This window comes from Pseudomonas matsuisoli (genome assembly GCF_014647635.1).
Lineage (GTDB): Bacteria > Pseudomonadota > Gammaproteobacteria > Pseudomonadales > Pseudomonadaceae > Pseudomonas_P > Pseudomonas_P matsuisoli.
In genome coordinates this window covers 173,014-230,244 of the sequence record NZ_BMPO01000002.1, presented here as the reverse complement: position 1 = coordinate 230,244, position 57,231 = coordinate 173,014, and the positions used below count along the sequence as shown (strand labels likewise).

The following is a 57,231-nucleotide window of genomic DNA, read 5'->3' as shown; positions in this document are numbered from 1 at the left end:
ACCGACGATCACGTCGCCGATTTGCAACGGAGGCGCGTAGGACTTGGCATCCTTCATGCGCTCGCGCATATACGGATCAAGTGACAAATACAGGATTTTCAGTAATACCTGCCCGTCTTTCAGCGCTGGGAGTTCTTCGGTTTGCGTACGAAAATCATCCTCGGCGGGCCGCCCACTCGGGCGCGCGGCGAGGACGATACGTGTGCTTTTGACGTTCGACATGAATGCTCCTTCTAAGGACAACTGCTCCAGCCGTGACCATTTGCTCTCCCGCTCAACCCTAAGGGATGAACGAGATGCACATCGGGACAGCTGGACGCATACGGTCAGTAGACGCAGCGGTTTTCGTGAACGTTCCTTGGAAGATCTCGTCTAGGACTCGTTATCCGAACGCATCGATCTTTCTTGGTATGCGATCGAAGACGCATGGTTGCGAAGGTAAACGTCGTGACCCATTGCACTGATCTGCCCATCGATCAGACGCTCGAAAGGTTCGAGCAGCGCATCGAAACGCTGCGGCTGCTCCAGCACGTTAAGGGCGCCAACGACTGCTTCCAATGTCGAGAGCGCGTCCTCTGACGGCGCCTTGCGCAAGCGGTAGCGGGATCGCCCACCAATTGGGAGCGTAACCCGTGGTAGCTCGAGCAGGCATGGATTCATATAGAGCAGCTTCCGTGCTTTACGCCAGGTTCCGTCTGGGACGACCAACAAATCGCCAGCCTCACCGGCTGGCTCGACGTTGGAAAGCGCGACCGAATGATCGCCAGGGAACAAGAGCAGAGCGCGGCGACCGCTGGCAACCAAATGCGCTTGAAGGTCGCTGAAAACTTCGCCGACCAACAACTCGGCATTCGCAAGCCCTAGCGCAGCGAGACGAGCGGTGTTCAATGCGTGGCGCTGTTCACTCGGGTGCTGCAGCACCAGCACCCGCGTCGCACTGTGCAGATGAGGAATGTACGCACACAAGCATAGGCTTGCTGGCCTCATGCATTTAGAACATTGCGGTCTGGGCATGCGAGTACGAATACGAAAAGGCGCCACCATGCCTATGCCCGAGCGGCACGTCAATCTACGCTAGCCTGCGTTCAGCTACCGGTTGAAACGCTCCGCCAGGCTGTTCAGATACCCCGCCATTTGCTCGAGCTCCTTACCGATCTGCGCGCTCTGTTGGGCTTGGCCCGTACTATGGTCTGACAATTCGGCAATACGAGTAATCTGCTGGTTAATGTCGTCTGCCACGTGACTCTGCTCTTCGGACGCAGCTGCCATTTGTTGACTCATCGACGTGATCCGGCTCACCGCGGAACTGATACCGTCTAACGCTTCGCGCACTGCCTCAACACTCGCAACACTCGATTGGGCGATATCCTCACCCTTGCTGGCAGTGTCAACTGCGTGCTCAGCGCCGGAACGCAACGAAGAAACGATCTGCTGGATTTGTTCCGTAGACTCACGAGTACGGGCAGCGAGTGCCCTCACCTCGTCGGCGACCACTGCGAACCCCCGTCCTTGCTCGCCCGCGCGCGCCGCTTCGATCGCGGCGTTTAGCGCAAGCAGGTTGGTCTGGTCCGCGATCGACGCGATGGTTTCGGTCACACCACCAATGGATCGCGTGGATTCGGCCAACTCGTGCACAGCATGACCGATATCACCCACGGCTTTGGCCATGTGCCGAATCGCTTGCAGGCTATCGCCCGCAAGTCCGCGACCTTGTTGTGCGAGGCGGTCAGCGTCTTCTGCAGCCTGGGCCGTAGATTGGACGTTATGCGCGACCTCTTGAATAGTAGCCGCCATCTGGTTGATCGCCGCAGCCGACTGATCGGTTTCACTGCGCTGACGATCCAGCAGGTCTGCGCTGGATGCAGACAATTCCGCCGACTGCACGGCACGTTGCCGAACGCTATCCGATGCATCCTCCAAACGCGTGAGCGCCGTTTGCAAGCGAGCTTCTTCACTGATGATTGCAAGGTCCAATTGCGCTTGAATCCCGGCATTGTCGCTGTAGGTCAACGCGACCAACGGGCTCGTAAATGCCTTTGGATGTTCGCTCAATGTCCGCTGTATGGTCGTACGGGCATGATGCAGCTGGTACACCGCAACGGATGCCATGCACACGATCAATAGAACCACGAAGGCCGCTGGCGGCAGCAGCGCATAGCCTGCCAGCAACAACAGCGCAGCAACGATCGACGCTACCGACAGACGCATGTCCCGCCAAATGCGTTTGAGCGAGCTAATGGCGGGTTTTCCCTCGCGCAGGCGAGCGTATACGGCTTCAGCGCGCTCTTTTTGGCGCGCCGTTGGCAGCGAGCGAACCGATTCGTAACCCACTACGCGGCCACTCTCCAACACAGGTGTCACGTAGGCGCTAACCCAATAAAAATCGCCATTTTTGGCGCGGTTCTTAACCAATCCCATCCAAGGCTTGCCTTGGCTGATGGTTTCCCACATGTGCTTGAACACAGATGCCGGCATATCTGGGTGGCGTACCAGGTTGTGCGGTTGCCCAATCAATTCTTCCCGCGTGAAACCGCTGATCTCGACGAAGGCATCGTTGCAATACGTAATCTTGCTCGTGAGATCGGTCGTGGAGATAAGGCGTTCGTCCGGCTTGAACGTTCGCTCGCGAGATGTAACCGGCAAATTGTTGCGCATGCTGTGTTCCTGATGGCCCGATGTTCTTTAGGTATAGCAGCGCCCGAGCTGTCTAGCCTGCGCAGCGGAGCGTGCCGTGCAGGGCATAAAATGGGACGGGCAGACCGGCGGCACTAACACGGCCCCGCTGCTCCGGCGCCCTCCAATCAGGCGTTGTCTGTTTTACTGCGCCGATTTGTCGCCGGCGGGCGCGGAAACTTGAGAAAAACTTGGCGGTTCATCTCGAGCGGATGCGCAGTTAAGTAACTGGTGAAGACCAAGTTTTCGGCATTCCCAAGGTTTACGGGGCGGTCGCCACTTAGCAGGAGGAAAGGCCAGGTGTCGCGCCCCTGTCTATTCCCGCGCATACTATGAGCTCGATACTCGTTACATTGGTTGTCATGACACATTTGCACGGTGACCTATGCGCTAAGGTAGTGCCTGGGCACCGCGAATTTTGAACGGAATCGGATCAATATCAGAGCATTAAGAGTCGATATTACGGCGCCATTATTTGGGCAGAAACCCCGACAAGAAAAAAACTGTCCATAGTCTAGTCATCGTTATCAAGGAAGGTCTCAATGCGATTAGCAAAACCTCATTCGCACCCGGGAAACCAATGCGGTAAGTCCACCCTGCCATCCGGTCAGTCGGCAGGCCTCAACTCTCGCAATACCGCGGCGCAAAGGCATACGCGGAGCGGGCCGCCGCGTACGGTAACCTGATAACTAAGGAAACTAAGAACGACGTAATTGACGCCTAGTGAAGTTTGCGATTGCCCAATATCGTGGGGACGGAACTAGTTTGTTCCTTATTAATTATTTCCGCTTTGAACACACACTTTCCCCCGCCACATTCTTCAAACTTTTTTTCGAAAAAATCAAATTTTTTACTTGCACACTGACGCAAACACGGTAATGATTAGCTCCATCGAACGGCGAAGGGAAGGGATCAACTCCTCTCATCGCAGACTTATAACTAAGTGAAAAAGGAAATCGCTATGAGCTTCGCCGACTGCATGAACGACCTGGAAAAAATGAACGAATACTCAGATGTCGTAGTTAAAGCTCCTCGCGCTAGCTTTTTTGAAACTATCGTTAAAAAAGTCTCCCGCGCACTTAGTGCTCGCCCAGTAGCTCAGCATATTAAAAACTAGTTGCTTCATCGTTTTGCCCTACCCTTATCGAGGAGTGACCGCTATGAGCTTTGCCGAATGCATGCAGGACCTGGAAGCCACCAACGTGAACGCCGCGCCTAGTGCCAAGCGCTCTCGCCCGCGTTTCATCGAAGTTCTGAAGACTTTCGCACGCATGGTCGCACCACGCGCTACCTACACTCGCACCTCTAGCTGATCGCCCAAGCGTAGGCATATCTCGATTACTTTTTTCTGCTGAGATAAAGGACAAATCATGAGCTTCGCTGACTCTATGCAGGATCTCGAAAACACTAATGCGTTTGCCGAGCCGCTCCCAGCACGCACCCGTCTTTCATTTATCGAGCGTGTTGTTCATTTTGTTGGGCGTATGGTTAAGCCGCGCGGCGTGGTTACCCGAGCCACCAGTTAGTCGTAGCTTTTTCGCCGTGCGCGCCTCATGCCTAGGGGCCTAGTCGCTATTTGCGGAAAGATGCAGCCGTGCTGCTCGCTTCGCTTATATCGCTATGCAACTCACCGCATGCAGACGTAAGCCTTTGGTCTTGCAGTTTTGATGGCATTGACCCATTCCCTATTGGCTGGGTTTCTTTCAAGAAGTGAGTTTCGGTATTTCCAAACCAAGGTTTGGGACTCTTCATTGCGTGCAACTTTTAGCATTGGGCATTGATCCTGCCTTTGCATGCAATTGCATAATTTCTCCCCCCCGGCCGCTCGGCCTACGCGTTCGGCTTCGCCATAGGATGGCTGACCGAGTTGTGCGACAATTTTGCGTCCACGCATCTCCACCTCGCTTCGCCCCCTGATTCGCCGCCCGCGAGCCATCTCTTCGCCCCCTCCGGCGTCGAGGGCGCAAGCCAATGTTTCTAGAAAGGTAAAATCTTGATCTCTACAGCCAACATCACAATGCAGTTTGGCGCCAAGCCATTGTTTGAGAACGTTTCCGTGAAATTCGGAAGCGGTAACCGTTATGGCTTGATCGGCGCTAATGGCTGTGGAAAGTCCACCTTCATGAAAATTTTGGGTGGCGAACTGGAGCCTTCGGGCGGTCAGGTCATGATCGAGCCGAACGTTCGTCTCGGAAAACTGCGGCAGGACCAGTTCGCGTACGAGAACCATACGGTGATCGATACCGTGATCATGGGCCATCATGAGCTATGGGCGGTCAAGGCAGAGCGCGACCGTATCTATTCGCTCCCTGAGATGAGCGAAGAAGAAGGAATGAAGGTCGCCGAACTCGAAGTGGAGTTTGCCGAGTACGATGGCTACACCGCGGAATCCCGCGCGGGAGAGTTGCTGCTTGGTCTCGGCATCCCATTGGAGCAGCATTTCGGGCCGATGAGTGCAGTGGCGCCGGGCTGGAAGCTTCGTGTGTTGCTGGCACAGGCCTTGTTTTCCGATCCCGAAGTCCTGTTGCTGGACGAGCCGACCAACCACCTCGACATCAATACCATTCGCTGGCTGGAGGGCGTACTCACCGTTCGCAACTCCACTATGATCATCATCTCGCACGATCGTCACTTCCTGAACAGCGTGTGCACGCACATGGCGGACCTCGACTATGGCGAGCTCAGGCTTTTCCCTGGCAACTACGACGAATACATGATGGCTGCGGAGCAGTCGCGAGAGCGGTTGCTCGCTGACAATGCCAAGAAAAAGGCGCAAATAGCCGAGCTTCAATCGTTCGTTAGCCGATTTTCGGCTAACGCGTCGAAGGCGAAGCAAGCAACGAGCCGTGCGCGTCAGATCGACAAAATCCAGCTCGACGAGGTCAAGCCGTCCAGCCGCGTTAGCCCGTTCATCCGTTTCGAGCAGCACAAAAAGCTACATCGACAGGCCGTGACGCTGGACAAGGTCGCCCAAGGTTACGAAGGTGAAACGCTTTTCCGTAACCTCTCGCTGCAGGTTGAGGCCGGCGAACGTGTTGCCATCATCGGGCCGAACGGCATCGGCAAGACGACGTTGCTACGGACATTAGTCGGGGAAATGGCGCCAACGAACGGTGAAGTCAAATGGACCGAGAGCGCGGATGTTGGCTATTTCGCGCAGGATCACGCTGATGACTTTGCAGACGATATGCCTTTGTTCGACTGGATGTCGCAATGGACTCAAGGCGGCGAGCAGCTCGTACGCGGCACGCTGGGCCGCATGCTTTTCTCCAACGACGACATCCAGAAGTCAGTGAAGGTAATTTCTGGTGGCGAACAAGGACGCATGCTGTTTGGCAAACTGATCCTGAAACGACCGAACGTGCTGGTCATGGACGAGCCGACCAACCACCTGGATATGGAATCGATCGAAGCCCTAAATCTGGCGCTCGACAACTATCCCGGTACCCTTGTCTTCGTGAGCCATGACCGCGAGTTCGTCAGCTCGCTCGCAACGCGCATTCTCGAGCTAAGCGAAGACGGCATCACCGACTTCTCCGGTTCTTACGATGACTATCTGCGTAGCCAGGGCATTACAAGCTAGTCCTGCAAGGATGATGGAGGATGCCCCCCACCTGCTCCATACACTGCGGGCGACTGAAGTCGCCCCTACAGTCGTAGCGTGATTTAACCCGTTTGCGGGGTCATCCATGAAACGTAGCCCCGGGTTAGCACCCGGTCTACGAGACCCGTAGGGTGGATGGACGAAGCCATCCACCTTTCTCCAGCCCGTTGCCCACCATTCTCATCGTAGATAGACCTGATCAATCATTCCCGGTCAACAGCGGAAGCCCTTTATCCTTCAGCCGAAGGGCTCAGACGCCGGCTGCGCTCTATAGCGCCACTTTTCTCTACCAAAAAACGTTAGCAGGCTTTCCTTGTAGCGGCATTGCGGCGCATTATGAGGCTGTCAAGCCTGCTATTTCCCGCATATGAAGAATAAAAAACGCACTCCCTCCCAGACGTTCAGCATCATCTCCATCGTCATCTATACCTTTATTGGCTTCCTGTGCATCGGCGTTCCGCTCGCCGTTCTGCCAGGGTATGTAAACGACGACTTGGGAATGGGTTCGCTCCTTGCGGGCCTCGCTATCAGCGCCCAATACCTATCTACGCTAGTGACGCGTCCATTAGCAGGTAACGTCGCAGACCGACTCGGCCCTAAAAAGGCAGTGGTTTATGGGTTGGCCGGCTGCGCCGTCAGCGGTTTGCTTACGTTGGTCGCAACGAGCCTCGAACAGTGGCCAGTCGCAAGCTATTCACTACTCTTACTTGGGCGTGTCGTACTGGGTACCGCGCAAGGTATGGTCGGGACCGGCAGCATCAGCTGGGCAATTAGTCGCGTAGGTGCTGACAATACTGCTCAGGTCATCTCCTGGAACGGCATTGCGGCCTACGGTGCAATGGCAGTCGGCGCGCCGTTGGGAGTGCTGATGGTAGGCGCGCTCGGGATCTGGAGTATGGGGGCGTTCATCTTGGTAAGTGCGCTCCTCGCCTTGCTTCTCGCCAAGAACAGAACCCCAGCCCCCATCATTCCTGGCGAGCGGATGGCGTTTGGCAGCGTACTATTGAAAGTGGCTCCTAATGGAATAGGTCTAGCGCTGGGTTCGATTGGCTTCGGTACCTTGGCGACGTTCATCACACTCTATTACCGAGACCAAGGATGGGAACACGCGGCCTACTGTCTCACGATCTTTGGCGTCGCGTTCATCGGCGCGCGCTTGATGTTCGCAAGCGCCATCAAGCGGATCGGTGGCTATCGGGTGGGTATCGCCTGTCTTGGCGTGGAGACCCTGGGGCTGATCATGTTGTGGTTGGCACCGGTACCGGAGCTTGCGCTGTTTGGAGCAGCCTTGACCGGATTCGGATTATCACTGGTTTACCCTGCCCTAGGTGTCGAAGTGTTGTCTCGCATTCCAAGCTCCAGCCGCGCAGCCGCCTTGGGTGCGTATGCGGTGTTCTTTGACCTCGCACTTGGCATTGCGGGCCCGCTGATGGGGTTCATCGCATCCTACCTTGGGTTTGCGAACATCTTCCTTGCGGCGGCATTGATGTCGTTGGCGGGATTGCTGCTTAGCGTGGTCTTGTACCAAAAGGAACTTCAACGCAGCGGAGCGAAGCGTCGGTAAGACGCTCTTCGCTCCGCTTACTAATGGGATGCGTTCCAAGCTTCCAGCGAGAACTCGTTATGGGAAATCGAGGATAAGACTCGCGACTCTTCCGTTCATGAAGAGATATTCAGCCCATACGAATTGATGTATGAGCACGATCAGCCAGCACAGGCCTTGGTAAGACAATTTACGGGTCTTGTGACGAAAACGTTGCTGGGACAAAAGCGCCCCAGGCCACCCACCGAGAAGCTCTACCAAATGCAGGAAGGCTTCTGGTATGCGCCGTTTTTTCTTGAAGGCACGGCGCTTGTCGTCGAAAAACAAAAAGTAGGCCACGATGCTGAACAGCGCGTAGGCTACCAGCGGTACAAACTGCCCTGCGGAGGCCATGAGCGCAAGGCCAAGCGCTGGCAGGATGCACGCCGCAACGAATACGGTCAGCTTCAATGGCAGATACTGGATACCTCCGGGCCGGCGGGATCGACGCTCCGGGCGCTTTTGGACAGGGGCAGCGTCCGGCACGCGCTTTTGCTTGCGACGAAACGAACGCTCATCGAAGGCCGAGCCGCCCTGGATTCGGGCATGTTCCGCACGCTGACGGCCTTTTCGATCCATGCTCGAAATAAAGAGTAGCTCGTCGCCTATAGCGGGTCTGCGATCACCCCGGACCGCGGAAATGTGAAGGAAGACTTCCCCGTATCCCTCTTCAGGGGAGATGAATCCGCATCCTTTGGCATCGTCCCAGGTCTTGAGTACACCGCGTAGCTCTAAAGCAGCCATTACCTTTATGTCCTCTTATTATCGTTAACCTTCGGCCGTGCTCCAGTCGATCCAACCGAACTGCCACGTTGCCAGGATCAAAATCCCGAACGCTATGCGGTACCAGGCAAATACAGCATAGCTATGGTTGGCAATGAACTTCAGTAGAGCACGAACCGTGATCATCGCAACGATGAAGGTCGTGACGAATCCGATCAAGAAGACAGGCAAATCCTCCAGTCGGAGAATGTCGCGGTACTTGTATAGCGAGTAGACGGTCGCAGCCACCATCGTAGGCATCGCCAGGAAGAAAGAAAACTCCGTCGCGGCTTTGCGTGACAGGCCAAAAAGCAGGCCCCCAATAATGGTGGAACCTGACCTTGAGGTGCCAGGAATCAAGGCGAGGCACTGGGCAAAGCCCACTTTAAGCGCAAGACTCCAAGTCATGTCGTCGACGGTCTCTGCCTTGATCGAATGCTCACGTTTCTCAGCCCAGATCATCACGATGCCACCCACTACCAAAGCCGTAGCCACGGTAATTGGATTGAACAGCCAGTGCTCGATGAGATCGGCGAAGAGTAACCCCAGCACGACCGCTGGAATGAAGGCGATCAACAGATTGATCGTGAAACGCTGCGCTTGCGGTTGCGTGGGTAGACCCGTGACCACACCGAGGATGCGTTCGCGAAACTCCCACATCACCGCGAGGATTGCGCCTAGCTGGATGATGATCTTGAAGGCAGTAGCGGTTTGCCCGTTAAATTCAAGCAAATCGCCGACGACGATCAGATGGCCTGTACTCGAGATGGGAAGAAACTCTGTCAATCCCTCGACGACGCCAAGAATGAATGCCTGAAAGGCAGCCCACAAATCCATGACCACTCCTAAACCCAACGCCTGAATCGGCGCTCAACAGGGACTGCAAGTTTTGGATTGAGTTCGCAAGCGAACCCTGTTTTTCACGATTTTGCCAGCGACGCCGTTCCGGTCAGGCATCGACCTATCTCCAGCCAGGGCAGTGCCGTGACGCGGCGAAGTCTACCGGCGAATGTGCAGTTCGCGCACTTAGCACCATGGGATAACGCGCGCGCCGCTGGCTTTTCCGTCCAGAACGTCTCTACCCTTGCGAACAACTCCAACTCCAGTGAATTACACCGGGCGCCACGCGGATGCTCGAATACGACACTGCGTTTAACAAATGGGACATCGCGTGACTTTTTACATATTTCTGTCATCCACTGGAGGCACGTACCACCACTGCCGCTTGATAGGCAGTTCAAGGGCACCAGATGAGGACAGATCATGAACGCCCAGCTTCGCATCAATGAAGCACTTTTAATCGCAGACCAAGCTTTTCAGCCCTTTCAATGCATTGCCTGGGCGCCACAAGAGAGTCGACGGGATTACAGCTTTTCGGTTATCGATCGCACGAGCGCCGCATTGGTCGATCGATGCCACTTGTCGAGCGAACAACTCTCCAATCCTGCGGCGCTGGAAGCGATATTGACGCAAGCCCGCAAGACGCTGCGCGCCGAAGGCTTCCATTTGGAACCCTGGCAGATGCCAAAATAGTACCGTGCAGCGCGCCCCATTCATTGGGGCGCGCGCCTGACGGACCACCGCCGCTCTCCTGCTTCGAACTCCGCTCATGCGCCCTGGGTCATTTCATTTAAGGAATGACCGCCATTGACGGCGCCACCTCATGAACTGGAGACGCACCATGATTGGTGATCAAGCAGAAGTACTTCAACACCTCAACAGTGCTCGGAAGCATGCCGATCAGGCAGAAACAGAAGCGAAGCCAGAACTCTATCGCGAGGCTATCGACGAACTGAGTGCGGCGGTGGAAATTTTGTTGCACAACACCGGCGAGCGGCAGGGAGACTCCCGCAGCGAGATCGACCTACCCGCGTTCGATCGCTAAGTAAGGTCAGCGTATGCGGCAGGACAGCGATATCGATGTCAGCGGCGGGTTACCGGCTGCTGAGGGCACACCTCCACCTCCTACCGACGAGAAACCAGACACCGGTACATCGCTGTGCCCGCCCTTACCACCGGACCTGCAATACGTGGATGACAGCCAGCCGGGGTATACGCGCCGCAGAAGCCGGGGGAAGTTCGTTTATTTCGACCTCGACGGCGAACGGATCACGGACAAAGACGAAATCGAGCGGCTCAATAAGCTGGCGGTCCCGCCCGCCTACACAGACGTTTGGCTTTGCCCCAAAGCGGACGGTCATCTGCAGGCGACGGGGCGTGACGCACGAGGCCGCAAGCAGTATCGCTATCACGCCCGGTGGCGAGAACTGCGCGATTCGAACAAATACGAACGCATGCTGGAATTCGCTGAAGCGCTGCCCAAGCTGAGAGCAAGGATAGACAAGGATCTGTCGAAGCCGTCATTGGGCCGGGAAAAGGTCATGGCGACGGTGCTCGCGCTACTTGAGTCGACTTTGATTCGGGTAGGCAATACTCAATACGTGAAGAGCAATCGGTCCTATGGGCTGACGACGCTGCGTAACCGCCACGTCGATGTCAAAGGGTCGGCTATCCATTTTCACTTTCGCGGCAAAAGCGGTATCGAGCATGAGATTACGCTCAAGCATCCCCGCCTAGCACGCATCGTCCGCCGCTGCCGAGAGTTGCCGGGCCAGCAGCTCTTTCAGTATGTCGATGATGAAGGTGACCGGCGCACGGTAACGTCGTCTGACGTCAATGCCTACCTGCACGAGGTCACTGGCTCCGACTTCACCGCGAAGGACTACCGAACCTGGGCTGGCAGCGTGCTCACTCTCGCCATGCTCCGCGGAGAAGCCTGGGAACCTGAAAAAGTTGCGAAAAAGCAGGTTGTGGATGTCGTCAAAGACGTTTCCAAACGGCTCGGTAATACCCCAGCCATTTGCAGAAACTGCTACATACACCCAACAGTACTAACCGCCTACTCTGTCGGCGAACTGGCGAAATTTCCAAAGGCGCGCAAACGGAAGTGGCTCAGCGCCGATGAGGCAACGCTCATGACATTGCTCGCATCGGAGCTGGGTAGAAGCTGATTGAACCTCAACGTTATGAAGGTTCGTGAAGAGTCATCTGGTTACGGCCGTTGCGTTTGGACGAATAGAGCGCGGCGTCGGCACATTCGATCAGCGCCTTGTAGCCATCGCACCCGCCAGAAAGGTCCGCCACCCCTAGACTGATGGTGAAGCGGATCTCATGGGCGTCATGCCTGACCGTCAACGCCTCGATCGCCACACGTAGCCGCTCTGCAAAATGCGCAGCACCGCTGCTATTGGTGTCTGGCAAAAGAACGGCGAACTCCTCACCGCCATAGCGACCGGCGATATCGGTGTCGCGTATGTGCTCGCGAACCATATCGGCAACGTGCTGAATAACGCGGTCGCCCGCCTGGTGGCCATACGTGTCGTTGATACGCTTGAAGTGATCGATATCGAACATCACCAGCGAGGCATTGGTGCCATACCGTCTATGGCGGGCGTACTCGTGCTGCAGAGATTCTTCCCAATGACCACGGTTATACAGTTGGGTAAGGCGATCGGTACTTGATAGGTGCTGCAGCTGCTCGTTGACGGACTGCAGTTGTCGCCGATTGACGGCCACGCTGGTCACGTCATAGATGATCAGACAGATGTGACCAACTTTGCTGTTCACCGAGCGCAGCGGCAATAGCGTCGTATTCTGGTACATGAATTCTTCCTGCCCAGTGATGGGCTGGTAACTCTTGAAGTGGACCAGATAGGGACGCTGTTCCCAAATCGTAAAACCTGGCGTACCGAGCGTTGCGACGCTCTCGACTTTATGCCGAAACCACTCCTCGTTGACCTCGGGGAAGACATCAAAAAAAGACCGCTGATGCACCTCAGAAGGCATCAAGCCGGAACGGTTCTCCATGAACGTGTTCCAGACTTCGACACGGTATTCCCGGTCGAACACTACAACGCCCACATCGATGCTTTGCACGATGGCAAGTAACCAGTGAAGTTCGTCCAGTTGCACGTTCTGCATGGCAGGTATCAATTCATCAAGTAGGCAAGTTTGCGGGAGAGCAGCTCGACCGAATCTTCGGTAAACAGCAGCAATAGGTCGAAATGGATATTGTGCCCTTCCAGGCTGTAGCTGATCTCGACGGCCAGCGTTTTCTTCCAGCGCTGCTGATTCAGCTGAATCAACTGCTCGATGGGCGCATGTTGGCCAAGCACCTGCGGGTGCCCTTGGGAAAACACGATGTCGATCTGCTCGGCGATCCCCGAAAGGCACGCGCCGATAAGCACGCTCGACAGGTCCAACAGCATCTCCATTTCGGAATGCTCGTCGGAGCGCCCGCGCAGAAGCTGCGCCATATCCGAGACTTCCGAATCATGAAAGATCAACAGCGCCTCACCCGCGATACCGCCGCCGATGTATCCCTGGCAAACCGCGGTCAATCGATCGCCACGCCCTGCATCTGCCAGCGCCATGTGCAGCTCGCCGACTTCAAGGATATTCACGTTCGGCACCGGTAGGTGCACGAACACCCCGAGAACGCGGGCTAGCAACGCCGCAGCGCGTCCCATTGCGACGTTAACCGTCTCTCGGAACGCATCTCGAAAACTGACGATGGGTTCGCTAAGCGGCGTCGACAGCACATTGCCCGTACCAGACGTCAACATGCCAAGACGTTCGAGCGTCTCGAGCACTTGCTCTGGAGCCGCCGGCTTTTTTAGAAAAGCCAATGCGCCCAGTTCGGTAACCCGGCGCACGGCCTCTTCCTGCACGTCACCCGATACAACAATGACGCGGCAACTGAGTCCTTCACGCTGCAACGTGGCGAGGACCTCGTACCCGTCCATCACCGGCATGGTGAGATCGAGGAACACGATCTCACCCAACCCAGCGCGGATAGCGACCAATGCTTCCTGACCGTTCGACGCCTGCGTGACACTGACAGGCCAACCTTCGGGCAGCGCACGCATCAACTGCTTGCGTGCCATGCCAGAGTCATCGCAGACCAATAGTGGAATCGTCGTCATGAAAACGTTGTCGCCAGAGGATTTGTGCACACAATGCCACTACCGTGGTAGGTCGCCAAGTAGTGAAGCATTTCGCATACCAATTGTTAAAAAAGCCCGTTGCCGGCGGCGCAAATAAAAAAGGCGGCTAAGCGCCGCCTCTTAGGAACGCCGATTAATAGTAGGCGTTTTCTTTATTCGTGTGATCCGTGACGTCACGAACGCCCTTCAACTCCGGCACGCGCTCCATCAACGTCTTCTCGACGCCATCTTTCAACGTCATGTCGACCATGCCACATCCTTGGCAGCCGCCCCCGAAGCGCAGGATCGCCACACCCTCATCATCGATGTCAACGAGGCTGACCTGGCCGCCATGGCTGGCCAAACCCGGATTGATCTCCGTTTGCAGGAAATAATCGACTCGTTCAGGCAGTGGGCTGTCTTCGTTGACCTGAGGCACCTTCGCGTTAGGCGCCTTGATCGTCAATTGGCCACCCATGCGGTCCGTCGCGTAATCGACGACGGCATCTTCGAGAAACGGCTCGCTGACACCATCGATCCACGCAGTGAACGAGGCCAGCGCGAGCGCCGTATCTTCGGACTTTTCCTCGCCTGGTTTGCAGTAGGCGATGCAGGTTTCGGCGTATTGGGTGCCGGGCTGGGTGATGAATACACGGATGCCGATACCTGGCGTGTCCTGCTTGCTCAGCAGATCAGCCAGATAGCCTTCGGCGGCTTCAGTAATAGTTATCGCGCTCATGGCAACTCCTCGCAGACTTGGGCGCTAGTGTACGCCACTCAATAGCCTGGATAAAGTCCGACTGTTCTAGTAGGACTTTAACAATGACGCTTACGACGGTTGTCTAGATATGTGGGAACGATGACGTTGCAGCCAGACCTGATGCGAATACACACTGCGGCGTCGCCTCTTCTCCGTCCTACGCCATGAAAACCATCGCCACCTTGATCTATCCAGATGTCATGAGCCTCGACGTCACCGGGCCCTTGCAAGTCTTCGCTTCAGCAAATGTGGAATGCGAACGCCAGGGCGTTCGTCCCCACTACCAATTGCGAGTCCTTGGCGAAAAGATCGGCCCCGTCGCGACATCGGCAGGCATCCAGTTCATCGCTGAACTGGCGTGGCGAGACGTCGACCCGCGATCCCTGGATACGCTGCTCATTCCAGGCGGCATTGGTCAGCAAGCACAGTGTAGGAACCACCCATTATTAACGTGGCTAAACGATGCAGAGCCCCACATCCGCCGTTTGGGCTCGGTGTGCTCCGGCGCATTGATATTGTCGGCGGCAGGCCTGCTGGATGGTCTGCGCGCGACGACCCATTGGTCCGACATGGACGAGCTGGCGCGTAACACGAAGATCCACGTCGATACCGATTGCCTGCATACCTATCGCCCTGAAGCGAACGACGGTAGCCATCATCTGTTTACCTCGGCAGGCGTTACCGCTGGCATCGACTTATCGCTTGCGCTGGTCGAGGCCGATCTTGGACGCCCAATGGCGTTAGCGGTCGCGCGGCGACTTGTGATGTTCCTGCGCAGACCTGGCGGGCAGGCGCAATTCAGTGCGCTACTACTGCCCGATGCGAACCGCACACCGCGCCTGCTGACCTTACTCGAGTGGATGGCGCTGAACCTGAGTGCCGACCTCTCGCTGGATACCCTCGCGGAACGCATGCATCTTTCGCCTCGCTCGCTATCGCGACTGTTTTTAAAAGAGCTAGGTATCGCGCCCGGCCAATACGTCGAGCGCTTACGCTTGGAGGCTGCGCGGGCGTTGCTGCAAGACAGCGGCGCATCGATCTCCACGATCGCCCGCCTGAGCGGGTTTCGCCACCCCGAGAACCTACGCCGTACGTTCCAAAAGCATTTTGCTGTAAGCCCGCACGATTACGCCGCCCGTTTCGCCTGATGAGGTCCATAAATGCTCGAGCTACGTCCGAACTGCGAATACTGTGACTCCGACCTTCCACCCGAATCCACCGAAGCGCTCATATGTTCCTTCGAATGCACGTACTGCCGTACCTGCGCTGAAAGCGTCCTGCAAGGACACTGCCCAAATTGCAGTGGCGAGCTTATGCAACGACCCAGACGACCGATCGACGCGTTGAAGCGGCACCCGGCTTCAACGAAGCGAGTTATCAAGGCGCCGAAGACATAGCTCAAGAGCGCCAGACATCAACGGCAATCGACCGCTTCCGCCGCAAGATGAGCGCAATTCATGATGCACCCCGCCGGCGTTCGGCCTGGATCATCTTTGATATCATTCGCGCTCATTTACTTCCCGCCGTTGGTAGCCTTCCATGCCTGACCGTGCTTCACGCCTTGCCACCCTGCAAAAAGCTCTCAAGGAACGCATCCTGATCCTCGATGGCGGCATGGGCACGATGATCCAGAGCTACCGCCTCGAGGAAGCGGACTACCGCGGCGAGCGCTTCGCCGACTGGCCAAGCGACGTCAAAGGCAACAACGATCTGCTGCTGCTGACTCAACCGAAGATTATTGCGGACATCGAAAAAGCCTATCTCGACGCTGGCGCCGACATCCTCGAGACGAACACCTTCAACGCCACCCAGGTTTCCCAGGCCGACTACGGCATGGAAGCCATCGTCTATGAACTGAACGTGGCCGGCGCTCGTGTGGCGCGCGAAGTCGCAGATGCGAAGACGCTCGAAACACCGGATCGCCCCCGCTTCGTCGCCGGCGTGCTTGGTCCAACCAGCCGGACGTGTTCCATCTCACCTGACGTCAACAACCCCGGCTACCGCAACGTCACCTTCGACGAACTCGTCGAAAACTACACCGAAGCCACGCGAGGCCTCATCGACGGCGGCGCAGACCTGATCCTGATCGAAACCATCTTCGACACCCTTAACGCCAAGGCCGCGATCTTCGCAGTGCAAGGCGTGTTCGAAGACATGGGTGTCGAGCTGCCGATCATGATTTCGGGAACGATCACCGATGCGTCCGGCCGCACCCTGTCCGGCCAAACCACCGAAGCGTTCTGGAACTCGATCAGCCACGCCAATCCCATTTCCGTTGGTTTGAACTGCGCCCTGGGCGCCAAGGAATTGCGCCCGTACATCGAAGAGCTGGCCAACAAAGCGAGCACTTTCGTCTCCGCGCACCCCAACGCCGGGCTGCCGAATGCGTTCGGTGAATACGATGAGACGCCGGCGGAAATGGCCGCAGTGGTCGAAGAGTTCGCCGCCAGCGGCCTGCTCAACATCGTTGGCGGTTGCTGCGGAACGACGCCTGATCACATCCAGGCCATCGCGGAAGCCGTAAGCAAGCACGCGCCACGCGTCATTCCGGATATTCCTCGTGCCTGCCGGCTTTCGGGCCTCGAACCGTTCACGATCGATCGCAACTCGCTGTTCGTGAACGTCGGTGAGCGGACCAACATCACCGGTTCCGCCAAGTTCGCCCGCCTCATCCGTGAAGAAAACTACGCCGAAGCCTTGGAAGTTGCGCAGCAGCAGGTCGAAGCCGGCGCCCAGGTCATCGACATCAACATGGATGAGGGGATGTTGGACTCGAAGGCGGCCATGGTCACCTTCCTCAACCTAATCGCCTCCGAGCCGGACATTTCCCGCGTGCCGATCATGATCGACTCCTCGAAATGGGACGTCATCGAAGCGGGCCTGAAGTGCATTCAGGGCAAGGGCATTGTTAACTCGATCTCCATGAAAGAAGGTGTCGACGCCTTCATCCACCACGCCAAGCTCTGCAAACGCTACGGCGCCGCGGTCGTGGTGATGGCGTTCGACGAAGACGGCCAGGCCGATACCGAAGCACGCAAGAACGAAATTTGCGCGCGCTCCTACGACATCCTTGTCAATCAGGTCGGCTTCCCGCCGGAAGACATCATCTTCGACCCGAACATCTTCGCCGTGGCGACCGGTATCGAAGAGCACAATAACTACGCCGTTGACTTCATCAACGCGTGCGCCTTCATCCGCGACAACCTGCCCTACGCGCTGACCTCGGGCGGTGTGTCGAACGTGTCCTTCTCGTTCCGCGGCAACAATCCGGTGCGCGAGGCGATCCACTCCGTCTTTCTTTATTACGCCATCAAGAACGGCCTGACGATGGGCATCGTCAACGCCGGCCAGCTGGAAATCTACGACGAGATCCCGAAGGAGCTGCGTGACCGCGTTGAAGACGTCGTACTCAATCGTACGCCCGAAGGCACCGATGCCCTCCTCGCCATTGCCGAGCAGTACAAGGGCGGCGGCGCGGTCAAGGAAGCCGAGACCGAAGAGTGGCGCTCCTATCCGGTCGACAAGCGCCTTGAGCATGCCCTGGTAAAAGGCATCACGACCTTCATCGTCGAAGACACCGAAGAATGCCGTCAGCAATGCGCACGCCCCATCGAAGTCATCGAAGGCCCGCTCATGAGCGGCATGAACGTCGTCGGTGACTTGTTCGGCTCGGGGAAGATGTTCCTCCCGCAGGTCGTGAAATCCGCCCGTGTGATGAAGCAGGCGGTCGCGCATCTCATTCCTTTCATCGAGGAAGAAAAAGGCGACAAGCCCGAAGCCAAAGGCAAGATCCTGATGGCGACCGTGAAAGGCGATGTGCATGACATCGGCAAGAACATCGTCGGCGTCGTGCTCGGTTGCAATGGCTACGACATCGTCGACCTCGGCGTCATGGTGCCGGCAGAAAAAATCCTGCAGACCGCTATCGCCGAGAAGTGCGACATCATTGGCCTGTCCGGTCTCATCACCCCGTCACTGGACGAGATGGTCCACGTCGCCAAGGAAATGCAGCGCCAGGGCTTCAAGCTTCCGCTGATGATCGGCGGCGCAACGACTTCCAAGGCGCATACCGCCGTGAAGATCGAACCGCAGTACAAGAACGATGCCGTCGTCTACGTGACCGACGCCTCCCGCGCCGTGGGCGTAGCGACGCAGTTGCTCTCGAAAGAGCTAAAGACCGACTTCGTCAAACGCACCCGCGAGGACTACGTCGTCGTGCGCGAGCGCACAGCGAACCGTAGCTCTCGCACCGAACGCCTGAGCTATGAAAAAGCTGTCGCCAACAAGCCGGCCTTCGATTGGTCCGGCTACCAAGCGCCGAAACCCACCTTCACCGGCACGCGTGTTCTGGAAGATATCGACCTCGCGGTGCTAGCCGAATACATCGACTGGACGCCGTTCTTCATTTCTTGGGATCTCGCTGGCAAGTACCCGCGCATTCTCAGCGATGAGGTCGTGGGCGAAGCGGCAACTTCGCTGTTCAATGACGCCCAGGCCATGTTGAAAAAGCTGATCGACGAGAAGCTGATCAAGGCCCGCGCTGTCTTCGGCTTCTGGCCCGCGAACCAGGTGAACGACGACGACCTGGAAGTCTATGGCGACAACGGCGAAACCCTCGCCAACCTACACCACCTACGCCAACAGACCATCAAGCCGGACGGCAAACCGAACCTGTCTCTCGCCGACTTCGTTGCCCCCAAAGCCAGCGCCGTTACTGACTACGTCGGCGGCTTCATTACCACCGCCGGCATCGGCGCCGAAGAAGTCGCCAAGGACTACGAAGCCAAGGGCGACGATTACAACAGCATCATGGTGAAAGCCCTGGCCGACCGCCTCGCCGAAGCCTGCGCCGAATGGCTGCATGAGCGCGTGCGCAAGGAATACTGGGGCTACGCACCTGACGAAGCCCTGGACAACGAAGCGCTCATCAAAGAGCAATACAAAGGCATCCGCCCTGCTCCGGGCTATCCGGCTTGCCCGGACCACACCGAGAAAGCCACGCTCTTTGCCTTGCTCGACCCCGAAGCTCAATTCAATAAGGCCGGCCGTAGCGGCGTATTCCTCACCGAACACTACGCCATGTTCCCCGCGGCAGCCGTCAGCGGCTGGTACTTCGCCCACCCGGAAGCCCAGTATTTCGCCGTCGGCAAAATCGACAAGGATCAGGTCAACCGCTATACCAAGCGCAAAGGCCAGGACCTCGCCGTCACCGAACGCTGGCTGGCCCCTAACCTCGGCTACGACAACTAATCACGCTCTCGTAGGGTGGGTTAGCCCAATAGGCGTAACCCACCAGCTTGATCCTCAGGACCCAACCGTGCCCACAGAACCCATCTACCTCCTCGACCAACTCGAAACCGCCGACATGCTGGAAATCGACGGCCTCCACGCCGCGCATTTCAGCTTGAACGACGAACTACTCGACGAGGCCGACGCCGCCGCGGAAGCGGACGAGGCATTCGAGAGCGAAGCCACCGTCCTGAAAATCGAAGCCCGCGACGGCCGCGACACCAAGCGCTGGGCGTTCAGCTACAACAGCGTGATGGAAGCCGAGCACAATGCAGCCGATAGCACCTGGCTGATCGAAGGCCATCGCCTGGCTTGCTTCGACGCAGTGGGTGCCGAGTCAGAAGACGAATAATCAACCGCGTGTCATAGCCGGTCGAGTGGGCTTAGGCTCTGTATCCCGTAGCGGATCAGAGTCTCCTGCTGTACAAAATCCACATCCTTTACCCGTAACCGTATTGCCTCCATCAAACGCATTCCGGGTCCGTAAAGCAAGCTGATCAGCCAAGACTCATCTTTCATTTGGATCAGAATCCATTGCACCTCTTCAATGGAAAGCACAACGGGTAAACGACTCGGCTTTTTCGCGCGTACAACTTCTTCTATCCAATGCAAGTCCTGGCGGAGCACTTCTTTATAAAAAAAGAGTAACGCCGCCAACGCCTGGTTTTGGGTGGACGCCGAAGCCAATCTTGCAACAGCAAGGTTGGACAGAAACGCCTCGACCTCTGACGCCCCCATTTCAACCGGGTGTCGATAGTTGTGAAAACTAATGAACCGACGGACCCATTCGCAATAGACACGTTCCGTTCGTATCGAGTAGTGTTTCAGACGAATCTGCTCCCGCACCTGATCCAGCAATCTTAGCTTCCCTGTCATGACGTATAACTCCTTTATACCGTCAGCCTCCCTTGGAAAGCCCACCGTAGACAGGATCGTCAATGATGACAAGGAACGTTATGCGTCAAATCCTCCCAGTGTGTTACTCGTCAGATGACGTCTAATTTTAGTTAGGTTCATTCATGGCTAGAAGCGCACGACTTCATAAAAAGCTTTTATCTAATTCCCTGCTAACGGTTGCAGAAGACACAGTGACGGATAGCGATACCCTGAACAGACTTTGGAGCTTGAAACAGGGCGAGAGCATCCTTCTGAGCTCTCAAATTCTTAACTCGCAACCGCTCTTAAAATACAGGCTTGAGTACAACGTAGTCCGCGGCCCCATTCCAGGCCACTGGCTATATCGTGAGTTCGACGCCAAAGAATTAGAGATTTTCTTCATAGCAAAAAATCATGAGAACATCTGTCGTTCATGGCTAATATTCCATGACGAAGAAACCTAACTAGCGGTTCAAATTGTTCGCTTCGCTTACTGGGACGGGCTAAAGCCCGCCCCTTAACCAAACGTTAGGCAAAGGAAATGTCGTTTAACTCACATAAACGTAAGGTGTTAGACGAGAGTGAACCGCTTGAGCATCGTGCATCACATGCACGCTCGTGTGCATTGCATGTGGCTAACACTCTCGCACTAGAGCGGGATGCGGTAATTGAATTAGTAGCTAAGGAAACAGGCGTTAGCCTGCACAGTGCTGAATCGGCAGCCCATTTGATGGCTGCGTTCGAAGCACTGGAAAGAATCCGAGTACAGGCAGTTCAAGCCAATGCCTAACAAGTGGTTCAAGCCGTTCGCCTCGCTCACTGGGACGGGCTAACGCCCGCCCCTTAACCAAACGTTAGTCATATGGGGTGACGTATGGAAAAATTCCTAAAAACCTCAAATGAGGCGATGCTTGCAAGTGCATACGTTTTTGACCACGCTAGATCTGCTGAGAAAATGACAGATCCAAACTGCTGTGGTGAAGAGAACTCTGCGTGGCAAGAAGGTCCATTCCTATCATCTCCCGCAAATGAAAGACAGATCGCTCGAAGTCATCCATACTGCTTAAGAACCAGTAAAGAAATGGCAATGACAGCGTACATTGTGCTTGGCGAAAGCCCGGAAAAGTCTGAAAACGGCGGTGTGCATATGCCGCTACCTCCGAAAGATAGAAATCAATCTAGAGTAGAGCCCGTTATTGCCAAACTTGCCATAATCGAGCAGTTCGAAATATTCAAAGAATTCTTAGAGTCATTTGACGGGCCTTATAACAAGAAGAAACGCAAAGAATGGGAAGAAAAAGTTGGTGAAAACGTACTCTCAAGGGTCCGATCATTAACCGATCGCCGAAATGAGCTAACCCATGACTCGCCAAAAATACTTCCAACAATGAAAGAAGCTGTTGAGTGTTTCTACGAGCTGCGCAGCCTCGCGGAAATCTTGTGGATAGAGGCTAACAATAGGTTGCAGCGGACCGCCGTAAGCGACGTCCGCAGAACTCAACTTTAGGACTTAAAATCGGACAAGAGATTAATGGCAATGCAAGGTGATGCCACCAAGATTCTCAAAGTACTTTCCAAGAGCGGCGAAATAACGTTAGAAAGAGCTATGTCTCTGGCGAGTGCCAAGTTCGAAGATCATCGTCGCTATTACCCATTAGCATTGCTACTTGAAGAGGGTTATGTCGGTGTGACAGTCCCCAATAGTGATAAGAACGAAATGCCAGAATTTTCTTATGCCACTTTCTTATACATGCTAACGCTGCCTAAAGACAAAGACGGTGCTACCCATTACCTGGGCCTACGCTCTACTGGGGGCATAAGGGCCGAGAATGAGAGAGTGTATTTGAGGGCGAAAGGCGCACTGCATCTTGAAGAAAAAGCTGCTAGAGCACGAGAGCGAGTGTACTCCCTGATTGTTGCAGTCTCTGTGGGGATCATAGTTGCTGCAGTATCAGCATGGTTCCGTGGTTATGTTGGGATGTCCTAACAATGCGGTCAACCGGACGCCAAAAGCGTAGCCGCTTTTAATTCCCTTCGCTGCGCTCCGGCGCCGGTTACCTTAGCGTTAGGCTCCAAAGCAAAGACTCATGCGGCGTGAAAGGAACTCAGAAATTTCTACTTGCGTCAGGAATATCAGTTATAGCCATAGGTTTACTCTACGGCATCGCTTCAAAAGCAGTGTTTGGCGGCATTGTAGGGCTATCAATTCAAGACAATGAAATGCATATTTTCCGCGCAAACATGGGGTTGTACTGTGGCCTAGGCGCCTTACTAATCGCTGGCGCTCTCAATAAAGAGCACATACGTTTCGCACTTCTGCTAGAAACAGTGTTCCTTGGTAGCCTAGCTGCAGGTCGTTTAGTCAGCTTCTCTGTTGATGGTGATTTTCATTGATTTGCGCTACTGGCACGGGCATTGAAATTCCACTATTCATAGTCTGTGCTGTTCTATTCAAAAGCCAACCAAACAAGGCACAACAAAATAGTGTGGTTGGAGCCTAACAATGTGCTCAAATCGTTCGCTTCGCTCACTGGGACCGGCTAAAGCCGGCCCTTTAGCTTAATCGTTAGGACTTCCTGAGATGCAGCATTCGTACCCTTCAGTCATAGATCCAGATCTTGTCGGAACCTACCCAGCCACGGCGAAGAGTGGTGGTGGGTTTGTGTGGGATGCCGTGCTGGAATATCGAGTTTGGTGTCACCCAGAACGAGGAGCGCCAGATGAGGCAGAAGGTAGCGATTACTTCTACGTATTCGACAGCTACGGCGAAAGCTTTAAAGTTTTCGCAACAGACAACCGGAGCGGAGGAACCATTAGCACTTGTTCTGCAAGAAGAGTACATCGACGAGCCTGAGCTAGGCCACTACGTGCATGTCATAGAGAAACGGGTCACTGAATGGCCTGTCGCTTTCTTGAAGAGGCCACAACGCACCGCACGGACAATCCTAGATTTTTTGTCCCCTGATGCGCCCAGCAATCGACTGGAAATACTTCGCGGCATCGCCAAAAACTAGACGGGAGGGAGCAAATGTGCATTCGCGTCTTTTAGCATCTATCACTAGCCTAATTAATTAGGTAAGGCCGCCGCCTTCAAGCTCCGCTGGTAGGCACCTTCCGCGCTTCGCCCTCCAGCGCTGCTTACCGCGATCGTTAGATGCCACATGCACGAGGTAAAAGCCACTGTCTTGTCCGATATCCCAATATTTACCACCTGTGCGCACCCGACACAGTTTATTACTCCAGCTCATATTTATACATGTGCTTTGAACACACGAAGATGATGTGTATTCGGCAGTATTCTTTGGTGAATCAATTAAATATCGCATCCAACCACTGACTGATGAATCGATTTGGAAGCGTAGATATTTTGCAACCGGCCTTAAATCGTATAGATCCCACTTACGGAAAAATTCACCACTAGCAAAGCCATGGTCCAGCTATAAGCACTGAGTAGTTACATTTAAAGACGAAATTCATGACGGAGTGGCAAGATCATCTACCATACTCAGTAAAGAGTTACGCTCATCGCAGGGACGAGCTAAAGCCGGCCCCTTAACCAAACGCTAACCGTTACAAAAAAATGTGACAGATTTACTTTTCGATCAATCACCTGGCGACTACTTCAATTTCCCGATGTTGCCGACTGTCCCTCTCACTCCTAGAAAATCTCGCTTTCAGAATATGGAACAGTAGGCAGCTTCGGCGAACTCTGGGAGTCGTCAGCCGCTGCCAAGGGCGGCGCTGGTATTTCCCTTGCCAAACGATTCGTACGAACAGTCCTTAATGTCGCTATCGTCCGATTGTGCGACGCTTAGGGACGGTATTTGCTGGCGTCTAATAAGGCAAAATTCCTTAAAATGTAGGACCTGAGTGTCCTTTGCTAATTAGAGGAATGTTACAGAGCCTTAGCGGACTGCACGTTTGCATAAGGCTGTCATGCATTTGTATTCCCGGAGATTTGAAGAATGGGTCACGTAGCATCACTGTATCGATACCCAATTAAAGGGTTTCCTGGAGAGATTTTGGACCAGGTCGCTTTGCGCCAGGGAGAAGGCGTGCCGGGCGACCGGGTGGTTGGTATCACTAAGAGCAAGGCGCCAAAAAGTGGCGCGCCGTTCCACCAGCTGACGACCAACGCTGACTTGGTGCACTTCCAGTTTCAGGGCGCCGGCGACTCACTCGCATTGGTCGACCCGCGCACCGGAGGTGATGTCGATTTATTGAAATCCCCTGAGTTGTTACGCGAGTTTTTCGGTGATCAGGCGGAGGCTGTCTGGCGTAAAGATCGCCTGGGGCATTGGGACTTCGACGATTCGATGCTCTCCATCATCAATGTGTCCACGGTCGAGGCCTTGTCTGCAAAGCTGGGTATCGAAGTGGACCCTATACGTTTCCGAGGCAATATCTACATCGAAGCGGAGCCTTTCATCGAGTTCAGCTGGCTCGGACAAGGCGTGCAGATCGGTGATGTTTGCCTGTCAATTGTTCGCCCGATCAAACGCTGCAGCGCGACGTCGGTCGACCCGCAAAGCGGTGAACGCGATATCAATATGCCTGCTCAGCTGAACCGTCACTTGGGGCATTTCTACTGTGGCGTATATGCCCAAGTGGAATCCGAGGGCGTGATCAGCCCAAACGATCCGATCGCTACCGCCGAGCGCTACTTTCCTGCCCGGCTTGCCACGGCGGTCAATGTTCCCAAGGCACCACCCGCAGTCAGTTGGCCGCGTCCAGCGCGCGTGGTCGACGTGGTTGACGAAGCCGAAGGTATTCGTTCGCTGTGGCTGCAAGATCCACTTGCCGATCTTGGATCGCTGGATGCCATGCTGCCCGGCCAACATATCGCGTTGCACGGACTGACAGCGGCCGGCGATTGGCGGCGCTATACCATCTCCGGTCGCAACGGGGACCGCCTGCGGATTACCGTCAAACGCGACAGCGGTGTTGGCTCCGGGGCAGTCCATGAAGTCGCTGTAGGTCAGCTCATCACCGTGAGCGGCCCCTTTGGCCCGGAAACACTCGATACACAAAGCCCCGCCACGTTCATCATAAGCGCGGGCATTGGTATCACGCCGACCCTCACCAAGCTAAAAGCCTTGGCGGACGTGCGGTACGACAATCCAATCCGCATTGTTCACAGTGTTCGACGTTGGCAGGAGCTGGCGTTATGGGATGAAGTCAAATCGCTGGCCAGCAACCTTCCGAATTGTGTGGCGACCCTGCATATCACTGCCCTCCCCGGCGAAATCGAAGATGCCGTGCCTGCACGTCCGGATACGCAGGCGCTGGTAAGAGAAGCGGCCATGATGTCGGCTGACATTCACCTTTGCGGCTCTGAGGCGTTCCAATCCAGTGTCCTATCGATTGCAGAGCAGGAAGGGGTGGCCGACCGACTGCACATGGATAGCTTCGTAGCGCCGGACAGCGCGGTCGAGATGCGGCCAATTCCTGACAGTGGTCCTTACTCGGTGACCTTCCAGCGCTCTGGAATCACCGCGCAGTGGTTACCAGAAAATGGCCCACTGCTCGACTTCGCCGAAGCCAAAGGATTGGTTCTTCCCGCACACTGTCGCGCGGGGCTCTGCATGACGTGTCAATGTGCGCTGCTCGAAGGGGACGTCCTCCCGTTGATCGAGTCGAGCCGAACACGTGAACGGCAGGCGCTGCTCTGCGCGTCGGTTCCTTCCAGCGATATTGTGTTGGATTGCTAAGAAGCACGATAAGCGGGTGATTACAGGTTCATGCTCACGCATGGAAAAGGAGACAGATTTATTTTTCGCTGTTAAATCCAAACATGAACCCACTCCTACTCTGCATAGCGAGACGAGCATGAAATGGACATTGGCACTCCCAGCTATTCTTCTCGGCCTCGTAATCGCGGGTGAGATTGGAGTGGGTTCGGCTAGCACACTCGGGCTCTGGAACCTCCCTGTTGCAGGCTTTAGTGCGGCTTTTGCCGTTGTCGTTGTGGCTTACCTTGCCTCACCTAGCCACAAGCGCACCGCCACGGTCGTCGCGTTTACGTGTGGCGCTATAGCCGCATGGATGCTACTCGAGCCTGCTTTCCTGCCGGAGAACTATGGTGCTGGCCGCGCCTACCAGCCCACGCACTTGCCCATCATCTTCACGTATGCAGGTGGCCTACTTGGGTGCCTTGTCGCGCTGCTCATCCGACGCTGGACGGCATCGAACGGTGCGGTAAAACCTACACCACCTCCACGTATGGGGCTTTGACACTCCATGGTCGTCTCGCATAAGGCAGCTATCGTGGTTGGCATTTCTGCAGTGGTGGCTGTTCTCGCTGGGCAGGCGTTCAACAGCTTCGCGTGTTACGAACATTCGCTGGCGCTGTACCTGACTGCGGTGGGTATGTTTTTAATCATTCCCCTCCTTCCTGCTCTGGCATCACTGGCAACCGCCAATCCATTGCGCGCTGTGGGTGCGTGTCTGTTGCTACTCCCGTGGTTGGGCTTTGCGTATTACACGGATTGCGTCAGGCCCTATACGGGTGGCGGAGCGTCGATGGTTTACGTGTCTGTACTGCTGTTCGGTACTCCCTCTTCTCTGGTAGGCGCGCTTTTGACAGGCCCGGTGTTGCGGATCGTTGGCGTAAAGGTCGGCAAGGCCTAAAATCCTGCGGCGTAAGTCCGCTCCAGCTCCACCGTTTGGCTTATTTACATATTTCAGCGTGCAGTCTTAGTTGGAGCTATTTAGGAATGAAAGGAAAGGTGGTGTTATGGAAAGACGACAAGGGCTTTGGCTTCATCGCCTCGGATGGTTGTGCCGAGCAGGTGTTCTTCCATATTTCGAGCATTAAGAACGCTACTCGCAAACCTGCGGTGGGTGATGTGGTTGTATTCGAAGTAGGTACGGATGCTCAGGGCCGGCAGAAAGCGACCCATGTGCTGCTGGAGGGCGTGCCGCTTGCCATTTCGAGTGCGCCCGCAAGGATAGTCACCGAGCCGGTAAAGAAAGACTTAATAGATTACGCGGCCTACTTTTTTTTGGTCATGCTACTGATGCTTTTAGTAGGTCTCTACACAAAAACCCATGACTTAAACGTCGCATTGGTATTGGGCGCGATTGTTTTGCTGCTGTTTTGGGCGGTATCGAGTAGGAAGAAGAAGCCGGCAAATCCGTTGTTTTCATGCTCCAAGTGCCGCTCTGTTTCCAGCCATGATGCGCGAACGATCCTCGCATGGAATCGAGGCCTTAACAGGCTCTACTGCCGGTCTTGCCATGAGGCGTGGTTGCGAGGGCAACCTAGTCGTCGGGTAGAACCCGGAACGGGTTATGGCTCATCCAAATCAGGATGCCTTGGCTTGTTTTTGGTTATCGCGTCGTTCCCGATCATTGGCGTTATTAGTGCCGTTGCATGGCTGTCGTAGGCTTGCCTCATAGAATCTGAGACCATTTGCATCTTGGTTAAACGCTCTGCCCTGAAGTTGCTGTAAACCATCTGTCGAGGGTAAGGGTGACCCGACGACGATCCCTTCAGCCGCGAAGGAGACTAAAGCGGACGCCGCCCGGTCGCCCCTACACGCCAGTCCGTTCGAACCGTTTAGGACAGTTTGTTAGCGGTTCCCATAGGGATCAAAATCGTTCGTTACGACCACCAAGGTAGGTGAACTAGCTGCACTGTTCATTGACGTAAGTTGCCATTCGGAGCGCTTATGAAAATCACCGTGGAGACGACAGTAAACGCACCTATCGCAAGCGTGTGGGAGGCCTACACGACTCCGGACGATATCGTGCGGTGGAACGCGGCATCGGATGATTGGCATACCACACGCGCACGGGTAGATCTTCGGGAAGGTGGTGAGTTTTCGTCCCGTATGGAAGCGAAGGATGGCAGCACTGGCTTCGACTTCACGGGCATCTATACAAACGTCGTGACGAACAGGTTGCTGGAATACACGTTCGGCGACCGAACCGCGCGAATCGATTTTACCGAGGGTCCAGCGGGCGTCCGGGTGGTGGTTGCATTTGATGCGGAGACGGTCAACTCGATAGAGCAGCAGCGTCTCGGCTGGCAAGCGATCCTCGATACCTTCAGGCGCTATGTCGAGGACAACTCGAGTTAAAGCCCCCCAGCCGAATGCTCGCTGCCCTCAGAAGATATACGGCGCGTATTTCGGTATGGATGAATTGCGCACGCCTTGATCTCTTTGGTAGTGCACGACCGCGCATCCGCTAGACACATTTAAGACATGCCCTTTTTATCTGCAATGAGGGCTCGTTGTGAGCGGCAGCCCTGGACCAACCCCGGAAACGATCGTGTTCTCCGCGCTCAAAAGCGCACCGCCCGCAACAACCATTCGCCACCCGACGATGCCCCTTCCCGCCTGACCCGCTAGACTACGCACCTTCGAACCGCTGCCTGATAACTAGAACCATGTCCTTGCCCAAGAACCACCTGGAATTGCTCAGCCCTGCCCGCGATGTGAGCATCGCGCGTGAGGCGATCTTGCATGGCGCAGACGCCGTCTACATTGGCGGGCCGAGCTTTGGCGCGCGGCATAACGCGTGTAATGAGGTCAGTGAGATCGCAGAGCTGGTGAAATTTGCCCGGCGCTACCACGCGCGCATCTTCACCACGATCAACACCATCCTGCATGACGACGAGCTGGAGCCAGCGCGCACGCTGATCCACCAGCTTTACGACGCAGGCGTAGATGCGTTGATCGTGCAGGACCTGGGTGTGATGGAACTGGACATTCCGCCCATCGAACTGCATGCCAGCACGCAGACGGACATTCGCACGCTCGACCGTGCGAAATTTCTGGATCAGGCGGGATTCTCGCAGCTGGTCCTGGCTCGCGAGCTGAATCTGCAGCAAATCCGTGAGATTGCCGACCACACCGATGCGGCCATCGAGTTCTTTATCCACGGCGCGCTGTGCGTTGCTTTCTCCGGTCAATGCAATATTTCCCATGCGCAGACGGGCCGCAGCGCCAACCGGGGCGATTGCTCGCAGGCCTGTCGTCTGCCTTACACGCTCAAGGATGAACAGGGGCGCGTGGTCGCGTTCGAAAAGCACCTGCTGTCGATGAAGGACAACAACCAGAGCGCGAACCTGCGCGCTCTGGTCGAGGCCGGCGTGCGCTCGTTCAAGATCGAAGGGCGCTACAAGGATGTGAGCTACGTCAAGAACATCACGGCTTACTACCGCCAGCGGTTGGACGAAATCCTCGAAGACCGCCCGGACCTCGCCCGTGCGTCCAGTGGCCGAACCGCGCACTTCTTCGTGCCCGACCCCGACAAAACCTTCCATCGCGGCAGCACGGACTACTTCGTCAGTGAGCGCAAAATCGATATCGGCGCGTTCGATTCGCCAACGTTCACCGGCCTTTCGGTCGGTCATGTGGAAAAAGTGAGTAAGCGCGATCTGATCGCCATCACCCACGAACCGCTTTCCAACGGTGACGGCCTCAATGTACTGGTCAAGCGCGAAGTCATTGGCTTCCGCGCCAACATCGCTGAACTCAAGGCTGAGTTCGAAGAAGATGGGGAGAAGCGTTGGCGCTACCGCGTCGAGCCAAACGAAATGCCCGCGGGCCTGTTCCGTCTTCGCCCCAACCATCCTTTGAGCCGTAACCTCGACCACAATTGGCAACAGGCCCTGCTTCGCACCAGTGCTGAGCGCCGCATCGGCATCCGATGGAACGCGGTGCTGCGGGAAGAACGTCTGACGTTGATGGCGACGAGCGAAGAAGGCGTCAGTGCCCGCGCGAGCCTTGATGGCCCGTTCGGTGCTGCGAATAAGCCGGAACAGGCGCTGGAAGGTTTGCGGGACTTGCTAACCCAACTGGGGACCACGATCTACCACGCTCAGGATTTGGTGCTCGATGCGCCGCAAGCGTTCTTCGTGCCCAATTCGCAGCTGAAAACCCTCCGTCGCGAAGTGATCGATGCGCTTACCGAGGCACGAATCGCGGCGCACCCGCGTGGAGCGCGCAAAGTGGAGACGAACCCGCCGCCGGTTTACCCGGAGTCGCATCTGTCCTTTCTCTACAACGTCTACAACCAGAAGGCGCGGGACTTCTACCATCGCCACGGCGTGCAGCTGATCGATGCTGCCTACGAAGCCCACGAAGAATCCGGCGAAGTGCCCGTGATGATCACCAAGCACTGTCTGCGTTTCTCCTTCAATCTGTGCCCGAAACAAGCCAAAGGCGTTACGGGTGTACGCACCAAGGTCGCACCGATGCAACTCGTGCACGGAGGCGAGACCTTGACGCTCAAGTTCGACTGCAAGCCGTGCGAAATGCATGTCATCGGCAAAATGAAGGGTCACATCCTGGACTTGCCGCAACCGGGCGGCGCGGCTACGCAGGTGGTCGGACACATTTCGCCGGAAGACCTGCTCAAGACCGCCCGGCGCCAAGCGCCGCATTGATCGAGACGACGAGGTACGGAGTGCGCCCGTAGGCGCAGGGTGAGCGGGCTTTTACCTTCGTTTGGATATCGAGGTACACGGTGGATTACGCCGTCCGGCGGCTAATCCACCCTACATGCTGTTATAGAGCCCAAACCGTTCGCCATACAGGTCGGTCACCCAGTCAACGAAGGCCTTTACCCTGGGCGAGCGCTGGCGGTGGTAGGGATACAAAACCGAGACCGGCAAGCCAGGCCCCGCCCAATCCCCGAGGACTTCGATCAATTCCCCTGCTGCCAGTTGCGGCTCCACGCGAAAACGCGGTACCTGGATCAGCCCGCAGCCATTGAGCGCGCAGGTGGCGTAGCACTCCGCATCGTTCACGGTGATCCAGCCCTGAGGCTCGTACTCCTTTACCTCGCCGTCGACGGTGCACGTAAAGGGGTAGCGAATGTCATGGTTGCTGCTGAAGAATCCGACCGCCTGATGCTGATTCAACTGGTCTGGATGAAGCGGCGTACCGTATTGCGCCAGGTAGGCGGGGCTTGCACAAATGACCTCGGGCATCAACGCCAGGCGTTTGGCAATCAACGAGGAATCACGCGGGGTACCGGCACGAATCACACAATCGATGCCTTCACGTACGAGATCGACCAGCCGGTCTCCACTGCTGATGGCCAGCTCGATCTCCGGATAGCGTGCGCGGAAATCCTGAATACTTGGCAGGACGATTCGGGTTGCGTGAGAACCGTGCAGATCGAGACGTAAGATGCCGCGGGGATTTCCTGCAAGCGCAGTCAGGGACGCGTCGGCATCGTCGAGCTCGATGAGAATTTGCTTGCAGCGCTCGTAATAGGCTTGGCCGTCGAGGGTGGGCCGGACCTGCCGCGTGGTGCGCTCCAGCAGTCTTGCGCCAAGACGTGCTTCCAATGTCTTGATTGCCAATGTCGCCGTCGCCCGGGGCAAATTTCGTTCGTCTGCGGCGCGGGTAAAACTGCAGAGTTCGACGATACGAACGAAGAGATGCAGAGTGTCCAGCCGATCCATGGGCGCGCCTTTGTTCAAATTAGGTGAATAGTCTTACCAATCTCCGGGCGATTATCCAAGTGCCCTCGCCTCCCAGAATGAGTCCTTCCGGTCACAACCATTCTTTGGAGGCGAAGCATGACTATTCCGAACCACCTCAAGCTGACACTGGGTGAATCCGCCGTTGCAGCCCTTGCAGCGACCTTCAGCGCCCTGATTGCCGGATGGCCGATCTGGGCCATGTTCATCGGTTGGATTTCATTCTTCACGCGCGCGCCGAGCCTGCGGCAGGGCGCAATCAATCTGGCCTGCACCTTGACGGGGCTCGTGCTCGGCATGGCGGCGGGCGTGGCCACTGAAGTGCTTTCACCGACACTGGGGCCATTGACGGTAATGCCGGTGGTGTTCGTCGTCGCTGTACTGGTGCTTTCCATGCGAAGGCTTGCGGTCTTCAACAATCTGTTGGCGTTTTTTCTGGGTTTGGTGAGTTATTTCGCCTCTCACCTACCACCTACATTTCTGACCTTCTTTGAATTGGGCGGAGCAGCCGTATTGGGCGCACTGGCCGCGCTACTGGCGTCCCGCCTCAACGTACTGTGGGACGAGTCCAAACCGCAACTGTCGGGAGAACGCTCATGACGGCAACGCGCATACTCGAAGCGCTGACGGCTGCGGTTCCACTCCGTGGGCACACAGCCGCTTATTCATTACTTCGTGTTACGTACGGCGCGATCATGGTGACACATGGCTTACCCAAATTGCTCGGGCAGGCGCATGGTTCGATGGGCGACCCGATGGTGTCCTCAACCCGCCTCATCGAACAAGTGCTTCACCTGCCGTTTCCCGGCGCCTTCGCACTCATGGTCGCACTGCTGGAAGCCGTTGGTGGACTGATGCTGGCACTTGGGCTAGGAACCCGCGCTATTGCTTTGCTCATGGCGATCCAGATGGCCGCCATTACCTACATTCTCGGCCCGACCTGGGCCTGGATCGACCGAGGTATCGAATACCCCGTGCTCATGTTGGTGCTATCGCTGTACATCGTCTTGCGCGGACCAGGCTGGTATTCACTGGATACCGGCGTGTGGCGTTTGCTGACTCAACGAACGGGGCCCTTCGCGCCAACCAAGGGCAGCGAACGAGCAGGTCAAGGCTAGCCGTCACGCACGCCCCCAACGCATGCGACGCTGGCCGTCACAAGACGTGTACGCGCCAGCGGCGCCGTGTTGAAGTGAACTAATACATCACCGTCACGATCCCCTTTTATGCACCTTCAGACGCGACTCCTGAGGCAGGGTATCCCTTGCCGCGGGGGGACGCACAACGATAAGGAATCCGTCGTGACCAGTACCTCGCTTCATGCCCACCGATGCACGCCCGGGCCGCTCCATGCCACGCTGTTGGCAGGTACCGTCCCTCTGTTTCTTGGCGCCTTGCTAAGTGACATCACGTACTTCAAGACCTACCACATTCAGTGGAACAACTTCTCATCCTGGTTGATCGCGGGCGGACTGCTGTTCTGTGGCCTCGCCATTCTTTTCGCAATTGCCAACCTGATTCGTGCGGAGCACAAGGCAGGCCGGCCACTGGCGTATTTTCTGCTGCTGGCTGCGACGTGGATCCTTGGGTTTGTCAATGCGTTCGAGCACGCTAAGGATGCCTGGGCGACGATGCCGGGAGGGCTGATCTATTCGGTCATCGTGACAGTACTGGCCTGCGTTTCGACCTGGGTCGGCCTGACCAGCCTGCGTACGGGAGGTGTGAAATGAAACGTATCGCCACCCTAAGCCTACTGACCTCCGCCCTGCTCCTCGCCGCCTGTGGCGACGGTCAAGGTCCTTCGACGCAATCGCGCGGTGCCGATCCGAAGCTACCTGATCCCCAACGCGGACTGCTGCCCAGCATGACCATCGCCGAACCGACGCCCTGGGGCGATCAGAAGCCGGTCGTGCCAGAGGGCTACTCCGTTACTGCGATCGCAACGGACCTGAAGATTCCGCGCCAAACGCTGGTATTGCCCAATGGCGATATTCTCGTTGCGGAGGGCCGCGGCGGTAATGCACCGAAGCTCAAGCCGAAGGACGTTATCGCAAGCTATATCAAAGCCAAGGGCAATACGTCCGTACAGGGCGGCAACCGCCTGACGCTGCTGAGAGATGCGGACGGCGACGGTACCTATGAAGTGAAAACCGTCTTCGCTGACAACCTGAACGCGCCTTACGGCCTGGCCTTCTTCGAGGGCAAGTTGTACGTCGCCAATCAGGATGCCCTGGTGAGCTTCGACTATCAGGACGGCCAGACCGAAGCGACGGGCGAGCCGACCGTGGTCGCGGAATTGCCTTCCGAAATCAATCACCACTGGACCAAGGCGCTCACCATCAGCCCGGACGGCCGCTATCTCTACGTCGGTATCGGTTCGAACAGCAACGTGACCGAGCGTGGGATGGACGTGGAAATCGACCGGGCGATGGTCTGGCAAATCGATGCGGAAACTGGCGCGCACAAGCCCTATGCTACCGGCCTGCGTAACCCGACTGCGCTGACGATCAAACCCGACTCGGACGAGCTCTGGGCGGTCGTGAACGAGCGGGACGAGCTTGGTGAAGACCTCGTACCGGATTACCTCACTTCGGTGAAGGAAGGCGAATTCTACGGCTGGCCCTACAGCTACTGGGGTCAGAACGTCGATGAACGCGCTCAGCCGCAAGATCCGGAGAAGGTTGCCGCTGCGATCAAGCCTGATTACGCGTTGGGTTCACACGTCGCCGCGCTCGGCGTGGACTTCTCGCTGCCTGCCATGGGCGACAAATTCAGCAACGGCGCGTTCGTGGGCGAACACGGCAGCTGGAACCGTTCGAATCCAGTGGGCTACAAGGTCATCTTCGTACCGTTCGAGAATGGACAGCCCGCAGGTGAACCCATCGACTTCGTAACAGGATTCCGCGGGGATGATGGGAAGACACGCGGGCGTCCGGTCGGGGTGACAGTCGACCCGCGCGGTGCGCTTATCGTTGCGGATGACCTAGCCAATACCGTGTGGCGTGTGACGCGCAATCAGTAGGCGAGTGCCCCGGATTGCCTTCGTTGAGGGGCGTCCGGGGTGATGGTTTTGTTACTGACTAGGGTGCAAACCCCAAGAAGCCGCGGGTTCTACCCGCCCTACAAGCTGCTTGATGCACTGTAGGGTAGGTAAAATCCGCGGCTTTTTGCGATGCTTGGCGCTTGTCTGAACGATGCGCGGCGTTGCCATGATTTCCTGGTTCTACTTGTTCGATCTTTTCGGCGTTGCGGTTTTTGCGATATCCGGCGCGCTGGTCGCCGGGCGCAAATCGATGGACCTGTTCGGTGTGATGGTCGTGGCGATCGTCACGGCATTGGGCGGCGGGACACTACGTGACGTCATCCTCGGGCGCCATCCGGTGAGCTGGATCGGTAACGACACCTACATCATCGTCGCCTCGCTCGCCGCCATCGGCACCGTGGCTTGGGTACGTTTCACGCGCCCTATCCCGCAGCGCATTCTGCTGATAGCAGATGCTTTCGGGCTCGCTGTCTTTACCGTCATCGGCACTGAGGCGGCGTTGCAACAGCCCACTCCCCCAAGCACTGCCGTCATCATGGGTGTGATGACAGGCGTCGCGGGCGGTGTAATGCGTGACATTATCTGTAATGAGATTCCCCTGATCTTTCAGCGTGAAATCTATGCGACTGCCTGCATCGCAGGTTCCGCCGCTTACCTGTCCTTAAGCTATTTCCATCTGCCGACAGGGCTGGTCACAGGCGTGGCGATGCTGATTGTCCTGAGCATCCGGCTCGCGGCGATACGCTGGCATCTCGCCCTACCCCACATGCGCCTGTTGGAACGAGATCGCTGACAACCGAACGGTGCCCGATATGCTGCAAACGATTCATCATGCCGCCATCATTTGCTCGGACTACCCCACGTCCCGAGCCTTCTATGTGGAAACCTTGGGGCTCGCCGTCATCGCTGAGCATTACCGTGAGGCACGCCAGTCCTACAAGCTTGATCTTGCGCTGCCGGGAGGTGGCCAGATCGAGCTTTTTTCGTTTCCCGATGCACCGCCGCGCCCATCGCGCCCTGAAGCACAAGGGCTGCGGCATCTTGCTTTCACGGTCAGCGACGTAGCGGAGTGCAAGACGGCGCTGGAAGCGAAAGGCATCGCGGTAGAGCCTATTCGCGTCGACGAGTACACCGGGCGACGGTTCACGTTTTTCGCAGACCCGGATGGGCTGCCACTTGAGCTCTATGAAGGCTGAAACCACAGGACGGGGTTTGACTCACCACCGCGGCACCCGGGTTTCACCCGGTCTACGAGGATGGAGTCTCGCGCGATTCAAGTAGGGCGGGTGAAACCCGCGATTCCGCTGCCAAGGGGCAACTGGCAGGAAAGAGTGCCTGACGCCTCAGGTAACAAATCCAGTTTCTTTTTCCTTTAATGATCGCAGTAACGTGAAAGGCCTCACCTTTTCGGAAAGGATGGTCATGACGCGTCTTTCGATCCATATCGCCAGTGGTTTCGCCCTTGGACTGATGTCCTTCTCCACGCTGTCCGCGCCGATTGCAGTGCCTACCGCGCAATGGCCCTTCACCGCGACGCCGCGCGCCACGCTTGCAGAACCCTGGGCCATGACGTTTCTGCCCGATGGCACAGCGCTTATCACCGAAAAAGAAGGGATGCTCAAACACATCGATGTGAAGACCGGCAAAGCCCACGATATCGAAGGCGTACCCGAGGTCGCATACGGCGGCCAGGGCGGGTTAGGCGATGTCATCATTCACCCGCAATTTGCCGAGAATCACTACGTCTACCTGAGTTACGCCGAAGCGGGTGAAGGCGGTAACCGTGGCGCCGCCATCCTGCGCGCCAAGCTCGAGCTCGACAGCAACGGCGATGGGTCGCTGAGCGATGCCGAAGTGATCTGGCGGCAAACGCCAAAGGTCACTGGCGGTGGTCACTACGGTCACCGCATGGCATTCGGCCCAGATGGCAAGCTGTGGGTCGCCTCAGGCGAGCGACAGAAGTTCACCCCTGCCCAAGACATGAAGAGCAATATGGGGAAAATACTTCGGCTAAACGACGACGGCAGCGTTCCGCCCGACAACCCGTTTGCCGATCAAGGCGGCGTCACCGCGCAAATCTGGTCGCTTGGCCATCGCAACCCACTGGGTATCGCCTTCGATGCGCAAGGTCGGTTATGGGAACAGGAAATGGGCCCGCAAGGCGGCGACGAGCTGAACCTCATTCAACGCGGCGGCAATTACGGTTACCCGGAAGTCTCGAACGGCGATCACTATGGTGGCCGCCCCATTCCCGATCATTCCACGCGACCTGAATTCATCGCGCCGAAGATAACCTGGACGCCAGTCATCTCCCCCGCCGGCCTGATGATCTATGACGGCGATCTGTTTTCGGAGTGGAAAGGCAACGCGTTCATCGGCGGCCTGTCGTCCGAGGCTCTCGTCCGCATCCGTTTCAACGGCGAAGAAGCGGGTGAGACGGAGCGCTATGCAATGGGCACCCGTATCCGGGAGGTCGAACAAGGTCCCGACGGTGCGATATGGATTCTGGAGGATGGCGCGGGCGGGCGTTTGCTGGAACTTCGTCCGAAGTAGAACCAGACTGGCACCAAGACCCATGCTGTCGCACGCCACTCAATCGGAGGTCGCATGAAAACAACGCTCACATTCGATGTGTCGATCGATGCACCACGCAAGCGCGTATGGGACATCATGCTGGCGCCGGACACCTACCGGCGCTGGACCTCCGCCTTCTGCGAAGGCTCTTACTACGAAGGCTCATGGGAACAGGGCGAGACGATTCGCTTCCTTTCGCCCAACGGTGACGGCATGGTCGCGGTCATCAAGGGCAACCAACCTTATGAGCTCATCTCGATCGAGCATCGCGGTACCCTCGAAAACGGTGTGGAAAAAAACGATCTCCTCCATACACCGTTTTATGAAGACTACCGCTTCATGGATCAGGGCAAAGGGACGGCGCTGCAGGTCAGCCTCGACACGCTGGGCGAATACGAAAACTTCATGTCGGAGGCATTTCCCAGGGCATTGGCGATCCTCAAACGTCTTTGTGAAGAAGACGCAGGGGCTCGAGGGAAGAACGCCTCGAACACTTAGATCCGAGATTTGCGATGAAGGATCGGACGCACCGTCGGCATGAAGGTCGATTCACTTTTTCCCGGATTGCCGCCTGGTGTACTTGCAATAAAGCATCACGAGGCCGATAACGGCGTCTTTCGTTTTGCCAGCGTGATCTTGTGCCAAGCCCTATCGAACGTACGACCGCCCGCCTTCGGCTCCGCCAATGGAAACCAGCCGACTACCCTCTACTCGCCCGGCTGAACGCGGACCCAGAGGTCATGCGTTATTTCCCGCGCCGTCTGACGCGCGCCCAGAGCGATGCCATGGCGGATCGGTGCGCCGCGCTCATTGCGGAAAATGGCTGGGGTTTTTGGGCGGTGGAAACCTGTAAGGATGGACGCTTCATCGGCTTCGTCGGCCTGCACGCGCCGACGGTAGACTTGCCATTTTCGCCCTGCATCGAGATTGGCTGGCGTCTATCAAGGGATGCCTGGGGTCAGGGCTATGCGACCGAAGCGGCACGCGAGGCGCTGGCGGTTGGTTTCGAGCAGTTACAGTTGCACGAGATCGTTGCCTTTACCGCGCTACGTAACGCGCGATCGCGTGCAGTCATGGACCGGCTGGGCATGCGTGAGGACGCGATGACGTTCAGTCACCCTTCAGTACCGGATGACAGCCCATTGCGAGTGCATTGCCTGTATCGATTGACGCAAGCGGATTGGGCTGCGAGGCGGTTGGGTTAGCGGTTGTTGTTTGGGATCAGCCAGTCTGCGTCGCCTACCAGTTCGCTTCGCGGCCAAGGCAGGTGGCCGCCCCACCGCTCCTACGAAGAGCAGCGGGCGCAACCAGGGCACACGTTTGAATTGGCGTCAGCGAAAGTCGTGGGGCGATTCGGTGCCGTACAGCCGAGAGGGGTCGAATGTGTCGTCCTCCAGTACCCGCCCAACCAGGATCAACGCGGTACGACGGATGCCCTTGTCCGCGACCTTTGCGGCGATGCCTGACAACGTGCCTTTGACGACTTCCTGATCCGGCCAACTGGCACGGAAGACGACCGCGACCGGGCAGTCCGCGCCGTAATGCGGCAATAGATCATCGACGATCGCGGCGATGTGCTTCACTCCCAAATGAATCGCCAACGTGGCACGGTGCCGCGCCAGATCGGCCAGGGCTTCACCTTCAGGCATGGGCGATGTGGTGCCATATCGCGTGAGGATCACCGTTTGCGAAATACCGGGCAGCGTGAGCTCCCGCTCCAGTAATGCAGCACACGCGGCGGTCGCGGTGACCCCGGGGATGATTTCGAACGGAATGCCCCGTTCACGCAGAGCGCGGATCTGCTCGCCGATCGCACCGTATAGCGACGGGTCACCCGAATGGACGCGCGCGACGTGCTGCCCGTTGGCGTGCGCATCGGCGAGCACCTCGATGATGCGATCAAGGTCTAGCTCTGCGGAGTTAACCACCTGGTCTGCGCGATGCCCTTCGAGCACGGCTGGCGGCACCAGTGATCCTGCATAAACAATGACCGGGCATTCGCGGATCAATCGCTGACCTTTGACGGTGATGAGCTCAGGATCGCCTGGCCCGGCGCCGATGAAATAGACAGTCATGCATCCTCCGAAACAGTGGCGATCGCCAAGGTGGCGTTAGCACTTTTACGTTTGGTCAGTCGCAACGTGGACCGCCCTCGACCCAGGCCGTCCGCGCAGGCCAATGCACTGGCTTCTGCGACACTTCCGACGCCCAACGCATGCTGCGCAGCCAGGGAGATACCGCTCACACGAGCGCTCGTCGCCTCAAGCGCAGCGGGTTCAAGCAGCACTAACTCGCATTGCAACCAGGCCGCCAATTCGTTCAGCGCGGGCTCATCACACTTCTGATGATGTGTAGCTACCGCGCGGACGCATGCAAGTGATAGGTCGACCTCTTGCAGAGCGGCGGCTACCAGCTCGATCAGTTCGGCCAGCGGGCAATTACGGCGGCACCCAATCCCGATAACGACCGAGGGGGTTGCAAGAGAGGTATCGTGGACGGGCATGAGCGTCATGGGCCTGGCCTGGGTCAAGGCGCGGGAGGACATCACGCCCCTTACCCGGCGTCAACCATTCCGCGCATTCGGCGCAGTCATCGCGCTGTTTCGAGTAACGGCTGGAGGCCGCTTGATCCGAATGCGTCCGGTCTCCACGAGCCTACGCGCCTTGCCATTGACCCCACCCATCCCCCTGCGTAGCCTTGCGCCGGATGCAAAACGGGCACGCGGAGGTCCATGTGAAACAGATCCTGATCATCGGTATCGGTGCCGGCGACCCGGACCACCTGACCCGGCAGGCCATCAAGGCGATGAACCGCGCCGATGCGTTCTTTCTCATGGATAAGGGCCCTTCCAAGGGTACGCTCATCGATCACCGGAGGCGCCTGTGCGAAGAGGTCATCGATGGCACCGACTATCGCTTCATCGAAGGTGACTGCCCCGAACGTATCCGCAACGTACCGAACTATCGCAGCAGCGTAGACGACCTCAACCAGGACAAGCGCGAAGTCTTCGAATGGATGATCGATGAGCAGCTCGCCGACGGCGAATGCGGCGCGTTCCTGGTGTGGGGCGACCCAGCGCTTTACGACAGCACGATCCGCATCGTCGCGGACATTGCCGCCGCCGGTCGGCTGGCCATCGACTACGAAGTGATCCCCGGTATCAGCAGCCTGCAAGCGCTCGCTGCACGGCATAAGGTTTGTTTCAACAGCATTGGTAATGCGTTCCAGGTCATGCCTGCCCGACGCCTGGCCGAACAGGGCTTCCCAGAAGCACTGGACAGCGTATTGGTGATGCTCGACGCGCGCGATACCTATACCGGTTTCGTCGGCCAGGGGCTGACGATTTACTGGGGCGCCTACGTGGGAAGCGCCGATGAGGTATTGATCGCGGGCGCGCTGGACGAGGTTGCGGAATCCATCCGCGACGCGCGCCGGGAACTACGGGAAAAGCATGGTTGGATCATGGACAGTTATCTGTTGCGGCGAGGGGCTGCGGATTGAGTGACACCTGGAAGTCAGGAGTCGGCTATACGGCCTGATCGCCAGCAAGCTGATCGCAGCCCGGCTGGCTCCTACAGTATCGTGACTTTTCGTAGGAGCCAGCTTGCTGGCGATCAGCTCTCAGGCAATATGATTGCCCACGATGCACGATGGGCGCCGCGGTCCTGTAGGAGCGGCCGGGCGGCGATCCGTCTTAGCTGCGAAGCGATGGAATAGGCGACACCGATTGATTGCCAGCGCAGTGCCTCCAGAGCAGCGCGCTTGATGCCCCCCCAAGCCGGCCTCAGCGACTGTCAGCCGGATACCACCGTGGGCTGTAGACCCACTCTCGCTTGCCACTGCTGAAACGCCGGGTCTGACTGGAACCGATGATGACCATCGTCCGCATGTCTACCTGATCAGGAGTGAGCTCACCGAGCGTCGTCAGCTTCAGCGACTCTGCTGGCCGACCAATATCTCTGCCGAGCACTACCTGTGTGTCCGGCGCCCGGTAACCGCGAATCAGATCGAGCGCCTGCCCTAGCTGCCACGGGCGTGACTTGGAGATCGGGTTGTAGAACGCCATGACCAGGTCAGCCGCCGACGCATGGCGCAATCGGTGCTCGATGACGGACCACGGCTTGAGGTTGTCCGAAAGCGAGATCAAGCAAAAATCGTGGCCCAGTGGCGCGCCTGCGCAGGACGCTGCAGCCATCGCCGCGGTGATACCTGGCACGATGTGCAGTGCAACCCCGTGCCAGCGGCTGTCATCGGAAGCTTCCAATGCTTCCAGCACGGCTGCGGCCATCGCGAACACCCCAGGATCGCCGGACGACACCATCACCACCCGCCGCCCCTGCGCGGCGAGTTCGAACGCATGCGCCGCGCGCTGTAGCTCTTCACGGTTGTCACTGGCGTGCAAACATTGGTCGCCGCGAAACGGCCCGGCCATCTTCACGTAGGTTTCGTAACCAAGCACGTCCTGCGCCGCGTCCAATGCCTGGCGTACCGCAGGTGCCATGTAGCCGGCGGCCCCGGGGCCCAAGCCGACGACATGCAGACTTCCTCGGGCGATACCCATGCTATCCGCGCAAGTGGAATCATTCGCGACGTGCAAGGAAAGGTCTTGCGTCTCCCATTCCACCGGGCCGAGCACGCCCGCATCGTCGACGAAACGCAGCGGTACGCCTACGTCCTGCGCCAGCAAAGCGAGCTTGGGGACGGCCTGGGGCACCCCCGTCACGATCAGTGCCGCCAGCGATTGCGGTGCCAGCCTGGCAGCCGATAAAGCGTGGTCCAGCGCCTCGCGGGATATGTCACGGTCCGGTGCGACGCAGGCCAGCACGACGCGAGGGTGAATGACTAACGTATGCGGGTCTTCTGACCGGTACGGGCTGACCACCACGCGCCGATCGCCTCTGGCGGCCAGCGGGAGATCCGCGTTCTTGAGCCAGGGCGTATCCTCGTTCAGCTGTACGGTGGCCCCGCCCAGCAGGTCGCTGACGACTCGCTTGCCCTGCTCCAGGTCGACGGCATAACCCGGCGGCGGATTCAAAAGGCAAGTGCCAAAACGCAGCTCACCGCTGGTCGTGATTGCCGGCGCGACACCCAAGTGGTTCGCCAGGGTTTTGGCGATCTCATTGACCCCGGCCAATCCGCCTAGCAGCGGCACGACCGCACTTCCATCCTCCGCGATCGCCAGCACTGGCGGCTCTGCGCCCTTTTCCGTCAACAATGCCGCAAGCGTGCGGATGACGATGCCGGCGGCGCATAAGGCAATGATGGGCGAGCCCTGTCGGTACTGCTGGCGGAGCGCCTCACCGAAGTTGGCGTAGGTGACGTCGGCCGCGTCGGCACGCCCCTGCAAGCCAAACACGCGAGCCCCTGAGTAGGCCTCCTGAATTCGGCGGGCCATGGGCAACGCACTGGCACCCAGCACGAAAATGGAGGGCGTGATAGTCATGAACGAACTCTCGTGAATCAAGGGCAGAAAAAAGCTATGGGGCTGTCGGGCATTTCCGGACGGGAAGTCCCGGTCGGGCATGACCCGATCAACGTGACCCGGTCATGCCGACCGGGTCACGCCGACCATTTTTCACCGGGAACGATGATCATGGAGAAATATGGCGATGACATGGGATCGACGTCCGCCAGCGGCACGATCCGTTGGGCCGCCATGGTTGCCCGTTCGACGTAGTGGGCGCGTTCGGCCAGCCCCAGCGTTTGCAGCACACGGCGGACTTTCTCAAAATTGCGCCCCAGCTTCATGATTACGGCGGCATCCGCTTGCTTCAACCGCTCTTCGAGTTCGGCCTCGGGGAGCACGCCGGATAGGACCGACAAGTTCTGATTACGGTACACCAAGGGCGTGCCAAGCACTGAAACGCATCCCAGCATCGAGCAGACACCCGGCACGACCTCGGCTTCGTAGTGCCCCGCGAGGCGATCGTGCAGATACATGTAGGAGCCGTAAAAGAATGGGTCGCCTTCACAAATCACCGCGACATCCTGGCCTGCGTCGAGATACTCGGCGATCCGTACGGCGCAGGTGTCGTAGAAATCGCTAATCACGCCCTCGTAGGTTTGCGGGGGTTCGAGCTTTTCCGTAGTGACCGGGTACACCAGCGGCAAGCGAACCTGTTCCGCGACGAGATGCGCCTCGATAATGCCGAAAGCATTGCCGCCCTGCCCTTTGTCCGCCTTGGCGCGGGCGACGAAGTGGCCAATGACAGGTGCACTTCGGAGCAAACGCAGTGCCTTGAGCGTGATCAGCTCCGGATCGCCTGGGCCTACCCCGATCCCCAGCAAACGTCCCCGCGTCATCATTCCCGCTCCGTTGCGAGGGCATTGACGGCGGCTGCCGACATCGCACTGCCGCCGCGTCGACCCCACACGGTCACGAAGGGCACGCCACGGCTGTCCGCGGCCAGCATGGCCTTGGATTCGGCGGCGCCAATGAACCCTACCGGCATACCGATGATCAGTGCAGGCTTGGGCGCACCTGCGTCCAGCATTTCCAGCAGGTAGAACAGCGCGGTCGGCGCGTTGCCGATCACGACCACACTGCCCTCCAGGTACGGCCGCCAATGTTCCAGAGCAACCGCCGAACGCGTATTGCCCTGCTCCAGCGCCAACGCGGGCACATCAGGTTCATTGAGGGTACAGATCACCGGGTTTTTGGCCGGAAGCCGGGTGCGCGTTACGCCTTCAGCCACCATGCGCGCGTCGCAGAGAATCGGTGCCCCCGCAGCCAATGCCTGACGCCCGGCATCGCCCGCCCCTTGCGAAAAACGCAAATCGCTGACCACGTCGACCATGCCGCAGGCGTGAATAACCCGTACCGCGAGCTTCTCCAGATCAGTCGGTATATTCGACAGGTCGGCTTCGGCGCGGATGGTAGCGAAGGACTGACGATAGATTTCCTGCCCGTCGCGAATGTAATCAATCATTGAAAGACTCTCGGTGATGCATACGCAACCAGGCAGCGGCCGATTCGATATCGATGTCGCTGGCCTGGCGTAAACCGAGTCCCGCCTGGGCCTCGATGCGCTGGTAAAGGTGATAACGCCCGCCGGGCTGTGCCAGCAGAGTGAAAGGTTGCACACGCGCCGAGGCGCAGCTGCGGGCGCAACCGCTGAGATGGACCTTGGGCGGAGCCTCGACGTCAGCCAATGCATCCGCCAGTCGTACGGCATCAGCCTTGGTGTCAGCTTGCGCCTTCGCGCAGCCCGCATTCCCGCTACACGCGACAAGCCGCGTCAAAGGCGCCGCAGGATCGACCAGCATTCCAACATCGGCCACGGCGGCAAGCGCTTCGTCCGCGAGTCCTTGCTCGACGTCAGGCAGCACGACACCTTGCCAAGGCGTCAGATGAATCCAACCACGTCCGTAGCGTTCCGCGAGGGTCGCAAGCGCAGCCAACTGATTCGCCTCGAGACGCCCCAGGCACGACTGCGCCACGACCATGCAGAGACCTGCCTGGCGTTGGCGGTAAACCCCCGGCGCGTCTGACAGCGACCGCTCACCGGCAATGGCGGTCGCATCGGTGAGCGGGGCCGTCGTGACTTCTCGCAAGAACGCAGTTCGAGCGGCCGACGCCATTACATCGCGTATTCGAGATTGATCCGGCGTTGCAAACGCCAGAAACGTACGAAGCACCCGGTCGACCCACATGGGAACGTCCGCATCGGCAACGCTGCCCAGACAATCCGCACCAGGGATACCCGCCAGCCCGACATTGAAGCGTTTACCGTCCGGACACGCGCTCAACCAGATGTCGTGGGGATGCTCGAGGACGGAAAGCACCTCGCCGCCATCGAGCAAAATCGCGAATTTCGCGGACAACCCATGAAACGAAGGCTCATCCTGCAACAGGTCGAGCAGCCGATCCCCCAGCGCTCGGGTGTCGAGGTAAGCGGACGGATCACGCCCCGCGGCCGGGCTGAGCAACACGTTGCGGACATCATCAGCACCGGGCACGCGAGGGCCGAGCCCAGCGGTGACCAACGCCCCTGCCAGCTCGCGTGCGGCGTCCAGGCGTACCCCTCGAATCTGCAGGTTGCTGCGGTTGGTCAATTCGAGAATGGAATTTCCAAAGCGCGCGGCGCTTTCAGCGATGACGCGTGCCTGCGTTGCCGTCAAACGCCCGGCCGCAAGCTTTACCCGGCAGATGCCACCGTCTTGCGCGGACACTACACGTTCCAACCCCGGGCAGGCCGAGGGGCGCCGGGCAGTGGAGGAATGAGAGGGATTAGTCGAATTCACTCAAAAGGTATCCGCAGGAAAAACGCGGTGACCTGAACCGGCGACGCCTGCTCAGCAGACATCATGGCATCGGTACACCCCGCCCCAACATTGGCACTCGCGCACAGCATCACCGGCAGGTCTCCTGGCTAACAGGTCGACATTCACCCCGCCTTCCCAATTTCTCAGTGGCATCGATAGGGTGAACTCGCTGCGTACAGTTACGGGGGCAGCCACGGTTGTTTCGTGTTCCCTCTGGAGCGGCTCGACGAAGCGCTTAAGGTCTCGGACTAGATGCGACCGTGGACCACTTAGCAAATCGTGAACGCGCGCTCAGGCCCTTCGGGGGCGCCGGCGAAGGCGGTATTATGACGCCTTTGCCCGTAGCCGCAACGTGCGGCAGATCAGGCGGTAGGATGGAGACGGCATGTCCACGTGGCTCACGGTGGTAGGGATTGGCGAAGATGGCTATCTGGGGCTGGGCAAGCAGGCCCGGCGCGCGCTTCTCGGCGCAGAAATGATCCTTGGGTCGTCCCGGCAATTGGCATTGCTTCCGCGCTGTATCGCAGGTCAGCGTGAGCCATGGCCTAGCCCCTTTTGTCTCGATCCCGTCCTCTCGCGCCGTGGTCAATCAATCTGTGTGCTCGCCAGCGGCGATCCGATGCTGTTTGGCGTCGGTGCCAGCTTGTCCGCTCAGGTCGCTGCAGGTGAAATGACGGTTCTGCCATCCCCTTCTTCTTATTCGTTGGCGGCTGCCCGCCTGGGCTGGGCGTTGCAAGAGACCGATCTGCTTTCGGTCGTTGCCCGTCCGGTCGAGGCAATACGTCGATATGTTCACCCAGGCCGACGTTTGTTGGTTCTATCCCAGGACGGACGGAGTCCCGCGCACATCGCGGCCCTGTTGCGTGAGAGCGAATTTGGCGAGAGCCGCCTTCAGGTACTGGAACATCTCGGCGGCCCGAAGGAGCGAATCGTCGACGGCCTCGCCAGAGACTGGTCATGCCTGGAAAGCGCCTCTCTTAATATCGTTGCCATCGACTGCCGAAGCGAGACGTCACGGGGTCTGCCACTCACGCCAGGCCTACCGGACGAGGCTTTCCGCCACGATGGGCAATTGACCAAGCGCGACGTGCGCGCGCTGACGCTATCGCGCCTGGCGCCACGCCCTGGCGAATTGTTGTGGGACATCGGCGCGGGATGCGGCTCCATTGGTATCGAGTGGATGCGCACGCATCCCGCCTGCCGCGCGCTTGCCATTGAAGCCCATGACGGGCGCCAGGGCTTCATTCAGCACAATCGCGATGCGCTTGGCGTGCCTGGCCTCGGGCTGGTTCGTGGCCAGGCCCCAATGGCGCTGGAGGGGCTCGAGCCCCCAGACGCGGTCTTCATAGGCGGCGGGGTCACCGCACCTGGCGTACTCGAGCAAAGCTGGGACGCGCTCAAACCAGGTGGACGCTTGGTGGCCAACGCCGTCACCGTACAAAGCGAAGCACGATTGATCCAATGGCGCGAAGCGTTCGGCGGCGATTTAGTACGAATTGCCTTGGCACAGGCGCACCCTTTGGGCCGCTTCGATACGTGGCGATCCGCGCTACCGATTACCTTGTTGTCCGCACACAAGCCATGAAGGGCCGGATACTGCTGCTTGGCGGTGTCGGCGATGCACTCTGGCTCGCGCGGCAACTGGGTCCAGGGCATGTTTACAGTTTGGCCGGCATGGGTCGCACGCCCACGGACCTGGTTTGCGAACTGCGTACCGGTGGATTTGGCGGCATCGAGGGGCTTATCCATTACGTTCGCGATGCCCGCATTGACCTGCTGGTGGATGCGACTCATCCCTATGCCGCGCAGATGAGTCGGCACGCGGCAGCCGCTGCGAAAGCCACTGGCGTCCCCTGCTGGGCGTTACGCAGGCCGGCATGGGAGCCGCAGGCCGGTGATGATTGGCGCGATTTCACACGCTGGTCCGAGTTACAGCAGGCGCTGAAGCCGTTCGAGCGCCCCTTCTTCACCCTGGGCCGCGAGCCACTTGAGCATTTATCGGAGATTCCCGCGCATCAACACTGGACGATCAGGCTACTGGAGCCTCAATTGCATCATCTCCGCGCGACCTTCATCGCAACCCGGGGGCCTTTCGACGCCGAAAGTGAAAGGGCGCTGTTCACAGCGAACGCCTTCGACGTCTTGATCAGTAAGAACAGCGGTGGCGCGGCCACCGACGCCAAATTGCACGTGGCTCGGCAGCTGAAATTACCCGTGCTGATGATGAAACGGCCATTGCTCCCGAAGGTGGACCGCTTGTTTACCTGCCGGCAAACCCTTCTTGCAGAGCTGCTGGGCGAATCGCATTAAAAGTGGTTCTGCGCTGCATACGGGGGCATGACCACGTTCAATGGAGTGACTATTATTTTGCGGAAGTTGAACTGGATCACACTTCTTGAAGGCGCCGCTTGAACGGTGCAACGGCTAGCAGATTATCCACGCCTAGCACACCGTCCGGTTTGCTGCTCGTTTTTCCCAACTGATCTTCCCTGACCGCTTATCTTTCCGCGCCATAGCTGCCCCCTAGTGAGGCGGCATATTTTTGGTGCGTGTCCGATAGTGCCAGCACCATTGGCAGCTTGATCTGCAAGGACGTCGCCGTGAACAAGCTCAACGAACTGTCGAAAATCGTTTTCGTCGTGATTCCGATGGCGCTTCAGCCAGTACTCAATTTCATATTGCTCGTACTGGTCGCACGCTTCAGTCCGCAAGAAGCCTACGGTGCACTCGCGTTCGGCATGGTCATGATGACGATCCTCACCAACTTTTCGGATATGGGATTGCGGGATTACCTACTCAGTAAAGGTGCGATCAAGGAAGGCTTGTCGAGCGGTGAAAATTTGTTCCACCCGTCTCTTCTGGGATTTGCCCTGTTGGCCAGTGGAATATTCCTATATGCCTCCAGTGCAGGCGTTACGCCTATCGCACTGCAATTGATCGTTGCCCTACTACCCGAGGCGGTCGCTTTCGCCATCCTCCAGCGTTCGTTGTTCTTTCACTACCAAACCAAGGATCGGCTGGTGTCGTTCTCGTCGCTGGATTCGATTTTCAAGTCCATGCCGTTCGTGGTGAAGATCGCACTGTTCTGGATTACCGGAGAGCTTTTGCTGTCCGTGGCGGTCGGCTCGCTGCTCGCGTTGGCGCTCTATGCAGGCTGGTTTTATGTGAAGTGCGTTCGTAACGGCGGCTTCTTCGCCGAAGGTCAGCGCTTCGCCGATGCGCTGAACAAGATGCTTAGCCGCTGGCCGCACTGGCTGCCCTTCACCCTGTCATTCTTGTCATTTTTCCTCTACTTCGGCTTCGACCGCCTACTGATCGAACACATCCTTGGCGCGGAACCGCTCGCGGTCTACGCGGCGGCATGCTCGTTCATCGCCATCGGGCAGATCGTCGTACAGGGATTTTGGTCGCTGTATATGCCGAAAATCTCCCGCGGTGAGCTGGAGCACGCGCAACGCAAATTCGTGATGTTCAGCTTTGGCATCTCGCTGGCTATGGTGATCGGCTATCAGCTCTTCGCCGGCTATCTCTTCGACCTGTTCTATCCGGAAACCTACGCATATGCCGCCCGACTGCTCAGCATCATGTCGCTGTTCTTCGTCTTCCGACTGGTGAACGTGGTGTTCGAGATGTATTGGGTCGCCCGCGGTCGTTACACCGCGTTCGTGCGAATCCGCATCGCCTGCGGGCTGTTGAGCGTTGCACTGAACTACGTATTCATCAACACCCACGGTCTGCTGGCGCCGGCGGTCATCCTCGTACTCTGCGAAATGCTGATCACGCTCTACATCCTGATGGCAGAGCTCAAAGACGATTCGACCCGCCCGCTCGCCGCGGCCCCTTAACGAGGGCGCAGCGAGGCGGAGTTCTTAGTCGTAGAGGTTCTCGACCTTGGCATGGCGGCGGGAATAGCCAAAGTAGACCACCAGTCCAATAGCCAGCCAGATACCGAAAGCTAGCCAGGTTTCCACTGCAAGATTGAGCATCAGCACGACGCAGATCAGCGCTGATACGGGGCCGAGAATATGCGCCATCGGTACCCGAAACGCGCGCTTCAACTCGGGCTGGGTCCGGCGCAGGACGGGTACGGCCAGCGAAATGATCGCAAAGGCCACCAGAGTCCCCATGTTGATGAGTTCGGCGAGTGCGCTTAATGGTACGGTTGCGGCAATCAAGGCGGACAGCGTTCCCAGCGTCCAGGTGGAGCGGACCGGCACTTGATGCTGGTTGATGACCGACATCCATTGCGGCAGCAAGCCGTCGCGAGACATAGCAAACACGACACGGGTCAATCCGTAGCCCATCACCAGGATCACCGTCATCATGCCCGTCACCGCGGCAATACTGACGAGCCGGCTCATCCATTCGATATCGGCGCGCTGGAAGACCAATGCGATCGGATCTTCGACGCCCTTGAAGTCCGCAAATGGCACGATACCCGTCGCCACGGTCGCCACCAGGGCGTAAAGCGCAGCGCAGATCAGCAGCGATCCGATCAGTCCAATTGGCAGGTTCCGTTGTGGGTTACGCACTTCTTCCGCAGCCGACGAAACGGCGTCGAAACCCAAGAACGCGAAGAACACCAGCGCTGCCGCACTGACGACGCCCGAAACCCCAAAGGGCGCATACGGCGTCAGGTTCTCGGGCTCGACGTAGAAGAAACCCACACCGATCACGAGCAAAACCACCACGACCTTGACGACGACCAGCACGTTGTTCACGCGCTTGGACTCCCGAATCCCAAGGGACAGGATCGCGGTGATGAGCATCATGATCGCGAAGGCAGGCAGGTTGAATAGCGTCACCTCGCCGGCCGCATTGGTGCCTGGCGCAGCGGTCAATGCAACGGGCAGATGAAGCCCAACCCCACTGATGAGCGATTGGAAATAGCCCGACCAACCCACCGAGACCGCGGCAGTCGCCAAACCATATTCGGCAATCAGGCTCCAACCCACGATCCACGCGACCAATTCACCAAGCGTTGCGTAGCTATAGGTGTACCCGGAGCCCGCGACCGGGATCATGGACGCGAATTCCGCATAACACAGTGCAGCCAACGCGCAGGCCGTTGCCGCCAGGATGAACGATATGGCCAATGCGGGCCCTGCTTGCAGGGCCGCAACGCCCGTCAGCACGAAGATCCCTGTGCCGACCATCGCGCCCAGGCCCAGCATGACCAGGTCGGACGCACCCAACACCTTACGTAATTCGGAATGACGCGCGCCGGCGCCACTCATGAGCGCTACTTTCTTTTTGCGCAAAAGACTCATCGACAACAACCTCGTAACACGCACGTGCCAGCGATACCGCGCCAGCCTTTCTTCTTCCGTCGATCAATGCCGCACGTCGCTGTCGCGGCAACACCCCTACGCCACAAAACCTATTTCAGGTGTGACTCGGACCGACGAACGATTTTGATCGAATGCTTGAAGGTGGGCTTGCGCGTGACGCTGACCGCCCGGCGCGAAACGGTATCGATGGTGATGTTCCAGAATCCAGTGCTCGGCACTTTGATGCGTGCGGGGAACTTGTCGAAGGCGCCGCCGTGATAGGCGTGGCGGCCCCCGTTCTTGAACGAACGGAAGTTGGCATCCGTCATCAAGCGGATGTTGCAGGTCTGCGAACACTCGATGACGACCATGTCGTCCTCATTGAGGTGCTCACGTTGGTGAATGAATTTCATGGACGCTCCTAAATTGCAGGAGCGAACGATAGAGCCACAGATGCGATACGTCGATATTTTCCTGGCGATCGGCCCGAGACTCACCGTTCCCGGCGGCTTTCACATAGACGAGCCCGGCCAAACGGCCAGGCTCGATCGGCCGAGTTAGCAGCCCTTCTGCGACACCAGCTTCGTTTCCAGGTAGTTGTTGATAGCCTCGCTGCCACCTTCGGTACCGTAGCCCGAGTCCTTGATGCCGCCGAACGGCAGTTCGGGCGAGGCAAGTCCGACGTGGTTGATGGTCAGCATTCCCGTCTCCACGCGCTGCCCGATCCGAGTGGCGTTCAACGTGCTCGACGTGTAGGCATAAGCCGCAAGGCCATAAGGCAGTCGGTTGGCTTCGGCAATCGCCTCGTCCAGCGTGTTGAACGGGCGGATGACCGCAACAGGGCCGAACGGCTCGTCGTTCATGATGTTGGCGTTGACGGGCACATTGCCCAGGACGGTTGGCTCGAAGAAATAGCCTTTGCGCTCGATGCGTTTGCCACCGACCAACAACTCCGCGCCCTTCGCGACCGCATCTTCCACCAACGCGACGAGTGCCGGTGCGCGGCGACTATTGGCCAACGGCCCCATCGTCACCCCGTCCGACTCGCCTTCGCCGACGTTGATGTCCTTGGCGTACCGCACGAACGCTTCGACGAACTGCGCGTACACCGGCTCCTCGACCAGAAAACGCGTTGGGGAAATGCACACCTGACCGGCATTGCGGAATTTACTCGCCGCCATTTCCTTCGCGGCCAGCTCCACATCCGCGTCTGCACAGACGATGACCGGTGCATGACCGCCGAGCTCCATGGTGACGCGCTTCATGTGCTGTCCCGCCAGCGCCGCGAGCTGCTTGCCGACGGGCGTTGAGCCGGTGAACGAGATCTTGCGGATCGTCGGGTGCGCGATCAGGTAGTTGGAGATATCCGCCGGGATGCCGTAGACGAGGTTGATGACACCCGCCGGAACGCCGGCATCGACGAACGCACGTATCAGTTCGGCAGGCGACGCCGGTGTCTCTTCTGGCCCCTTGACGATGATCGAACAGCCCGCAGCCAGTGCCGCAGACAATTTGCGAACGACCTGATTGATCGGGAAGTTCCAGGGTGTGAATGCCGCCACGGGCCCTACCGGGGTTTTCAACGTCAGTTGGTACACATCGGGTGCACGGGCGGGAATGACCTGGCCGTAAGTGCGACGCCCTTCCTCGGCGAACCAATCGATGATGTCAGCACCCGCCATGGCTTCGGCTTCGGCCTGCGCCAGCGGTTTGCCCTGCTCGCGGGTCATCAGGACCGCAATTTCTTTGGCGCGCTCGCGCAGCAGGTTCGCCGCTTTGCGCATGATTTTGCAGCGCTCGAAGGCGGACATCTCGCGCCAGACTTCGAAGCCGTTCTGCGCCGCTTTCAAGGCGAGGTCCAAGTCCGCCTGCTCAGCGTGCGCAAGCTGGCCGATGACCGCTTCAGTCGCGGGGTTGACGATGTCGAGTGTCTTGCCGGAAAGCGCCGCGCGCCATTCGCCGTTGATAAGCAGATTCACGTCTTGGGTCATGAAAACCTCCTGATGGGTGATTGAAAAATCAGCGGCGTCCTGCCTGGGCCTGGTAGCGGAGAAGCCACGAACGATGCGTTATTCGAGGCCGCCATCAGTTGCCGGATGAGTGCTTGTAACCCGCCCATGCTAGCGGCTTCGGTAGCCCGGCCGAAAGGGCCGATGGAGAACACGCCGTTCCCTACCTGGCGGCCCCCTTCCACGACGCATCGCACGAGCGGCAAAAGGGCCCGATCGAACGGCCCCGAACAGACGCTTGCGGGTGCCTCGGGCAACTGTTTCCGCACCGCGCCAGGTGGTACGATCCGCGCCCCATGCGAATCTCCGACCTGCACGACCGTCTTGCCGAACTCGGCGCCAAACCCGTTCATATCGGGAGAATCGACCGTGACTGGTTGCGCGGCCTGCCGCTGGACACAGGTACCAAGCATCGGGCGGCGCAGGATTTCCTGCCGCTAAGCGTACGCAACGGGCTGCCTGCCGTCGAAGCGGAGCTTGCCGCACTGGCACGCATTCGTTCGCAGCACCCTGCAGCAGACGAATCCATTCGCCTGTTGGTCGATTTGCATGACGGGCAAATGGTGGAAAGCGTCCTGCTACCTCGCGGCGGCCTGTGCGTTTCCAGCCAGGTCGGCTGCGCGGTGGGCTGCACCTTTTGCATGACAGGAAAAAGCGGACTGCTCCGCCAAGTGACCAGTGCCGAAATCGTCGCCCAGGTCGTTCTTGCACGCCGCATTCGTCCGGTGAAGAAGGTCGTATTCATGGGAATGGGCGAACCGGCGCATAACCTGGACAACGTGCTGGAAGCCATCCAGTTGTTGGGCACCGAAGGCGGAATCGGCCACCGCAACCTCGTCTTTTCCACAGTCGGCGACCCTCGTGTGTTCGACCGGCTGCCTGGCGAACGCGTCAAGCCCGCGCTCGCGCTTTCATTGCACTCCAGCATAAACGACGTTCGCCGCACGCTGCTGCCACGCGCCCCTCGTTTGACGCCGGACGAGCTCGTCGAGCTTGGCGAAACCTACGCGCGCCACATTGGTTATCCCATCCAATATCAGTGGACCCTGCTCGACGGCATAAACGATTCCGACGAAGAGCTCGACGGCATTCTTCGCCTGCTCACCGGCAAATACGCCGTACTCAACGTGATTCCTTATAACAGTGTGGAAGGCGACGCCCATCAACGCCCCGCTGGCGAGCGCATTGTGGCAATGGTGCGATACCTCCACAGCCGCGGCATCCTGACCAAGGTGCGCAATTCAGCCGGTCAGGATATCGATGGAGGTTGCGGTCAGCTGCGGGCCCGGGCCACGGATGTCGTCAACGTTCGACGCCTCAATCGACATTAACGGGACGGTTCATGCATACCCTCGAAAAGCTACGTAGCGGCGAACTCGCCGGCATCACCCGTCTGGATCTCAATGTTGGCATCGATCATTTTCCAGAAGACATCTTCGGCTTGGCCGATACCCTCGAAGTCCTGAATCTTTCCGACAACAATCTGACGTCGTTGCCGCATGATCTTTCCCGGCTACGCAAACTGCGAGTGGTGTTCTGTTCCGGAAACCCATTCACCGTATTGCCGGAAGCCCTCGGGGATTGCCCCAATCTGGAAATGGTGGGTTTCAAGAGCTGTCGCGTGCAGCACGTGCCCGCTCACGCCCTGCCTTCGGCATTGCGCTGGTTGATACTGACGGATAATGACGTTACGACATTGCCGGACGCGCTGGGTAGCCGTCCTCGATTGCAAAAGCTGATGCTGGCCGGGAATCGACTCGACGACCTCCCCAGTGGCCTTGCTGAGGCGCAACGTCTCGAACTGCTGCGTATCGCGGCGAACCGCTTCGAACAGTTGCCGGACTGGCTGCTGACCCTGCCCCGGCTCGCATGGCTCGCCTTTGCCGGCAATCCGCTGAGTGAACGCCATGCGCCACAAACACCGGCTGTTGCTGCAATCGAGCGATCCCGGATCGAGTTCGGGGACATTCTGGGTCAGGGCGCATCGGGCGTGATCCGTCGCGCCATCTGGCATAAGGAAGATGTTTCCACCGCAGCAATGGCGGTGAAGACGTTCAAGGGTGAAGTCACCAGCGATGGTTTGCCCGGTAGCGAAATGGCTGCCTGCTTGGCCGCGGGCAATCATTCCAACCTGGTTCCCGTAGCCGGCCCATTGACGCGCGCCGAGAGCGAGCCGGATGCGCTGCTACTGGAGCTGATCGATCCCGCCTACGGCGTACTGGCGGGGCCGCCTTCGCTTGCCAGCTGTACCCGTGACGTCTATTCGCCGGGCACGCTCTTCACCGCCGACCGTGCGCTGGCCGTCGCCCAGGGCGTTGCCGACGCCGGTGCGCATTTGCACGCGCGCGGCATTCTTCACGGCGACCTGTATGCGCATAACCTTCTCGTCGACTCAACAGGGCATGCCTTGCTCAGCGACTTTGGCGCCGCGTCCTTTTTCGATCCAGCTAGCTCCCAGGGCGTCGCATTACAACGGATCGAGGCACGCGCGTTCGGTTGTTTGCTCGAAGAACTACTGGAACACGTCGAGCCTCGAGCGCGCGCATCGCTGCAACCGCTTGCCGATCTCAAAGAACGCTGCCTTGACGCAAACGTAGCCGCTCGCCCTCGGCTCTCAGATGCAGCGGCTCAGCTGCGGTCGTTTGCCTTAGAGCCTGTTCGCGATCCTTCGAACAGGCTCTAAGGCAAGACCAAACCCTTTGCCTAGGTCAATTGGAAGACGGGCGCGCTAACCGCTTTCGGCGACGCAATGGTTACCGCAGCGGGCCACCAGCGAGGGAGTAGTTCGCGCACCTGCCGCTGGGTGAAACGGTCGTCGATGAGCACCACCGTGCCGGTATCATCCAACGTGCGGACCACGCGCCCAGCGGCCTGTACGACTTTCTGCAAGCCAGGATAAAGGTACGCGTATTCATATCCCGCCCCGAACATCCGCTGCAGGCGTTCGCGCATTTGTTCATTTACAGGGTTGTACGGCGGTAGACCGAGCGTGGCGATAAAGGCGCCGATCAAACGGTCGCCCGGCAGATCCACCCCTTCGCCGAAAGCGCCGCCGAGGACGGCGAAGCCGACACCTCGACCCTCAGCGGTAAAGCGCGCAAGAAACGCCTCACGTTCCGCTTCCTGCATCCGTCGCGACTGACGCCATATCGGCAGATCGGGAAAATGCCGCGAAAGATTTTCCGCCACCTGCTCCAGATAGTCATAGCTTGAGAAGAACGCCAGGTAGTTGCCCGGCCTCGCCCCGTACTGCGCGGCGATGATCGATGCGATAGGCGCACTGGACGCCGCGCGGTGCTGAAAGCGCGTCGACACATCGGCGACCAGTCGTACCTTCAATTGCTCGGCACTGAAGGGGGAAACGACGTCCCGCCAGGGCGTACCCGCTGGCAGGCCGAGTAGATCCTGGTAGTAACGCGAGGGACTCAACGTCGCTGAAAAGAGCACACTGCTGTGGCTGTACGCGAAACGCGGCCCCAGAAAAGTGGCGGGTGACAGATTTCGCAAACACAGCGTCGCATGCTCGCTGCGCGCAACCCGGCGCTTCTCGATATCGAAGAGGAAGTGCTCGCCGAATAGCTCCGCAATGCGAGAGAAATGCAAGGCATCGAAATGAAACTGTTGCACCTTTTCCGGCAGTGGACCTGGTAATTCCACGAGGTAGTCAGTGATGACCCGACTGGCGTGCTGCAGCGCAAGCAAAAGCTTTTCAGGAGGCTCAGGGTAACTGTGATAATCCGCGTCCTGCGCTTTACACAGGGTCTTCCATTGGCGTGCGACGCGCCCCAAGGCGCGCTTGATAGCGGCATTCGGCGCTTCCTGAACCGCGGCATCCAGTGCGTGCTGACTCAACGCCGCGCTGTACATACCCCGCCCGCGATCAACCAGATTGTGCGCTTCGTCCACTAACACCAAAGTCTGCCACGCGTTCGTCGTCGCCAGGCCGAATAGCATGGCGCCCAGATCGAAGTAATAGTTGTAGTCGCCAACGACTACATCCGACCACCGGGCCAACTCCTGTCCCAGGTAATACGGGCAAACCTGGTGCCGAAGGGCGATCTCACGGACGGCACGGCGATCCAACCAGCGGTGATCG

Annotated in this window: 56 protein-coding genes, 1 pseudogene and 1 riboswitch (2 of these 58 cut by a window edge); of the genes and pseudogenes, 36 read left to right on the top strand and 21 right to left on the bottom strand. The window is 58.1% G+C overall.

What is annotated here, in order from left to right; translation table 11 throughout:
* The 4 genes and pseudogenes from curA to IEY47_RS20695 form a co-directional block, all read right to left on the bottom strand.
* A protein-coding gene (gene curA, locus IEY47_RS04590) for an NADPH-dependent curcumin/dihydrocurcumin reductase (RefSeq protein WP_188981982.1) crosses the window boundary here: on the bottom strand, nt 1-222 show its 5' end (the start). It extends 798 nt beyond the left edge of the window; the window shows 222 of its 1,020 coding nt (coding positions 1-222); it begins with the start codon at nt 220-222; the stop codon falls past the left edge of the window.
* 150 nt (nt 223-372) lie between these two features.
* On the bottom strand, nt 373-1,014 hold the full coding sequence (locus IEY47_RS04585; protein WP_188981981.1) for a tRNA-uridine aminocarboxypropyltransferase: 642 nt from the start codon (nt 1,012-1,014) through the stop codon (nt 373-375).
* Nucleotides 1,015-1,089: 75 nt separating this feature from the next.
* Nucleotides 1,090-2,109 (bottom strand): methyl-accepting chemotaxis protein, encoded by a 1,020-nt coding sequence (locus tag IEY47_RS04580; RefSeq protein WP_373293521.1) that lies wholly within the window; start codon nt 2,107-2,109, stop codon nt 1,090-1,092.
* Between the two features lie 264 nt (nt 2,110-2,373).
* Nucleotides 2,374-2,655: pseudogene (locus tag IEY47_RS20695) on the bottom strand (PAS domain-containing protein); the annotation flags it as partial.
* 979 nt (nt 2,656-3,634) lie between these two features.
* Between IEY47_RS20695 and IEY47_RS04575 the strand changes: the two are divergent.
* The 5 genes from IEY47_RS04575 (at nt 3,635) to IEY47_RS04555 (ending at nt 7,841) form a co-directional block, all read left to right on the top strand.
* Nucleotides 3,635-3,790: a hypothetical protein gene (locus IEY47_RS04575; RefSeq protein ID WP_188981979.1), complete on the top strand. Its 156-nt coding sequence runs from the start codon at nt 3,635-3,637 to the stop codon at nt 3,788-3,790.
* 43 nt (nt 3,791-3,833) lie between these two features.
* Complete coding sequence (locus tag IEY47_RS04570; RefSeq protein WP_188981978.1) at nt 3,834-3,986, top strand: hypothetical protein; 153 nt, start codon at nt 3,834-3,836, stop codon at nt 3,984-3,986.
* Between the two features lie 57 nt (nt 3,987-4,043).
* Entirely contained in the window at nt 4,044-4,199 is a 156-nt protein-coding gene (locus IEY47_RS04565) for a hypothetical protein (RefSeq protein ID WP_188981977.1), read from the top strand.
* 467 nt (nt 4,200-4,666) lie between these two features.
* The gene (locus IEY47_RS04560) at nt 4,667-6,256 is read left to right on the top strand and encodes an ABC-F family ATPase (RefSeq protein WP_188981976.1); all 1,590 of its coding nucleotides are present in this window, start codon (nt 4,667-4,669) and stop codon (nt 6,254-6,256) included.
* Nucleotides 6,257-6,644: 388 nt separating this feature from the next.
* Nucleotides 6,645-7,841 (top strand): MFS transporter, encoded by a 1,197-nt coding sequence (locus IEY47_RS04555; protein WP_188981975.1) that lies wholly within the window; start codon nt 6,645-6,647, stop codon nt 7,839-7,841.
* A gap of 57 nt (nt 7,842-7,898) precedes the next feature.
* Here IEY47_RS04555 and IEY47_RS20690 read toward each other — a convergent pair whose 3' ends face one another.
* Nucleotides 7,899-8,603 (bottom strand): DUF1294 domain-containing protein, encoded by a 705-nt coding sequence (locus IEY47_RS20690; protein WP_188981974.1) that lies wholly within the window; start codon nt 8,601-8,603, stop codon nt 7,899-7,901.
* 24 nt (nt 8,604-8,627) lie between these two features.
* A complete protein-coding gene (locus IEY47_RS04545; protein ID WP_188981973.1) occupies nt 8,628-9,458 on the bottom strand; it encodes an undecaprenyl-diphosphate phosphatase in 831 nt (276 codons plus the stop codon).
* Nucleotides 9,459-9,884: 426 nt separating this feature from the next.
* Between IEY47_RS04545 and IEY47_RS04540 the strand changes: the two genes are divergently transcribed.
* The 3 genes from IEY47_RS04540 to IEY47_RS04530 all read left to right on the top strand — a co-directional run bounded on the left by IEY47_RS04540 (nt 9,885) and on the right by IEY47_RS04530 (nt 11,632).
* Entirely contained in the window at nt 9,885-10,154 is a 270-nt protein-coding gene (locus IEY47_RS04540) for a hypothetical protein (protein ID WP_188981972.1), read from the top strand.
* A gap of 148 nt (nt 10,155-10,302) precedes the next feature.
* Nucleotides 10,303-10,506, top strand: a complete 204-nt coding sequence (locus tag IEY47_RS04535; protein ID WP_188981971.1) for a hypothetical protein — start codon at nt 10,303-10,305, stop codon at nt 10,504-10,506.
* 13 nt (nt 10,507-10,519) lie between these two features.
* Nucleotides 10,520-11,632: a DNA topoisomerase IB gene (locus tag IEY47_RS04530; protein WP_188981970.1), complete on the top strand. Its 1,113-nt coding sequence runs from the start codon at nt 10,520-10,522 to the stop codon at nt 11,630-11,632.
* Nucleotides 11,633-11,645: 13 nt separating this feature from the next.
* On the opposite strand, the gene IEY47_RS04525 is transcribed toward IEY47_RS04530, so the two are convergent.
* The 3 genes from IEY47_RS04525 to nfuA form a co-directional block, all read right to left on the bottom strand.
* A complete protein-coding gene (locus IEY47_RS04525) occupies nt 11,646-12,602 on the bottom strand; it encodes a sensor domain-containing diguanylate cyclase (protein ID WP_188981969.1) in 957 nt (318 codons plus the stop codon).
* Nucleotides 12,603-12,610: 8 nt separating this feature from the next.
* On the bottom strand, nt 12,611-13,606 hold the full coding sequence (locus IEY47_RS04520; protein WP_188981968.1) for a response regulator: 996 nt from the start codon (nt 13,604-13,606) through the stop codon (nt 12,611-12,613).
* 154 nt (nt 13,607-13,760) lie between these two features.
* Nucleotides 13,761-14,345, bottom strand: a complete 585-nt coding sequence (gene nfuA / locus IEY47_RS04515; RefSeq protein ID WP_188981967.1) for a Fe-S biogenesis protein NfuA — start codon at nt 14,343-14,345, stop codon at nt 13,761-13,763.
* Between the two features lie 185 nt (nt 14,346-14,530).
* Between nfuA and IEY47_RS04510 the strand changes: the two genes are divergently transcribed.
* From IEY47_RS04510 to IEY47_RS04495, 4 genes are all read left to right on the top strand, one after another.
* Complete coding sequence (locus IEY47_RS04510; RefSeq protein WP_188981966.1) at nt 14,531-15,514, top strand: GlxA family transcriptional regulator; 984 nt, start codon at nt 14,531-14,533, stop codon at nt 15,512-15,514.
* A 12-nt stretch (nt 15,515-15,526) separates the two neighbouring features.
* Complete coding sequence (locus IEY47_RS04505; protein WP_188981965.1) at nt 15,527-15,763, top strand: DUF1272 domain-containing protein; 237 nt, start codon at nt 15,527-15,529, stop codon at nt 15,761-15,763.
* Between the two features lie 142 nt (nt 15,764-15,905).
* On the top strand, nt 15,906-19,616 hold the full coding sequence (metH, locus tag IEY47_RS04500) for a methionine synthase (RefSeq protein WP_188981964.1): 3,711 nt from the start codon (nt 15,906-15,908) through the stop codon (nt 19,614-19,616).
* Between the two features lie 67 nt (nt 19,617-19,683).
* Nucleotides 19,684-20,007, top strand: coding sequence for a DUF5629 family protein (locus tag IEY47_RS04495; protein ID WP_188981963.1), 324 nt, complete (start codon nt 19,684-19,686; stop codon nt 20,005-20,007).
* A gap of 11 nt (nt 20,008-20,018) precedes the next feature.
* Here the strand turns inward: IEY47_RS04495 and IEY47_RS04490 are convergent, their stop codons facing one another.
* Entirely contained in the window at nt 20,019-20,531 is a 513-nt protein-coding gene (locus tag IEY47_RS04490) for a phage integrase N-terminal SAM-like domain-containing protein (RefSeq protein ID WP_229779207.1), read from the bottom strand.
* 874 nt (nt 20,532-21,405) lie between these two features.
* On the opposite strand from IEY47_RS04490, the gene IEY47_RS04485 reads away from it, so the two are divergent.
* The 9 genes from IEY47_RS04485 to IEY47_RS04445 all read left to right on the top strand — a co-directional run bounded on the left by IEY47_RS04485 (nt 21,406) and on the right by IEY47_RS04445 (nt 30,930).
* The gene (locus tag IEY47_RS04485) at nt 21,406-22,038 is read left to right on the top strand and encodes a hypothetical protein (protein ID WP_188981962.1); all 633 of its coding nucleotides are present in this window, start codon (nt 21,406-21,408) and stop codon (nt 22,036-22,038) included.
* Nucleotides 22,039-22,062: 24 nt separating this feature from the next.
* Nucleotides 22,063-22,518 (top strand): hypothetical protein, encoded by a 456-nt coding sequence (locus IEY47_RS04480; RefSeq protein WP_188981961.1) that lies wholly within the window; start codon nt 22,063-22,065, stop codon nt 22,516-22,518.
* 107 nt (nt 22,519-22,625) lie between these two features.
* On the top strand, nt 22,626-22,925 hold the full coding sequence (locus tag IEY47_RS04475) for a DUF4345 domain-containing protein (RefSeq protein WP_188981960.1): 300 nt from the start codon (nt 22,626-22,628) through the stop codon (nt 22,923-22,925).
* A gap of 1,628 nt (nt 22,926-24,553) precedes the next feature.
* Nucleotides 24,554-26,242, top strand: coding sequence for an MOSC domain-containing protein (locus tag IEY47_RS04470; RefSeq protein ID WP_188981959.1), 1,689 nt, complete (start codon nt 24,554-24,556; stop codon nt 26,240-26,242).
* Nucleotides 26,243-26,360: 118 nt separating this feature from the next.
* Entirely contained in the window at nt 26,361-26,765 is a 405-nt protein-coding gene (locus tag IEY47_RS04465; RefSeq protein WP_188981958.1) for a hypothetical protein, read from the top strand.
* 6 nt (nt 26,766-26,771) lie between these two features.
* Nucleotides 26,772-27,161: a Na+:solute symporter gene (locus IEY47_RS04460; protein ID WP_188981957.1), complete on the top strand. Its 390-nt coding sequence runs from the start codon at nt 26,772-26,774 to the stop codon at nt 27,159-27,161.
* 86 nt (nt 27,162-27,247) lie between these two features.
* Nucleotides 27,248-27,919 (top strand): cold shock domain-containing protein, encoded by a 672-nt coding sequence (locus tag IEY47_RS04455; protein ID WP_188981956.1) that lies wholly within the window; start codon nt 27,248-27,250, stop codon nt 27,917-27,919.
* 285 nt (nt 27,920-28,204) lie between these two features.
* On the top strand, nt 28,205-28,615 hold the full coding sequence (locus tag IEY47_RS04450) for an SRPBCC family protein (RefSeq protein WP_188981955.1): 411 nt from the start codon (nt 28,205-28,207) through the stop codon (nt 28,613-28,615).
* 311 nt (nt 28,616-28,926) lie between these two features.
* On the top strand, nt 28,927-30,930 hold the full coding sequence (locus tag IEY47_RS04445; RefSeq protein ID WP_188981954.1) for a peptidase U32 family protein: 2,004 nt from the start codon (nt 28,927-28,929) through the stop codon (nt 30,928-30,930).
* Between the two features lie 111 nt (nt 30,931-31,041).
* On the opposite strand, the gene IEY47_RS04440 is transcribed toward IEY47_RS04445, so the two are convergent.
* Nucleotides 31,042-31,956, bottom strand: a complete 915-nt coding sequence (locus IEY47_RS04440) for a LysR family transcriptional regulator (RefSeq protein ID WP_188981953.1) — start codon at nt 31,954-31,956, stop codon at nt 31,042-31,044.
* Nucleotides 31,957-32,073: 117 nt separating this feature from the next.
* Here IEY47_RS04440 and IEY47_RS04435 point away from each other — a divergent pair, with 117 nt between their 5' ends.
* The 9 genes from IEY47_RS04435 (at nt 32,074) to IEY47_RS04395 (ending at nt 38,796) form a co-directional block, all read left to right on the top strand.
* Nucleotides 32,074-32,574 (top strand): DUF1097 domain-containing protein, encoded by a 501-nt coding sequence (locus IEY47_RS04435; protein ID WP_188981952.1) that lies wholly within the window; start codon nt 32,074-32,076, stop codon nt 32,572-32,574.
* Nucleotides 32,571-33,092, top strand: coding sequence for a DoxX family protein (locus tag IEY47_RS04430; RefSeq protein WP_188981951.1), 522 nt, complete (start codon nt 32,571-32,573; stop codon nt 33,090-33,092). The genes IEY47_RS04435 and IEY47_RS04430 overlap by 4 nt, the downstream gene beginning before the upstream one ends.
* A gap of 183 nt (nt 33,093-33,275) precedes the next feature.
* Nucleotides 33,276-33,704 (top strand): DUF2231 domain-containing protein, encoded by a 429-nt coding sequence (locus IEY47_RS04425; RefSeq protein ID WP_188981950.1) that lies wholly within the window; start codon nt 33,276-33,278, stop codon nt 33,702-33,704.
* The gene (locus IEY47_RS04420) at nt 33,701-34,996 is read left to right on the top strand and encodes a PQQ-dependent sugar dehydrogenase (protein ID WP_188981949.1); all 1,296 of its coding nucleotides are present in this window, start codon (nt 33,701-33,703) and stop codon (nt 34,994-34,996) included. Before IEY47_RS04425 ends, IEY47_RS04420 begins: the two co-directional genes overlap by 4 nt.
* Before the next feature lie 187 nt (nt 34,997-35,183).
* Entirely contained in the window at nt 35,184-35,810 is a 627-nt protein-coding gene (locus IEY47_RS04415; RefSeq protein WP_188981948.1) for a trimeric intracellular cation channel family protein, read from the top strand.
* Nucleotides 35,811-35,829: 19 nt separating this feature from the next.
* Nucleotides 35,830-36,213, top strand: a complete 384-nt coding sequence (gloA2, locus tag IEY47_RS04410) for an SMU1112c/YaeR family gloxylase I-like metalloprotein (protein ID WP_188981947.1) — start codon at nt 35,830-35,832, stop codon at nt 36,211-36,213.
* 226 nt (nt 36,214-36,439) lie between these two features.
* A complete protein-coding gene (locus IEY47_RS04405; RefSeq protein WP_188981946.1) occupies nt 36,440-37,570 on the top strand; it encodes a PQQ-dependent sugar dehydrogenase in 1,131 nt (376 codons plus the stop codon).
* A gap of 54 nt (nt 37,571-37,624) precedes the next feature.
* Nucleotides 37,625-38,089: an SRPBCC family protein gene (locus tag IEY47_RS04400; protein WP_188981945.1), complete on the top strand. Its 465-nt coding sequence runs from the start codon at nt 37,625-37,627 to the stop codon at nt 38,087-38,089.
* Between the two features lie 140 nt (nt 38,090-38,229).
* Entirely contained in the window at nt 38,230-38,796 is a 567-nt protein-coding gene (locus IEY47_RS04395; RefSeq protein WP_188981944.1) for a GNAT family N-acetyltransferase, read from the top strand.
* Nucleotides 38,797-38,922: 126 nt separating this feature from the next.
* On the opposite strand, the gene cobM is transcribed toward IEY47_RS04395, so the two are convergent.
* Complete coding sequence (gene cobM / locus IEY47_RS04390; protein ID WP_188981943.1) at nt 38,923-39,666, bottom strand: precorrin-4 C(11)-methyltransferase; 744 nt, start codon at nt 39,664-39,666, stop codon at nt 38,923-38,925.
* Nucleotides 39,663-40,103: a cobalamin biosynthesis protein gene (locus IEY47_RS04385; protein WP_188981942.1), complete on the bottom strand. Its 441-nt coding sequence runs from the start codon at nt 40,101-40,103 to the stop codon at nt 39,663-39,665. Before IEY47_RS04385 ends, cobM begins: the two co-directional genes overlap by 4 nt.
* 221 nt (nt 40,104-40,324) lie before the next feature.
* On the opposite strand from IEY47_RS04385, the gene cobF reads away from it, so the two are divergent.
* Complete coding sequence (gene cobF, locus IEY47_RS04380; protein WP_188981941.1) at nt 40,325-41,092, top strand: precorrin-6A synthase (deacetylating); 768 nt, start codon at nt 40,325-40,327, stop codon at nt 41,090-41,092.
* 283 nt (nt 41,093-41,375) lie between these two features.
* Here cobF and cobJ read toward each other — a convergent pair whose 3' ends face one another.
* The 4 genes from cobJ to cobG all read right to left on the bottom strand — a co-directional run bounded on the left by cobJ (nt 41,376) and on the right by cobG (nt 45,763).
* A complete protein-coding gene (gene cobJ, locus IEY47_RS04375) occupies nt 41,376-43,034 on the bottom strand; it encodes a precorrin-3B C(17)-methyltransferase (RefSeq protein WP_188981940.1) in 1,659 nt (552 codons plus the stop codon).
* Nucleotides 43,035-43,150: 116 nt separating this feature from the next.
* Entirely contained in the window at nt 43,151-43,894 is a 744-nt protein-coding gene (locus IEY47_RS04370) for a precorrin-2 C(20)-methyltransferase (protein ID WP_373293520.1), read from the bottom strand.
* Nucleotides 43,894-44,520, bottom strand: a complete 627-nt coding sequence (locus IEY47_RS04365; protein ID WP_188981938.1) for a precorrin-8X methylmutase — start codon at nt 44,518-44,520, stop codon at nt 43,894-43,896. Before IEY47_RS04365 ends, IEY47_RS04370 begins: the two co-directional genes overlap by 1 nt.
* Nucleotides 44,513-45,763, bottom strand: a complete 1,251-nt coding sequence (cobG, locus tag IEY47_RS04360; protein ID WP_229779205.1) for a precorrin-3B synthase — start codon at nt 45,761-45,763, stop codon at nt 44,513-44,515. Before cobG ends, IEY47_RS04365 begins: the two co-directional genes overlap by 8 nt.
* A 169-nt stretch (nt 45,764-45,932) precedes the next feature.
* Nucleotides 45,933-46,134: riboswitch (cobalamin riboswitch) on the bottom strand.
* Between the two features lie 107 nt (nt 46,135-46,241).
* On the opposite strand from cobG, the gene cbiE reads away from it, so the two are divergent.
* The 3 genes from cbiE (at nt 46,242) to IEY47_RS04345 (ending at nt 49,701) form a co-directional block, all read left to right on the top strand.
* Nucleotides 46,242-47,441: a precorrin-6y C5,15-methyltransferase (decarboxylating) subunit CbiE gene (cbiE, locus tag IEY47_RS04355; protein ID WP_188981936.1), complete on the top strand. Its 1,200-nt coding sequence runs from the start codon at nt 46,242-46,244 to the stop codon at nt 47,439-47,441.
* Nucleotides 47,438-48,166 (top strand): cobalt-precorrin-6A reductase, encoded by a 729-nt coding sequence (locus tag IEY47_RS04350; protein ID WP_188981935.1) that lies wholly within the window; start codon nt 47,438-47,440, stop codon nt 48,164-48,166. The genes cbiE and IEY47_RS04350 overlap by 4 nt, the downstream gene beginning before the upstream one ends.
* A 290-nt stretch (nt 48,167-48,456) precedes the next feature.
* Nucleotides 48,457-49,701: an oligosaccharide flippase family protein gene (locus IEY47_RS04345; protein WP_188981934.1), complete on the top strand. Its 1,245-nt coding sequence runs from the start codon at nt 48,457-48,459 to the stop codon at nt 49,699-49,701.
* A gap of 24 nt (nt 49,702-49,725) precedes the next feature.
* Here IEY47_RS04345 and IEY47_RS04340 read toward each other — a convergent pair whose 3' ends face one another.
* From IEY47_RS04340 to IEY47_RS04330, 3 genes are all read right to left on the bottom strand, one after another.
* Nucleotides 49,726-51,126 (bottom strand): amino acid permease, encoded by a 1,401-nt coding sequence (locus tag IEY47_RS04340; protein WP_188981933.1) that lies wholly within the window; start codon nt 51,124-51,126, stop codon nt 49,726-49,728.
* A gap of 110 nt (nt 51,127-51,236) precedes the next feature.
* Nucleotides 51,237-51,539 (bottom strand): DUF1883 domain-containing protein, encoded by a 303-nt coding sequence (locus IEY47_RS04335; RefSeq protein WP_188981932.1) that lies wholly within the window; start codon nt 51,537-51,539, stop codon nt 51,237-51,239.
* A gap of 144 nt (nt 51,540-51,683) precedes the next feature.
* Nucleotides 51,684-53,117, bottom strand: a complete 1,434-nt coding sequence (locus IEY47_RS04330; protein WP_188981931.1) for an NAD-dependent succinate-semialdehyde dehydrogenase — start codon at nt 53,115-53,117, stop codon at nt 51,684-51,686.
* Nucleotides 53,118-53,431: 314 nt separating this feature from the next.
* Here IEY47_RS04330 and IEY47_RS04325 point away from each other — a divergent pair, with 314 nt between their 5' ends.
* Together IEY47_RS04325 and IEY47_RS04320 are read left to right on the top strand one after the other, a co-directional pair.
* Nucleotides 53,432-54,466 carry an RNA methyltransferase gene (locus IEY47_RS04325; RefSeq protein ID WP_188981930.1) on the top strand — a complete coding sequence of 345 codons (1,035 nt, stop codon included), beginning with the start codon at nt 53,432-53,434 and terminating at the stop codon, nt 54,464-54,466.
* A gap of 11 nt (nt 54,467-54,477) precedes the next feature.
* A complete protein-coding gene (locus IEY47_RS04320; RefSeq protein ID WP_188981929.1) occupies nt 54,478-55,818 on the top strand; it encodes a leucine-rich repeat-containing protein kinase family protein in 1,341 nt (446 codons plus the stop codon).
* 20 nt (nt 55,819-55,838) lie between these two features.
* Here IEY47_RS04320 and IEY47_RS04315 read toward each other — a convergent pair whose 3' ends face one another.
* Nucleotides 55,839-57,231 carry the 3' portion of an ATP-dependent DNA helicase gene (locus IEY47_RS04315; protein WP_188981928.1) on the bottom strand. Its footprint extends 911 nt past the window's final position, so the window shows 1,393 of its 2,304 coding nt (coding positions 912-2,304); its start codon lies off the right edge, out of view; its stop codon occupies nt 55,839-55,841.

Bases quoted from the DNA above. Each gene is read 5' to 3' on its own strand.
- IEY47_RS04585 (WP_188981981.1), bottom strand. From the start codon at position 1,014: ATGCCCAGACCGCAATGTTCTAAATGCATGAGGCCAGCAAGCCTATGC.
- IEY47_RS04580 (WP_373293521.1), bottom strand. From the start codon at position 2,109: ATGGCATCCGTTGCGGTGTACCAGCTGCATCATGCCCGTACGACCATA.
- IEY47_RS04575 (WP_188981979.1), top strand. From the start codon at position 3,635: ATGAGCTTCGCCGACTGCATGAACGACCTGGAAAAAATGAACGAATAC.
- IEY47_RS04570 (WP_188981978.1), top strand. From the start codon at position 3,834: ATGAGCTTTGCCGAATGCATGCAGGACCTGGAAGCCACCAACGTGAAC.
- IEY47_RS04565 (WP_188981977.1), top strand. From the start codon at position 4,044: ATGAGCTTCGCTGACTCTATGCAGGATCTCGAAAACACTAATGCGTTT.
- IEY47_RS04555 (WP_188981975.1), top strand. From the start codon at position 6,645: ATGAAGAATAAAAAACGCACTCCCTCCCAGACGTTCAGCATCATCTCC.
- IEY47_RS20690 (WP_188981974.1), bottom strand. From the start codon at position 8,603: ATGGCTGCTTTAGAGCTACGCGGTGTACTCAAGACCTGGGACGATGCC.
- IEY47_RS04545 (WP_188981973.1), bottom strand. From the start codon at position 9,458: ATGGATTTGTGGGCTGCCTTTCAGGCATTCATTCTTGGCGTCGTCGAG.
- IEY47_RS04540 (WP_188981972.1), top strand. From the start codon at position 9,885: ATGAACGCCCAGCTTCGCATCAATGAAGCACTTTTAATCGCAGACCAA.
- IEY47_RS04535 (WP_188981971.1), top strand. From the start codon at position 10,303: ATGATTGGTGATCAAGCAGAAGTACTTCAACACCTCAACAGTGCTCGG.
- IEY47_RS04530 (WP_188981970.1), top strand. From the start codon at position 10,520: ATGCGGCAGGACAGCGATATCGATGTCAGCGGCGGGTTACCGGCTGCT.
- IEY47_RS04525 (WP_188981969.1), bottom strand. From the start codon at position 12,602: ATGCAGAACGTGCAACTGGACGAACTTCACTGGTTACTTGCCATCGTG.
- IEY47_RS04520 (WP_188981968.1), bottom strand. From the start codon at position 13,606: ATGACGACGATTCCACTATTGGTCTGCGATGACTCTGGCATGGCACGC.
- nfuA (WP_188981967.1), bottom strand. From the start codon at position 14,345: ATGAGCGCGATAACTATTACTGAAGCCGCCGAAGGCTATCTGGCTGAT.
- IEY47_RS04510 (WP_188981966.1), top strand. From the start codon at position 14,531: ATGAAAACCATCGCCACCTTGATCTATCCAGATGTCATGAGCCTCGAC.
- IEY47_RS04505 (WP_188981965.1), top strand. From the start codon at position 15,527: ATGCTCGAGCTACGTCCGAACTGCGAATACTGTGACTCCGACCTTCCA.
- metH (WP_188981964.1), top strand. From the start codon at position 15,906: ATGCCTGACCGTGCTTCACGCCTTGCCACCCTGCAAAAAGCTCTCAAG.
- IEY47_RS04490 (WP_229779207.1), bottom strand. From the start codon at position 20,531: ATGACAGGGAAGCTAAGATTGCTGGATCAGGTGCGGGAGCAGATTCGT.
- IEY47_RS04485 (WP_188981962.1), top strand. From the start codon at position 21,406: ATGGAAAAATTCCTAAAAACCTCAAATGAGGCGATGCTTGCAAGTGCA.
- IEY47_RS04480 (WP_188981961.1), top strand. From the start codon at position 22,063: ATGGCAATGCAAGGTGATGCCACCAAGATTCTCAAAGTACTTTCCAAG.
- IEY47_RS04465 (WP_188981958.1), top strand. From the start codon at position 26,361: ATGAAATGGACATTGGCACTCCCAGCTATTCTTCTCGGCCTCGTAATC.
- IEY47_RS04460 (WP_188981957.1), top strand. From the start codon at position 26,772: ATGGTCGTCTCGCATAAGGCAGCTATCGTGGTTGGCATTTCTGCAGTG.
- IEY47_RS04455 (WP_188981956.1), top strand. From the start codon at position 27,248: ATGAAAGGAAAGGTGGTGTTATGGAAAGACGACAAGGGCTTTGGCTTC.
- IEY47_RS04450 (WP_188981955.1), top strand. From the start codon at position 28,205: ATGAAAATCACCGTGGAGACGACAGTAAACGCACCTATCGCAAGCGTG.
- IEY47_RS04445 (WP_188981954.1), top strand. From the start codon at position 28,927: ATGTCCTTGCCCAAGAACCACCTGGAATTGCTCAGCCCTGCCCGCGAT.
- IEY47_RS04440 (WP_188981953.1), bottom strand. From the start codon at position 31,956: ATGGATCGGCTGGACACTCTGCATCTCTTCGTTCGTATCGTCGAACTC.
- IEY47_RS04435 (WP_188981952.1), top strand. From the start codon at position 32,074: ATGACTATTCCGAACCACCTCAAGCTGACACTGGGTGAATCCGCCGTT.
- IEY47_RS04430 (WP_188981951.1), top strand. From the start codon at position 32,571: ATGACGGCAACGCGCATACTCGAAGCGCTGACGGCTGCGGTTCCACTC.
- IEY47_RS04420 (WP_188981949.1), top strand. From the start codon at position 33,701: ATGAAACGTATCGCCACCCTAAGCCTACTGACCTCCGCCCTGCTCCTC.
- IEY47_RS04415 (WP_188981948.1), top strand. From the start codon at position 35,184: ATGATTTCCTGGTTCTACTTGTTCGATCTTTTCGGCGTTGCGGTTTTT.
- gloA2 (WP_188981947.1), top strand. From the start codon at position 35,830: ATGCTGCAAACGATTCATCATGCCGCCATCATTTGCTCGGACTACCCC.
- IEY47_RS04405 (WP_188981946.1), top strand. From the start codon at position 36,440: ATGACGCGTCTTTCGATCCATATCGCCAGTGGTTTCGCCCTTGGACTG.
- IEY47_RS04400 (WP_188981945.1), top strand. From the start codon at position 37,625: ATGAAAACAACGCTCACATTCGATGTGTCGATCGATGCACCACGCAAG.
- cobM (WP_188981943.1), bottom strand. From the start codon at position 39,666: ATGACTGTCTATTTCATCGGCGCCGGGCCAGGCGATCCTGAGCTCATC.
- IEY47_RS04385 (WP_188981942.1), bottom strand. From the start codon at position 40,103: ATGACGCTCATGCCCGTCCACGATACCTCTCTTGCAACCCCCTCGGTC.
- cobJ (WP_188981940.1), bottom strand. From the start codon at position 43,034: ATGACTATCACGCCCTCCATTTTCGTGCTGGGTGCCAGTGCGTTGCCC.
- IEY47_RS04370 (WP_373293520.1), bottom strand. From the start codon at position 43,894: ATGACGCGGGGACGTTTGCTGGGGATCGGGGTAGGCCCAGGCGATCCG.
- IEY47_RS04365 (WP_188981938.1), bottom strand. From the start codon at position 44,520: ATGATTGATTACATTCGCGACGGGCAGGAAATCTATCGTCAGTCCTTC.
- cbiE (WP_188981936.1), top strand. From the start codon at position 46,242: ATGTCCACGTGGCTCACGGTGGTAGGGATTGGCGAAGATGGCTATCTG.
- IEY47_RS04350 (WP_188981935.1), top strand. From the start codon at position 47,438: ATGAAGGGCCGGATACTGCTGCTTGGCGGTGTCGGCGATGCACTCTGG.
- IEY47_RS04340 (WP_188981933.1), bottom strand. From the start codon at position 51,126: ATGAGTCTTTTGCGCAAAAAGAAAGTAGCGCTCATGAGTGGCGCCGGC.
- IEY47_RS04335 (WP_188981932.1), bottom strand. From the start codon at position 51,539: ATGAAATTCATTCACCAACGTGAGCACCTCAATGAGGACGACATGGTC.
- IEY47_RS04330 (WP_188981931.1), bottom strand. From the start codon at position 53,117: ATGACCCAAGACGTGAATCTGCTTATCAACGGCGAATGGCGCGCGGCG.
- IEY47_RS04325 (WP_188981930.1), top strand. From the start codon at position 53,432: ATGCGAATCTCCGACCTGCACGACCGTCTTGCCGAACTCGGCGCCAAA.
- IEY47_RS04320 (WP_188981929.1), top strand. From the start codon at position 54,478: ATGCATACCCTCGAAAAGCTACGTAGCGGCGAACTCGCCGGCATCACC.